Here is a 41,854-nt window from a genome sequence, read left to right as displayed (position 1 = left end):
CCACCCCCCATTCCCCCCTCATGCGAGATGCGAGCCACTGGGACGTCATGAAGATCCAAGACCTTCCGTACCCCGACCCCGGTGAGCCGGACGCGCGCTCGGGCCCCAGATTTCTGTGGTGGCTCTTCCGCAACCAGCTCGGCGGGCAGTTCTCCGCCCTCGCCTGGGGGCTGCTGCACTTCGTGGCCGTCTCCGGGCTGCCGTTCGGCGTCGGGTTCGCCGTCCAGGCCGTCGTCGACCGCTCAGGCGGGCGGCTGGCCCTCGCGGGCGGGCTGATGGTGCTGTGCGGCGTTGCCATCGCGCTCGGCGACAGCATGCTGCACCGGGCCGCGGTCACCAACTGGATCACGGCCGCCGCCCGCGTCCAGCAACTGCTTGCCCGCAGGACCGCCCGGCTGGGCTCGGCCCTGACACGACGGGTCGCGGCCGGTGAGATCGTCGCCGTCTCCACAGGCGACGTGGAGAAGATCGGCTGGTTCGTGGAGGCCCTCTCCCGGTTCACCGCCGCCGCCCTGACCGTCGTCCTGGTCTGCGTCGGCCTGTACGTCTACCAGCCGGCCCTCGGCATCGTCGTCGCGGTGGGTGTCCCGGTCCTCGCCCTCGCCGTACTGCCCCTGCTGCCACGTGCCACCCGGCGCGCCGACTTCCAGCGCGAGAAGGCGGGCCGCGCGACCGAACTGGCCACGGACACCGTCGCGGGACTGCGGGTGCTGCGCGGCATCGGCGGCGAGGAACTCTTTCTCGACCGCTACCGCCGGGCCTCGCAGGAAGTGCGCCACGCGGCCGTGCGCAGCGCCCGTATGTGGGCACTGATCTCGGCGGTCCAGGTGCTGCTGCCGGGGGTACTGATGATCACGGTCGTCTGGCACGGTGTGCACCTGGCCGAGCGGGGCCGGATCACCGTCGGCGAGCTGGTCACCGTGTACAGCGCGGTCATGCTGATGGCGTATCCGCTGCGCCACTTCGAGGAGATCGCCATGGCGTACTCCTTCTCACGTCCCTCCGCCAAACGGGCCGCGCGGGTGCTGTCCCTGGAGCGCGCCACGGACACGACGGGCACACGCGAGGCGGTGGTACCGACCGGCGATCTGTACGATCCCGCGACCGGGCTGCTGGCACCCGCCGGGTGTCTGACCGCTGTGGTGTGCGGCGATCCCGACGCGGCGGGCCTGCTGGCCGAGCGTCTGGGCGGCCATCCCTCCGAGAAGGGCACCTCGGCGCTCCTCGGTGGCGTGCCGCTCGACGAACTGCCGCTCTCCAGCACCCGCACGGCCGTCCTCGTCCAGGACAAGGACCCCGTGCTGCTCTCCGGTTCGCTGCGCGACCTGCTCGACGTGCCCTCCTCCGGCGCGGTGAGCGCCGCCGACGCGCTGGCCGCCGCCCAGTGCGGGGACGTGCTGGCGGCACTTGTGCAGGGGTCGCTCGGCGCCGAGGATCCGTTGGACGCGCGGATCACCGAGCGTGGACGGTCCCTGTCGGGCGGGCAGCGCCAGCGACTGGCGCTGGCGCGGTCGCTGATCACGGATCCCGAGGTGCTGGTGCTCGACGAGCCGACGTCGGCCGTCGACTCGCACACCGAGGCCCGGATCGCGAACGGGGTACGGGAGCTGCGCACCGGCCGCACGACCGTCGTGTTCACCTCCTCACCGCTGCTCCTGGACCATGCGGACCGGGTCGTGCTGGTCCACGAGGGCGAGGTCGCCGCGGTCGGTGTCCACCGGGAACTGGTGCACAAGGAACCGCGGTACCGGGCCGTGGTGACCCGGGAGACCGAGGACGAGGCGGCCACCGGCCGCGAGCTGGACGACCTCGGTGAACTCCAAGAACTGGAAGAACTCGAAGAACTCGAGGAACTCAAGGAAATCGGAGAGACGGCATGATCGGCGTGGCGCCACCGGCGTACGACCCGGCGGCCCCGACCACGGCGAGCACCCTGCCGGTCGGCGCCTCCTCGACCGTACGCGCCTACGTGGCCGAACTGTTTCGCAGGCACCGGCGCGCGTTCCTGCTCCTGGTCACCGTCAACACGGTCGCGGTGGTGGCCTCCATGGTCGGCCCGTACCTGTTGGGCGACGTCGTCCAGCGGGTCTCGGACGACACCCGCGCGCTCCATCTCCAGCTCACCGTCTGCCTGTTCGCCTCCGCGCTGGTCGTCCAGGCGATGTTCGTACGCCAGGTGCGGCTGCGCGGCGCGATGCTCGGCGAGCGGATGCTGGCCGACCTGCGTGAGGACTTCCTCGTCCGGGCGGTCGGGTTGCCACCGGGTGTCCTGGAGCGGGCCGGCACGGGGGATCTGCTCTCCCGCATCACGACCGACATCGACCGGCTCGCCAACGCGATGCGTGAGGCGGTGCCGCAGCTCGCCATCGGCGTGGTGTGGGCCGCGCTGCTGCTCGGAGGGCTCGTCGTCACGGCACCGCCGCTGGCCCCGGCGGTACTCCTCGCGGTGCCGCTGCTGGTGGTCGGCTGCCGCTGGTACTTCCGGCGCGCACCGTCCGGCTACCGCTCGGAGGCCGCCGGATACGCCGCCGTCGCCGCCGTGCTCACGGAGACCGTGGACGCCGGGCGGACCGTCGAGGCCCACCGTCTGGGCGAACGCCGGATCGAACTGTCGGACCAGCGGGTCAGGGAGTGGACGGCCTGGGAGCGCTACACGCTGTGGCTGCGGTGCGTGCTCTTCCCGGTCATCAACGCCACCCATGTGACCGTGCTGTGCTCGGTGCTGATGGTCGGCGGGGTCTTCGTGCTGCAGGGCTGGATCGACGTGGGCCAGCTGACCACGGGCGCGCTGCTCGCCCAGATGCTCGTCGACCCGGTGGGCATCATCCTGCGCTGGTACGACGAGCTCCAGGTCGCCCAGGTGTCGCTGGCCAGACTCGTCGGGGTCCGGGACATCGAGCCGGACGCCGGTGACCCGTCGCTGGCGCCGGAGGGACGGGACGTGCACGCGGACCGGGTGCACTTCGGCTACCGGGAGGGCGTGGACGTCCTGCGCAAGGTGTCCCTGGAGGTCGCGCCGGGCACCCGGCTGGCCCTGGTGGGGCCGTCCGGCGCGGGCAAGTCCACCCTGGGCAGACTGCTCGCCGGGATCTACGCGCCCCGTACCGGCCGGATCACCCTGGGCGGCGCCGAGCTGTCGAAGATGCCGGCCGAGGAGGTCCGTACCCACGTCGCGCTGGTCAACCAGGAGCATCACGTCTTCGTCGGATCCCTGCGCGACAACCTGCTGCTCGCCCGTACGGACGCCGGGGACGCCGAGCTGTGGGCGGCGCTGGGCGCGGTCGACGCGGAGGGCTGGGCCCGCGCGCTGGACGAGGGCCTGGAGACCGAGGTCGGCTCGGGCGGGTTCGCGCTCACCCCGGCACAGGCCCAGCAGATCGCGCTGGCCCGGCTGGTCCTGGCCGACCCGCACACGCTGGTCCTGGACGAGGCGACCTCGCTCCTGGACCCGCGGGCGGCCCGTCATCTGGAACGGTCCCTGGCCCGGGTTCTGGACGGCCGTACGGTCGTCGCCATCGCCCACCGGCTGCACACGGCCCATGACGCGGACGTCATCGCCGTCGTGGAGAACGGCCGGATCAGCGAGCTCGGCAGCCACGACGAGCTGGTCGCGGCGGACGGGGCGTACGCGGCGCTGTGGCGGTCGTGGCACGGGTGACACACCGGTGATCGGACAACGGGACGGGGCCTGGTCGGCTTCGTCCCGTTGCGCGGTCCCGTCGGCGGGTGGAACGCTGGAGGCGGCTGCCCGCTCGTGTGGGCGGCGCCGGGGGCGGTCCGCACCCACCTGGAGGTACCCGTGGACAGTGACGAGGGATGGGGAGACGACGTCTACCAGCCCGACGGATCCGAGGTCCAGGACGACGCGGGCCTCCTGGACGCCGAGGACACCCTGGTCACCGACGGGGTCGATGACCCTCTCGACCGTGGCTGGTCCCCACCGGACCGGCCCTGGGCGGTGGAGCGCCCCGGTGTGACGGCGGCGGAGCGCAGGCAGGGCGAGACCCTGGACCAACGCCTCGCCGAGGAGCTGCCGGACGTCACGGCATCGGACGGCGATGGCATCGGCGACTGCGCGGGCACGGACGGCGAGCCGCTGGACAACGAGGTGGGCGCCGCCCGCTCCGGTCGCCTGGTGGCCCCTGACGAGGGCGCGCACGAGGACGAGGAGAGCGGGCTGATCGCCACCGACGTGGGCATCGACGGCGCCGCTGCCTCGGCCGAGGAGGCCGCGATGCACATCGTCGACGAGGACGCCCTGTCCGGCTGACCGTACGGCCGCGGCAAGGCCCGGGTGGGGCCGACCGCCCGAACGACGCGAGCGAGGAGAACACGCATGCAGCAGGACAAGCAGCCCGCCTACCATCCGGTCGTCTTCCGGGACCGGGCCGCCGGATACGCCTTCCTGACCCGGTCCACCGCCACGAGCGAGCAGACCATCGAGTGGGACGACGGCGAGACGTACCCGGTCGTGGACGTGGAGATCTCCTCGGAGAGCCACCCGTTCTACACCGGCAAGGCCCGGCCGGTGGACACCGAGGGCCGCGTCGCCGCCTTCGAACGGCGTTACGGCGGCACGGAGGGCCAGAGCTGAGACGGCTGTCTCAGCAGTCGGCGTCAGATGAGGTTGAGCGCCGCCGCACAGCCCACGCCGCCGAGCAGCATGAACGCCGGCATGAGCACCTTCAGCTCGACCCAGCTCCCCGCCCGGAACCGCAGCGCCTTCGGCGGACCGATCGGGTACCAGCGCTTGCGGCCGATCGGGATGGGCCACAGGACCGGGCAGCCGGACACCGTCAGCGCGTCCCCGATGTCGTGCACCAGCGCGCCCAGCAGGATCGGCAGCCCGAGCCACAGGTACTGCTGCCCCGGGTCGGTGAACAGCCAGTCCGAGCCGTTGCCCGGCTTGTCCAGCACACCGGCCAGGATCCAGGCACTGGTCGCGGCCAGCAGCCAGACCAGGATGTCGGCGCTGGAGCCACGGGTCGCCCGCCACAGCAGGCCTTCGATGGCGAGCACGATGTGCACGAAGAGGAGCGCCAGTACCCCCCAGCGGCCACCGGTGATCGCGACGGCGGAGGCGCCCGCACCGATCAGGACCGCCCACAGCCAGGTGTGTGTCAGCGTCCGATGCCCACCCGAGCGACGCGGGTCGCCCTGCTTCTTCGTCGCCTTGTAGACCGCGTAGGAAAGCTTGTCGACGATCTCGCACAGACCGCGCGAGACCGGTCCGAAGGCCCGCGAGATGGTCGCCGCTTTGTGGTCGAGGTCCGGGGCGAGTGCGGCACCGGCGCAGATCAGGGCACCGACCAGGACGACCGGCCAGGGCATCGGCTTGCCTGCCGCGGCCGCGGCGGCCCCGACACCGAGCCAGGCAGCGGCCCCCGAAAGTGAGTGTGCTGGTCCCATCATGGCCGTTTCCCGCCCTATTCCTCGTACGCCGCTGTCCAGTTGACCGGGTGCGCTGACGCTCCGTCGGCGACACAGCGTAGCGGCCGTGATCTTCACTCGGGCATCCGATTCCCCCTTCACCTGCGATCACAGGCAAGATGGGGGCGTGACCCTCATCGATCAGCTGCCGCAGACCACAGACCCCGACGCCCTCTACGAAGCCTTCGAGGCGTGGTCCCAGGAGCGCGGTATCACGCTTTACCCCCACCAGGAGGAGGCGCTGATCGAGGTGGTCTCCGGGGCGAACGTGATCGTTTCGACGCCCACCGGGTCCGGAAAGAGCATGATCGCGGCGGGTGCGCACTTCGCCGCGCTGGCCCGCGACGAGGTCACCTTCTACACGGCTCCGATCAAGGCGCTGGTCTCCGAGAAGTTCTTCGAGCTGTGCAAGATCTTCGGCACGGAGAACGTCGGCATGCTGACCGGCGACGCGTCCGTCAATTCCGATGCCCCCGTCATCTGCTGTACGGCCGAGGTGCTGGCATCCATCGCGCTGCGCGACGGCAAGCAGGCGGATGTCAACCAGGTCGTGATGGACGAGTTCCATTTCTACGCCGAGGGTGACCGTGGCTGGGCCTGGCAGATCCCGATCCTGGAACTGCCGCAGGCGCAGTTCATCCTGATGTCGGCGACGCTGGGCGACGTCGCGATGTTCGAGAAGGACCTCACCCGCCGCACCGGCCGCCCCACCTCGGTGGTCCGCTCGGCGACCCGCCCGGTCCCGCTGTCGTACGAGTACAAGCTGACGCCGATGACCGAAACCCTGACGGAGCTGCTGGAAACTCGGCAGGCGCCGGTCTACATCGTTCACTTCACCCAGGCGCAGGCGGTGGAGCGGGCGCAGGCGCTGATGAGCATCAACATGTGCACGCGCGAGGAGAAGGACAGGATCGCCGACCTGATCGGCAACTTCCGTTTCACCACGAAGTTCGGTCAGAACCTGTCCCGTTACGTCCGGCACGGCATCGGTGTCCACCACGCCGGCATGCTCCCCAAGTACCGCCGCCTGGTCGAGAAGCTGGCCCAGGCAGGTCTGCTGAAGGTCATCTGCGGCACCGACACCCTCGGCGTCGGCGTCAACGTGCCCATCCGCACGGTGCTGTTCACGGCCCTGACGAAGTACGACGGCAATCGCGTACGGACCCTGCGCGCGCGTGAGTTCCACCAGATCGCCGGCCGGGCGGGCCGCGCGGGCTTCGACACGGCGGGCTTCGTCGTCGCTCAGGCGCCCGAGCACGTCATCGAGAACGAGAAGTCGCTCGCCAAGGCGGGCGACGACCCGAAGAAGCGCCGCAAGGTGGTCCGCAAGAAGGCACCCGAGGGATTCGTCGGCTGGACGGAGACCACCTTCGAGAAGCTGATCACTTCCGATCCGGAGCCGCTGACCTCCCGCTTCCGGGTGACCCACACGATGCTGCTGTCGGTGATCGCCCGCCCCGGCAACGCCTTCGACGCGATGCGGCACCTGCTGGAGGACAACCACGAGCCGCGCAAGCAGCAACTGCGGCACATCCGGCGCGCGATCGCCATCTACCGCTCGCTGCTGGACGGCGGTGTCGTCGAGAAGCTGGACGAGCCCGACCCGACGGGGCGCATCGTGCGCCTGACCGTGGACCTCCAGCAGGACTTCGCACTGAACCAACCGCTGTCGACCTTCGCCCTGGCCTCGTTCGAGCTTCTGGACCCGGAGTCGCCGTCGTACGCGCTGGACATGGTGTCGGTCGTCGAGTCCACGCTGGACGATCCGCGCCAGATTCTCGCGGCCCAGCAGAACAAGGCGCGCGGTGAGGCCGTCGCGTTGATGAAGGCTGACGGCGTCGAGTACGAGGAGCGCATGGAGCGCCTTCAGGACGTCTCGTACCCGAAGCCGTTGGAAGAACTGCTTTCCCACGCCTACAACACGTACCGCAAGAGCCACCCGTGGGTCGGCGACCATCCTCTCTCCCCCAAGTCCGTCATCCGGGACATGTACGAACGCGCTATGTCCTTCACCGAGTTGGTCTCCCACTACGATCTGGCCCGCACCGAGGGCATCGTGCTGCGCTATCTCGCCGGGGCCTTCAAGGCCCTCGACCACACCGTCCCCGACGACCTCAAGTCCGAGGATCTGCAGGATCTGATCGCCTGGCTGGGCGAGATGGTGCGTCAGGTCGACTCCAGCCTCCTGGACGAGTGGGAACAGCTCGCGAACCCGGAGGTGATGACCGCCGAGGAGGCCCAGGAGAAGGCCGACCAGGTCAAGCCGGTCACGGCCAACGCGCGCGCCTTCCGGGTCCTCGTCCGCAACGCCATGTTCCGCCGCGTCGAGCTGGCCGCGCTCGACCAGGTGCACGAGCTGGGCGAACTGGACGCGGAGGCCGGCTGGGACGCCGACGCGTGGGGCGAGGCGATGGACAAGTACTGGGACGAGTACGAGGACCTCGGCACCGGCCCCGACGCCCGTGGCCCCCGGTTGCTGATGATCGAGGAGGAGCCGCAGAACAGGCTGTGGCGCGTCCGGCAGACCTTCGCCGACCCGAACGGCGACCACGACTGGGGCATCAGCGCGGAGGTCGACCTCGTGGCCTCCGACGCGGAGGGCCGTGCCGTCGTCAAGGTCACCAACGTCGGCCAGCTGTGAGCACAGGAGAATCGCACCCATGACGAACGCAGCCGAGAGACTCGTCGACCTACTGAACCTGGAGCAGATCGAGGTCAACATCTTCCGTGGCCGAAGCCCCGACGAGTCCCTCCAGCGGGTCTTCGGCGGCCAGGTGGCCGGCCAGGCGCTGGTCGCCGCCGGGCGCACCACGGACGGCGAGCGTCCGGTGCACTCGCTGCACGCGTATTTCCTGCGCCCGGGCCGGCCTGGCGTGCCGATCGTGTACCAGGTCGAACGGGTCCGTGACGGCAGGTCGTTCACGACCCGACGGGTCACGGCGGTGCAGCAGGGTCGCACGATCTTCAATCTCACTGCCTCCTTTCACAAGCCCGAGGAAGGCAGCTTCGAACATCAGCTGCCGCCGGCCCGGAAGGTCCCCGATCCGGAGTCCCTGCCGAACGTCACCCAGGAGATCAAGGAGCATCTCGGCGCGCTGCCCGAGCAGTTCGAGCGTATGGCGCGCCGTCAGCCCTTCGACATCCGCTATGTGGATCGAATGCGCTGGACCGCCGAGGAGGTCCAGCAGTTGGAGCCGCGCAGCGCGGTGTGGATGCGCACGGTCGGCCCGCTGGGGGACGATCCGCTCGTCCACACGTGCGCGCTGACGTACGCCAGCGACATGACGCTGCTGGACGCCGTCCGACTTCCGGTGGAGCCCCTGTTCGGCCCGCGGAGCTTCGACATGGCCTCGCTGGACCACGCGATGTGGTTCCACCGGCCGTTCCGCGCGGACGAGTGGTTCCTGTACGACCAGGAGTCCCCCATCGCCACGGGAGGGCGCGGGCTGGCCCGCGGCCGGATCTACGACGTCGAGGGCAGGCTGCTCGTCTCCGTCGTCCAGGAGGGACTGTTCCGGAAGCTGGGCTGAGGAGTCCCGGCAGGTTCACACTCGCGCGGCGCGCCTGCGGTCTCGCGCGGGTCGTGGGTTTCTGCCTCGCAGGCGGCTCAGCAGGCCGCGGGTTCGCTCGGGTGCCTCGGATCGGTCAGGTTGCCCGGACGTCCTGGGCCGGGGTCGGCTGTCCTGCTGCGGGGGCACCGACTGGGCAACCTTCTCCTTGAGTTCTTCGTAGGGGGGCGGTGCCTGTTCCAGCCTCGGGCGTGGTGCGGGCCGGTGGTCGCGGGCCTCGGCCAGGGTCGCGGTCAGGTCTGCGCGGAGCCAGGCGATCTCGTCCGGGTCGTCCGCCGTCGTGATGCGTTCGGCCAGTAGCGCGGCGGGTGAGCCCGGCACGCCGTGGACCGGCTGGTCCGGCCGGAAGCGGTTCAAGTAAGCGCGCTCGTAGGGGTCGTTGACGATTTCCGCGACCTGGGCGGGGTCGAGGAAGGATGCCACGACCGCGGCTCGCGTCCACGGATCGGCGGCCGGTCGGAGCAGGAATCCCAGTTGCCGTGCCCGCCAGTTGCGGGGCCTCAGGTCAAGTCCTGTTTCGAGTTGGTCTCGCAGCCTCTGGGGCGTACGGCCGGACAGCAGCGGGGCGGTTTCCCTGCCTGCCGCGAACCGCCGTAGTTCGTCGGCGAGATACAGCCAGACCACGGCCCGGTAGCGGTTGAGGTAAAAATTCACGGGTGTCACCAGGCCCAGCCGCGCGAGGCGGGTGAACCGGGTGGGAGCCACATCCAGGAGCTTCGCGCCGTCCGCGGTGCCCACCACTCGGACGCGTTCGCGCAGCGTTTCGGGGAACCGTCGGTCGTGGCGCAGCCGTTCGATCTCGTCGCGGCCGACGCGTCGGCCGCCGCCTCCTTCGTCCGGGACTGTCCGGACACACCCGAGATGGACCGCCAGATCGAACTCGCTCCGTTTCAGCCCCAGTTCGCGGGCGGCGCGGCTCGGCGCGAAGGGTGCCGTGGGAGTGCGGAGTGTGCCGGTGGCCGGTGCGGCGGCAGTCTGGGCAGGTTGTGTGATGCCGGTGGCGGACATGGTCGGTCTCCCCCGTGGAGTGGATGGCCCGCGCCGTGTGCGGGGGCCTCGGGAAAAACCGTAGCCGCTTCGGCGCCCGGGCGTTCCGACCTGTGGATAACTCTCACCGGGGCGCCGTATCCGCAGGTCAGGCGTCTGATGCCGGAATGTTTTCGGGTTGCCTGGCATCCACGTCGAGGTGTTCGCCGACGCGGTTGACGAGCAGTGTCATTTCGTAGGCGATCTGGCCGATGTCGGCCTCCGCGGCGCCGAGTACACAGAGACAGCTACCGGTACCGGCCGCCGTGACGAACAGCACCGCGTCGTCGAACTCGATCATTGTCTGACGTACCTGGCCTGCGCCGAAGTGGCGTCCCGAGCCTTTCGCCAGGCTGTGCAGGCCCGAGGACACGGCGGCGAGATGCTCGGCGTCCTCACGTCGAAGGCCTGTGCTCGCGCCTGTCACCAGCCCGTCGTTCGACAGGACCAAGGCATGTCGTATGTGTTCGACACGCTCGGTCAGATCGTCGAGCAGCCAGCCAAGTCCTTGGTTCTGAGCCATGTTTGTGATCTCCCCGTGCGGCAGGTCCTCCAAGCCGAAGGATCCGGTCAGCCACCCTTCCCCACCGCTGCCTCCGGAGCAAGCAGGATGGGTTCATGACACAAAAGATGACTGATGAGGAATGCCAGGCGTGTCTCTCGCGGGGCACCCGCACCGCCGAACCGTCGACCGTCCGAGCCGCCGGGAGCCCGCAGTGGCGCGGCTCAGCCGCATGCTCCTCGCATCAGCTCACCGAGTCGAGCAACCGGGCGGTGTGCATCCGCCCGGCGTACTCGACCAGCCGGATCAACACCTCCTTGCCCGAGGCGCGGTCGCGAGCGTCGCAGAGCACCACCGGCGTGCCGGGGTCGAGATCGAGGGCACGCGACACGTCCTGGGTTCCGTAGGCCCGGGCGCCGGCAAAGCAGTTGACGGCGACCACGAACGGGATGTGCCGGTGCTCGAAGTAGTCCACCGCAGGGAAGCAGTCCTCCAGTCGCCGGGTGTCCGCGAGGACCACGGCGCCGAGGGCGCCCTGCGACAGTTCGTCCCACAGGAACCAGAAACGATCCTGGCCCGGCGTGCCGAAGAGGTACAGGGAGAGGCCCGAGCGGATGGTGATGCGGCCGAAGTCCATGGCGACGGTTGTCGTGACCTTCTGGTCCACGCCATCGGTGTCGTCCACCAACTGACCTGCCTCGCTCAGCAGTTCCTCGGTGCGCAGCGGCCTGATCTCACTGACCGCACCCACCAGGGTGGTCTTGCCCACGCCGAATCCGCCGGCGACCAGTATCTTCAACGCCAGGGCCGACATGTCGTCGTCGTCCGTGGCGTCGGAGTGCTCGGAGACCATCGATCACTTCTCTCGGGAGTGCCGGCAACGGTCGAATTCCGTAGGCAGCATCTTGGCAACTACTGTTCCCCGTCCGGGGGATTGGACCGCTATTAGCCCGATGCGAGCGGCTTGCGCCCGTTCGGTGTCCGCAAGAGGGCACAACTCGGCGTGGTCCGTATGGTTCCGCCAGTCTCATCACAGCGCCCTCAGTCCTTCGATCACCTCGCGCAGAATGCGCTCGTCGGGCAGCTGAGCGGGAGGTACCGGACGGCTGACGGTGACGCGGCCCAGCTCCAGGAGGTCGCCGAGCAACACCCTCACCACCCCTACGGGGAGGTCCGCGTCCGCGGAGAGTTCGGCGACGGACTGCGTCTCCGTACGGCAGAGGTCGATGAGGGCCCGGTGCTCGGGTCCGAGCGCGGTGTCGTCGTCCATGGCGGGCGTGCCCTTGTCGAGCGTGACGAGCGCGATCAGGTCGAAGCGCACCCCTGTGGGGCCCGATCTGGTGCGTCCGCCCGTCATGGCGTAGGGGCGGACGAGTGGCCCGGCCTCGTTGTCGTACCACTGGCTGCCCGGATCCCGCAGGGTGCCTGTCGTGTCCTCGGTCATCTGCGCGCAGCGCCCTCTCGCCTCATCCGGCGGCGGGCGGGCGCGCCGCTGCTCGCGGCGCCGTGTGGAGATGCTCGCCCACGCGTTTCACCAGCCGTGCCATCTCGTATGCCACGAGACCCATGTCTGCGGTCACAGCGGTGAGCACGGCGAGACAGGAGCCGTCGCCCGCGGCGGCGACGAACAGGAAGCCGTCGTCCATCTCCACCATGGTCTGGCGCACGCCACCGGCGCCGAAGTGCCGTCCGGCACCCTTGGCCAGGCTGTGGAAGCCGGAGGCGACCGCGGCGAGGTGTTCCGCGTCCTCGCGCCGGAGATCGGTGGAGGCACCCACCGCGAGTCCGTCGTTGGACAGCACCACGGCGTGCCGCACCGCGCTGACGCGCAGTACCAGGTCGTCCAGCAGCCAGTCGAGTTCGCCGGACCGCCGCTCCGCCCTCGTACTCGGGTCCTTGATCATGAGCGGTCTCCTTCGCTGCTGTCTCTGCCGGTTTCGGCGCCTGGTCCGGCTCCACGACCAGGTGATCTGCCGCCACCACGTACCCAGCCGGCGTGGTAGGCGGCCATGCGGTCCCGTACGGCCTCGGGGGTGCGTTTGTCCTCGCTCCGGGAGCCAGGCGTGCGGGTCGGCTCGGCGGGGCGCTGTTCGCGCAGTTGGGGTGCGAGATGCGCCTGTCGGACCCGTCGTGGGAGGTCGTCGGACTCCTCCTCGTCTCCGGCGCCCTCGGGCGGACGGTGCAGCCGCAGGGCGGTGACCCCTGGCGGCGGGGTTTCGGAGGCGGCCTGCGCGGAGGCCACCAGTGCTGGGCGGTCCGCCGATGCCTGGACCGGTTCCTGGAGCGGAGCGGCGGCAGCGGGCACACGCGCGTGCTCGCGCTCGACGGCTTGCTCCCGGTCCGCCGCGGCGCGGGGAGAACGCTCCGCCGCGCCGCCGTGCAGCAGCGCCGTGGGCAGCAGGACGACCGCGGTGGTGCCGCCGTAGGGCGAGGTCCGCAGATGCACCTTGATGCCGTGCCGGGCGGCCAGCCTGCTGACCACGAAGAGGCCGAGCCGGTCGCTGTCGAACAGGTCGAGCGCCTCGGACTGTTCGATGCGGCGGTTCGCCTCGGCGAGGGTCTCCTTGCCCATCCCGAGTCCGCGGTCCTCGACCTCCACGGCGTAGCCGTTGCCGACCGGTTCACCGGTGACGCGCACCCGGGTGTGTGGGGGTGAGAACTGGGTGGCGTTCTCGACGAGCTCCGCCAGGAGATGCGTGAGGTCGGCGACGGCGGTGCCCGCGACCGACGCCTCGGGGAGCTGGCGTACCTCCACGCGCGCGTAGTCCTCGACTTCGGAGACGGCGGCGCGGACCACGTTCGTCAGCGAGACCGGCAGGCGCCAGGCCCGGCCGGGTGCCGCTCCCGAGAGGATGATCAGGCTCTCCGCGTGGCGCCGCATTCGGGTGGTGAGGTGGTCGAGCCGGAACAGGTCGCTGAGTTCGTTCGGGTCGTCGGACCTGCGCTCCATGCTGTCGAGGAGGGTCAGCTGGCGGTGGACGAGGGCTTGGCTGCGGCGCGCGAGGTTGACGAACACCCCGGAGATGCCGCTGGCCAGTTCCGCGCGCTCCACGGCGGCGCGCAGGGCGGCGCGGTGCACGGTGCCGAGGGCCTCCGCGACCTGTTCGGTCTCGTCCTCGGCGGGCGGTCCGGGGGGCGCCTCGGCCCGGATGTCGATCTCCTCTCCCGCGCGCAGCTTCAGCATGGCCTGCGGGAGTTTGTGGCGGGCGATCTCCAGGGCGCTGTTGCGCAGGCTCACCAGCTCGACGACGAGGCCGCGGCCGATGCGTACGGAGATCACCAGGGACGCGGCGACGGCGGCGAGGCCGAACAGCACCGCCGCGCCGGCCGGGGTGAGCAGACCCCGGGTGAAGGGGTCTGCCCGGTCCGCGACGTCGTGGCCCGCGTCCGCCTCGATGGCCCGCATACCGTCCTGCACGCGCGCGTGCGCCTTGTTCCAGGTGGCGTCGGGCGCCGCAGTGATCGCCCTGACGCCCGGGCGGGTGCCGAGCACCTTGTCCTCGACGGCTTCGAGAGTGGTGTACGCGCTGTCCGCCGCGAGGTCGTGCCAGGAAGCTCGTTCCGGGCCGCGCAGGTCCGAGGCGGTGGCTTCGAGGAGGTTACGGCGGGTGTCGACGGCTCCGGTGAACCGTCGCAGCCGCTGGCCGTCGAGGCGCCCGGCGAGCCGCGCCCCGGCGAGTACGGCGTCCTCCTGGGCCAAAGCCTCTCCGGCGCGGGAGAATTCGAGCAGCACGCGCGCGTCGGAGCCGACTTCGGCGTCCTGGATGCCGGTGAGCGCGCCGCCCACGGCGAAGGCCGCCGAGATGGTCCTGGTGTACCGCTCGTACGTCTCGGACCATCCGGTACGGCGTTCGAGGACCGAGGTCCGCAGTGTGCGCAGTTCCTCGACACCGGAGACGAAGGTCTCCAGGCGGTCCGCCACTCCTGCGGGCAGTTCCTCGCCGTCGGCGACGGTGTTGTGGTCGCCGAGGCGCAGCTTCTCCACGGTCCGGGCGGTTCGCTCGCCCAGCGTCCTGAGGTCCGCGTCCGGGACCGCGGCCGGATCAGTGGCGTGGCGTACGGCGGCCGCCCGTTCGGCCTGGAGCGCGGCGACGGCGGCGGCGACCGGGGCACGCACCTGCGCGTCGACGCGCTGCAGCTGCCGCAGCCGGGCGACATCCTGGGCTGTGGTGACGGTGGCGTACGCCCACAGCGCGAGCAGCGAGACCACCGGCACCATCAGGAGACAGACGATCTTGGCGCGGACGGTTCCCGGCCGCATGTGCCAGCGTCCCGCGCGCGTGGGTATCTCGTCGGACAGGGCTCCGAGGGGCTCTTCGGAGCCCTCGTCGGCCGGCGCGCCGGCATGCGCGCGCCGTCCGCGCACCGGGGGCGGGGGTGCCGTCCCGGGGGCGGCTGTGGGGGTTCTACGGGGTGTACGCATGGCCTCCTCGCTCGTGTTGGGTTCGGGGCGTGTCACTCGGGCCTGGCAGGACCGGCGCGTGCCCCTGACGGGCAGCGACGCTCTCGGCCGGTCGCTGTGCGGACGCGGATGCCTCGCGTTCACCGGCCGTCGGCGACAGCGCGACGAACGCCGAGGTCAGGAAGAGATAGGACCCGAGGCCGACGGCGAGGGGGAAGATGAACTGCATCGCCGTGGCCCCGGGCAGCACGTCGCCGGAGGGCGTGACGTCCACGCGCACCGCGAACATCGCCGTGTAGTGCATGCTGCTGACGGCCGCCCCCATCACGAGTGAGGCGACCGTCACCGCGATCGGCGACTTGATGTTCAGCGCCGCCCACAGGGCCGCGGTGGCCGCGACGACGGCGATCACCACGGAGAGCGCGACGAGCACGGGGTCGTAGGTCACGTCACCGTGCAGCCGTACCGCGGCCATGCCGAGGTAGTGCATGCTCGCCACGCCCAGCCCGGTGGTGAGTCCGCCGACGAAGAGCGCGCGAGCGCGGTCGCGCCCGTAGCCGACGGCGAAGACTCCGGTGGAGATGACGGCCATGGCGATGAGGAGGCTGAGGATGGTCAGCGGTACGTCGTAGCGGATGTCGGTGCCGCCGACGCTGAACCCGAGCATGGCCACGAAGTGCATGGTCCAGATGCCGGTGCCGAGCGCGGAGGCCGCGGTGACAAGCCAGTTGCGGCGCGTGCGCCCGGTCGCGCCGAGCGCACGGACGGTGCAGCGCAGCCCGAGGGCGGCGCCTATGCAGGCCATCACGTATGACAGTACGGGGGTCAGCCAGCCGAAGGCGGCGTGGTCCAGGTGTCCCATGACCACGGGACGCTAGTGGGGGCACGGAGGCACATTGGGGGCGCGTTTCGAAAGGTATTGAAATATGGCAGGGAGTGGCGACTGAACGATCGCGTCCAGTTCGAACGTGTGCGCAGTGGGGTACTTCTCGTGCGTGCGGGATCGTGCGGAACATGAGCGACGGCCACACACACGTCCGGGATTTCTCACCCCGGCCGTGCCAGAGGCCGCGGTACGAGCCGGACGGGGCATCGACGGGCACCTGTTACTTCGCCGGCGCCGCCAAGGACCTGCGGGAACTCGCGCGCGTACTGGCCTTCCGACGGCCGTGACCTGGGGGGGCACCGGCGTGCGGAACGACTCACCGCACGTGCCCTCTTCTGCCCTCGGAACTCGAACTCTACGTTGGACAGCAGCAGATGAACGATCAAGCGTGGCAAGCACACAGGGGGAAGGGTGGTCCGCATGTTCGGCGGTATCCATAAATCGTTCACCGGTTTTCTCCGTTCCTTGCGCTCCGAAGAGAGCGCGGGCGTGGGACGGGACAAGCGCACGCACAACCTCTTCGAGGCCGCCGCCGTGTATGTGTCGGCGGCAGCGGAGGACGACCAGGATCGGATGGACGAGGCCGTGGCCTGGGTGTCGCCGGAGGCGCTGTCGTTCGGGGTGAACGAGCTGGCGTGCCGTGCTGTCATCGCGCTGGCCAGGGAACGCGACGAGTCGCCGCGGACGGTGGCCCGGGAGCTCCTCGGTCTGCCGGCAGCCTGAGCGAAGCGGGTACATCCGGTCGATTCCTCCCTGTCCGGCGTGAAAGCAGCAGCTCCGGGTGGGGTGGGAGTCGTGACAACGGCCTTCCGCTCGGATTAGGGTGCGCGCCGATAGACGAACCGATGGGGAGGCTGGGATGGCAGAGACGGACGAGGGGGCCGTCGCCACTGCGGACGACGCGCTGTATGTGCTCACTGCGATGCTGCTGACGCCCGCGCAGTTTCCGAGCGTGCTGGGCGACGACTATCCCGAGGCGTGTGCGGCGCTCGGCCTCGCGCCTCTCGCCGACGGGTATGGGCTGGTTCTCGGCCAGGACGGCGACGGCGCGCGGTGGACCGTGGCCATCGACGACGTCTCCCTGGTCGCGGTCGCCATCGCGTCGTGGGACTGCGGAATGGAATACGAGCTGTCGCCCGAGGAGCACACGGTCGTCGCGGCGCTGCCCGGCTGGCCGCTCGCTGTAGCCGTCGCGGCTCCCGATGTCCCCGCCCCGCACGACCCGGCCCCCGAACTCGCGGACCGGCCGCCGCTCGTTCCGCCGGACACCACCTCCTGGGGCCCTGCTCAGCGGCGTCTGGGCGCCGACGAGATCGCCCGCCAGTGGGTGGTCTGGCGGGAGCAACTCAGCGACGAGGACTTCAGCCCTCCCGGCGGCACGTCAGCGGCGCACGAGAGCGAGCCGGACGGGGCCAGGGCAGACGCCGGTCGCTCTGCGGACACCGCAGACCCGGCCGAGGACGACACGGTCCCGGCAGTGGACGCTCGGGGTCAGGCCGAGGCCCCGGTGAACCGGCCCCGGGCCGCCATCCGGCGCGTCCTCGCGGAAGCACGCGCGTACGTGGAGACGCCTCCGCCCCTCGGCCGCGTCCGTTCCTCCTTCGCCCCGGGCGACGCACGGACCCTGCGTGCCGACGGTCCCGGCTGGTCGATGGTGGCCAGGACCGACGACATCGCCTTCGTCCTGCTCGACGAGGAGCCCGGAGAGGTACTGCCGGTGGGCCGGGGCCCGGAGCTGCCGGGTCTCCTCGAAGCGCTCGACAAGATGGCGGTACGCCCGAGCTGAGCCCCGCCGCCCGACGCCGCCCGGGATCCTCTGTTTCCGGGCGGCATCGGCCACGCTGATCGTTCTCCGAGCCGCGTGGCGTCAGCCGGAGTGAGGCGCCCACGACGCCTGACGACGGCCCCTCAGCGGCCGAGCTCCTTACGTGTGACGCGGCGCAGCCTGCGCCGCTGAGCGGGGTCCAGGGTAAAATAGGCGGCCGCCGGAACTCCCAGCACTATCAGCAGCGCGGCCCACCAGGGCAACCAGAACAACAGGATGAGCCCGGCTGCCACGCCCCCTGCGGCGATCTTCGCGTTCCTCGACATGACTGTCGCCTCCTCTGCGGCCAATGCCGCTCTCTGCTCTGAAAACGGGCCCACGCCTCGCACGGTTCCGGACCACGCCCCTGAGACATCCCTGAGATGTGACCCCTACTCGCCCCTGAGAGGCTCTCCCATCTCGCACATGTGCCGCAGGGCCTGCCGGTACGAGTCGACAAGTCCCATCTCCGTATAGGCAATACCCATCTCGCGGCAGTAGGCGCGCCCCGTCGGCTGGGCGAGCCACAGATGAGGGCGGGGCATGCCCGAGAAGAGGTGGTGCTCGATCGGGTAGATGAGGCCGCGGAGGAGCCAGTCGGTCAGGGTCAGCAGCAGCGTCGTGCAGCGGCCGCAGTGCTGTACTCTCGGCGACTCGACCCCAGTAGTCAAACTTGAGGAATGCCATCGCTGTGCAGAGGACTCCCGCGGCAACACCGTCTGAGATCTCCGAACTTGCCCACTGCTGTGCCGTGTTCGTGCCCGGTGATTCGGCCCGTACCGGCCGGGTCGCATTCTGGCGGCTGGGCGACGCCCCGCCCACCGTCGCCGCCGGAACCGTCGACGAGCTGACCGTGGTGTCGGCAGGCGCCGGTGGTGTCGAGCGGATCCGGGTGCCCGCTGCTCTGCTCCCGGTGCGTGCGGCCTTGCCGGTCCTCACGGGGGCGCGTGCTGCCGCGCAGGCCTATCGGGCGAGGGCGTTCCGGGGTACGGCCGCCGTTCTCGGCCTGCAACTGGTCGCGCGCGGGCTGCGGTTGCCCGGTCTCTCCGCAGCGAATCACGGCGCCTGGTGGGCCCGTCCGCTGAGCGCGTCGGACGCGGAGAGGGTGCGCGAACTCGCCGCCGCGATGCCTCCGGACGCCCATGCCGTGCCGTTGGAGAGGCTGGAGAGTACGCAGCCACCGAGGCTGCCCGACCCGGAGCGGCTGCTGCGCGCCTTCCTGGACGCGGTCGCCGACGCACCGCCCAGCTCCCCCGCCGCCTCTCTCGCCGTAGGTGGGCCGCCTACGCGGTGCGGGAACCGCACCACATGCCGGGGCGGCGCGCGTGGACCGCGGAGATCGCCGCCGGTCACGACGCGGGCGTACGGATCTCGCTACGTGTCGAGGCGCAGGGGCTGGCGACGGCCGGACCGGATGAGGCAGCCCTGGGGCGCCGGGCCGTACTTCAGGTTCCCAGCGTGAGCGAGCCCGGGCTGGTCGCGGACGCGGCCGACGTGTGGGCCGTGACCGGCGCTCCCAGCAGCGCCTTCGGCCCGCGCGCGGATGGACGCCCTCCTCGCGCTGCGCCGCGCGGCTCGCCTTCAACTGGTCGTTCGCGCTGGGCGACCAGCAGCTCACGCGCGAGGAGGCGAACCGGCCCGTGATGCGGCTGCGGGTCCTCGTCGACCCTCAGGAGGTCCGCCGTGCCCACGCCGCCGCAGGACCGCAAGGTCGCAGCGGGCGACGCCCCCAGCGCCGCCCTGACGGGCTCCACGGAGGTCGACGGGCGTCGGGTCCAGGTGCGACCCACCGGACGGCTGGCGGGCCTGCGGGGCCATATCTCGAACCCGGAGGCTCAGGACCCGGGCGGTCAGCCGGCGGCTCTGGCCGCCACACCGCGTGGCTACCAGCAGCGGGGCCTGAACCGGCTCGCCCGGATGACGTCACTGGGCCTCGACTGCCGCCTGGCCGACGACATGGGCCTCGGCAAGACGATCACGCTGTCCGGATCACGGCGCCCGCCGGTGTGCGCATTTGGAATGCAGACCAGCCCCGTCCCGGCGCGTGGCGCGACTACGAACCTTTTCCGTGGATTCACTGCCTTTCCAGTGGACGGGAAAGCATCACCGGCATTCAAGGGAAACGACGGAATGCATGACACGAAGTGCGGTCAGCCGTAAGGACATAGGCGCAACAAGTAAGTCAAGACTCACCTTTAGGGAATTTTGGCCGTATGGTGCGGCTCGAATCGAAGGAGTCCCTTGTTGTCACACATAAATGATTCTGCCGTGCGTGCGGTTGAATCGGAGCAAGGTTACGTGTCCTCATTGTATGAGCTGCTCACCGAGCGGCTTTCCGAAGCGCGAGCGAACCGGGCGAGTGTGCTGAAGTCCCCTGCGGACGGCGCCGGCGAGGCGTACGAGAGAGAGATCGCCGCCGAACGTCTGACCAAGGAGATCTGCCGGCTGGAAGGCGCCGAGAAGGGGCTGGTCTTCGGGCGCATCGATTGGACGGACGGCACCGCCCTGCGTATCGGGCGGATCGGACTGCACACGGAGGAGGACGAACTGCCGCTGCTCGTGGACTGGCGCGCGAACGCGGCGCGGCCCTTCTACGAGGCGACACCCGTCCACCCGATGGATCTGCGGCGGCGCCGGCACCTGCGCCTCGAGGAGCGCACTGTCGTCTCGGTGAGCGACGAACTGCTCGACGGGACCGCGCCGACCGACGAAGACGTCGTGGGGGACGGCCCGTTGGCCGAGGCTCTGTCGGCACGGCGTACGGGCAGGATGCACACGGCCGTCGCGACGCTGCAGGCCGAGCAGGACGAGATCGTCCGCTCCGCCCACCGCGGGGTGACCGTGGTGCAGGGCGGGCCCGGCACCGGCAAGACGGTGGTCGCCCTGCACCGGGCGGCCTACGTCCTGTACGCGTTCCCGCGCGCCGCGGAGGAAGGCGTCCTCGTGGTGGGCCCCAACGCCCGTTTCCTCGACTACATCTCCCAGGTCCTTCCCTCGCTCGGGGAGAACGACGTCGATCTGGCGACCTGTCAGGAACTGGCCGGAGTGTCCCCGGACGCGGTGGACCCGTTCGACACGGCGCGCCTCAAGGGCGGCCTGGGCCTCGCCGACGCCCTGGCCGGCCTGCTGCGAGACCACCAGGCCCCCGCCGGTGACTTCACCGTCCGGGTCGGGCAGGAACTGGTCCACCTGCCCGAGAAGGAGGTCGCCACTGCACGCGCCGGCGCCCTGGCGGCCGCATCCGGCCACAACCCCGCTCGCCAGGCGTTCAAGGAACTCCTGGTAGACGCCGTCACCGACGCGATGCAACGGGACATGGGCGACCTCCTGGAGCAGATCGACGCCGATGCCGAGCAAATGACGGGCCTGAACTTCGACCGGTTCACGGGGGTCGCCCAGCGCCGTGCCGAGGGCGCCGCCGACCCGGGTCCGGTCCACGAGCTGGACCTTGGCGTCATCGGGGCCGACCTCCTCGACGACACCGGTGTCGACCGGGCGGTCGAGGCGCTGTGGCCGAGGCTGGCACCCGGCGACCTCGTGAAGGCGCTGCTGACGGATGCCGACGTCCTGGCCGAGCGACTGCCGACCCTGACCCCGCAGGAGCGGTCCCTTCTCCTGCGTGCCCCGGACGCCCCGTGGACCGATGCGGACGTGCCGTTGCTGGACGAGGCGGCGAGCCTGGTCGACGGCCCGCCCGAGCGGACGTACGGGCACGTCGTCGTCGACGAGGCGCAGGAACTGACCGCTATGCAGTGGCGGATGATCGTCCGCCGCTGCCCGGCGAGGGCGATGACGCTGGTGGGTGACTTCGCCCAGTCGGGCCCGGCCACGACGGCACGCGACTGGAAGGAAGCCCTGAGCCCGCATGTCGGGACGCGGTTCAGACAGCACGACCTGACGGTCAGTTACCGCACCACGCAGGAGATCCTGGAGAGCGTCCGGGACCTGCTCGCGCGGATCGCTCCGGACCAGCGGCCCGCACGGTCACTGCGCCGCGGTGAGAGCCCGCGCACCGTGACCACACATGGGGACGGGTTGGTCACCGCCGTCGTGGAGGAACTGCGCGCCCAGAGCACCGCGCAGCCGGACGAACTCCTGGGAGTGATCTGCGCGGACACCCGGGTGAGCCAGTTGACGGCTCACGGCATCGCCGACCACGCACGCATCGTGCCCGCGTCCGAGGCACGTGGCCTCGAGTTCGACGGGGTCGTCGTCCTGAACCCCGAGGAGATCATCACGGCCCGCCCCGGCGGGGAGAGGGACCTGTACGTGGCCCTGACCCGGGCCACCAAGCGCCTGTGCACCATCACCACCCAGCCCGCATGATGGCGCGGCGCCCGCGCGGTCGCCGCGGGCGCACAAGTGCCCCAAAGCGCCGCCAATGTGCGCACTGGCTCGCTGGACCGATCTTTCGTATGAGTACCGATTCTCGGTTCGCTTCGGGCGAGCGTGAGTTCTGCCGACGAGGCCAGCGGGGCCGCCAGGCCGGCCTGAACGTCAGTGCGCCAGTCAGTCGATGCCTTCGACGATGCGGAAGTCGCGCTCGACGGCGTCGGAAAGGGTGACCAGCGCCTCCTGGTATGCCTCGCTCTCGCGTGCCGCGACCGCCTGTTCAAAGGTGTCGAACTCGATCAGGACGGTGCGTCCGGCGATTCCGGCGTCGTAGGCGACGACCCGACCACCACGGACGAGCACCCGGCCGCCCCCGGCCTGGACGGCCGCACGGGCCAGCTTGTTGTAGACAGCCAGCTTCTCGGGGTCGGAAATGGTGCGGTAGACGCTGACCCAGTAGCCCTTGGCCATGGAAACCTCCTGTGCTCGGACAAGCGCGCCAGGCTTCGAGTCGACACTCAGATTGATCGGCCCCGGCGACGGATCACCGGGCATTTCAGAGGGCGGTTCGCAAGGGACTGGCTGATTGTGGTGCGCTGTTGAGATAAGACGATGTCGAAAAGAGCTCACCGCGTCGGGAACGGGGCACCCCAGGGCTCTTCCTCCAGGAGGAGCCCGTTGGCCACGTAGCTGATGGTTCGGTACCAGCCGGCCAGCACGAGGAACTCCAGGACTGGGCGTATTCGTAGACGACACCCAGGGAGTCCCCAGCGGGTTGTGAGAGTTGTGCCGATGGGCGCGGGATACGGCGGGGTGAGCGGTTCGATGCGCGGCATGGGCACCTCACGCTTCGGTTTCCGAATCACTATGACGCTTCGAAACTCGAAGCGCAAGGAGTAGGAGGCATGGAAGCCAGAACCCCTCGGCCGGGATTCACCGGCACGAGGGTTCACTTCAGGGGGCGCTTGGTCATGGCGGCACTCGATCTGCTCGAGCAGCGCCGGACGCTGCGCATCCTGTGGATACCGAGCCAAGCCCAGGCAGGTTTCCGGGAGTTGCAGCGCCGTTGTGAACGCATGCCATCCGAACGCGCCGTCAACCCAGGCCGCACGGGCGTCAGCCGGCAGAACCCGCCTCGGGCGTCCCGTCGCCCACGGCGTCGGGGCGCGAGGCACCACCGGCGGGCGGCTCGCTGTCGCGGTGCGCCGGTTGCGGGTCGACCATCACCGCCCAGCGCTCCGACCACTGGACGAGGGGGCCGAGTGCGAGGCAGGCATCTCGCCCCAGCGGAGTGAGCTCGTACCGACTGTCGGGTAGTTGGTGAACCACGTGGGCATCCAGCAGTTCGGTCAGGCGCTGCCGCATCACGCTGGAGGACATGTCGTCACACTGCTTCTGCAGGGGGCGGAACCCAACGGGGCCCCCACGCAGCTCCCAAAGGATGCGCAGGCTCCACCGCCGCCCGAACAGGTCGAGTGCGGCCATGAGGGGGCGACCGGTAGTCGAACCACGAACTGGCTTGCCGGGTTTTGGGGTTGTCATGGCGTGGAGTCCAGCCTCCAAGGGTTGATGCTTCGGATTTCGAAACGCTATCATCGGCGATCGCTTCGGAAAACGAAACGAAGGGGGCCGTCGTGGCAACCACCCACCCGTGTCGCCCCCGCACCGTGCGCTGCGGAATCCCACGATCACCGTCGCCCACTCGGAGATGGAGACCAGATGACCCCGACACAGTTTCCCTCGGCTGCGGCACGAACCGCCGTCGCCGCCGCCCTGGCCGAGGACGCCTCGGGGAACGACATCACCACCGCGTGGAGTGTTCCCGAAGGCCTGGCGGCCACGGCCGAAGTCCGCACCCGGCAGAGCGGCATTGCCGCCGGCCTCCCCGTGGTCGTCGAGGTCTTCGCGCAGGTCGATCCCGAGGTCGAGATCGAGGTGAGCGTCGCCGACGGCGCCCGGATGACCGACGGCGACGTCCTGTTGCGCCTGTCCGGTCCGGCGCGCAGCCTGATCACCGGCGAACGCACGGCGCTGAACTTCCTGCAGCGCCTGTGCGGCATCGCGACACTGACCGATCGCTACGTCCAGGCCGTGGCCACGACCAGGACCCGCGTTCTGGACACCCGCAAGACGGCACCGGGCCTGCGTGCCCTCGACAAGTACGCGGTGACCGTCGGCGGTGGCCGCAACCACCGGCTCAACCTCGCGGCGATGGTCCTGCTCAAGGAGAACCACATCGCCGCGGCGGGCGGGGTGACCGCAGCGATCGAGGCGGTCCGCCGCGGAATGGCGCGTACTGGGAAGACGGTGGAGGTCGATGTCGAAGTGCAGACCGTGGCAGAAGCTACTGAGGCGCTCGATGCCGGGGCCCGCTGGATCATGCTCGACAACATGCCGTTGGCCGCCATCGAGCAGGTGGTGAAGATCCGGGCCGGACGGGCCGACGCTCCCGGGATCCTGCTGGAGGCCTCGGGCACCGTCCGCCTGGACAGTGCCCGCGCCATCGCCGAAACGGGCGTCGACCTCATCTCGGTCGGAGCGTTGACACACAGCGCGCCCGCGCTCGACCTGACGATGCTGCTGACCACCGGCCCGGTGCCATGCCCGATGTAGCGATCGTCGACGCGTGTCAGCGACAGCGCGGGGGTGGCAGCCCGACTGCCGTTCTGGACGACACGTCGCTGACCGACGAGGAACGATGCCGTGTTCCCACGGAGTTGGGAACGTCGCACGCCGTCTTCCTCCGCGCGACCGGAACCGAGCGCGCCCATCCGTCGTACGCCCTCCGGTTCTTCACCGCCGCAGGCGAACTGCCCGCCTGCGGCCACGGCACCGTCGCCGCCCTCGCGCTGCTCGCCGAACGCGAAGGCGGCGACGACTACCGCGTCGTCCTGCGGACGACCCACCGCAGCTTCGACGGCCGGGCGACCCTAAACGGTGACAGCCTGACAGCATCGTTCGATCCAGGCCCGGTCAGCCTGAGTGACGCCCGAGGGCCCGAACTGGAGGCGATCGCGCACGGCCTCGGACTGCCCAAGGACGCAGTCGCCGGGGACGCCTGCGTGGCGTCGAACGGGCGGCAGAGGCTTCTGTTGCCCGTCCGGTCCCGCGCCGTGCTGGCCGAACTCACCCCGGACTTCGCCCTGCTGCGTGCAGCCTGCGACCGCCACGGCCTGCTGGGCTGCTACGCCTACTCGCTCCCGGACCGGCACGGCCGGGCGGCGGCCCGGATGTTCGCACCGTCGATCGGAGTTCCCGAGGACATCGCCAACGCCAACAGCACGGCCTGCCTGGCCGCGCACGCGGCCGGATCCGGCACGGACCGCCTCATGGTCGACATGGGCGACCACCTCGGCTGCCCGTCGACCATCACAGCAACCGTTCACCACGACGGCGTGGAGCACCGAATCCGGGTCGGCGGCCAAGCGACGATCGCGCGAACGGTCGTGCGCTGAGGCCTGTGGCACGCAGGGCCGGTCAGGCCGCGTGCCGAGCAGCGCCGCCCACGGGCTGTCGGCCGGTGCGGCCAGGACGAAGCGTTCGTGAGGTACGTCGGGCGGGACCGGACGCCAGGCCATTCCCCCTCGGCGCCGACGGTGTTCTGGGGCGGCAGCGCGACCAGGTTCGGGCTGCTCCGCAGGTGGCGGTACAGGGCGTGGTTGTGGCCGTCGACGATCCGCAGACGGGGCGTAGCCCAGCCCCGTTCGGCCAGGTGCCCCGGGACACCCTCGGAGATTCGGATCGGCTTGCCGAGAGATCAGGCCGCAGCCGGGAGCAGTTGGTGGCTGCCGTACGGGCCTGGCGGCTCGGTGGCCCGGCCGCGTTGTCGGTCCTCGATGAGGAGGGGAAGGTCGGGGCGAGCAGCTCGCACGCGCGCGTGCCGCGCTCGACGCGGCCTGGGTAGAGGACGAGCGGCCGGCGCTGCGGGCGACACGCAACCGGTGGACGGACGTCGGCGCGAGCCGCCAGTTTGTGGCTGGGGCATGGACGGCCGCTGGTGGCCGTACCGGAAGCAGAGCGACCGCTGAGTGCCCGCCGGAGGGGCGGGGCGGGACCCGGCCACCGCACTGGCCTCGATGGAGCACATGACCATGGAGGAGCTTGCATAGGAACTCCTCGGTCCGCCGGAACCGCACGTCAAGGGCGCGGCGAGTTTCCGGGAGTCGGAGTCGAGGCGGGCGGCCAGAGGACGAAGGCGGCCCTCTTCAGGGCGGCGTCCGGCGCTTAACCGCCCTTGAGTTCGGTCACCTTGACGACCTCGGCGTCGTGCGGACCGTCGCACGCGCGCTTCGCAGCGTGTCCGGGATCGGCGCCAGCGGTGTCGAAGCAGTCGCCCGTTCGCAGCGTGTACTACCGCACTTCGTCGCCGGCCAGCGGAATGAGCGACTCCAGGTCGCTCGGGAACTCGCTCGGCAGATCCGTGGGGAAACCGGACGGAAGGCTGGACGGAAGGCTGGTGGGGAGCCGGGACGGCAACGCGGGCAGGCTGGTGGGGAATTTGGTGGGCAGTGCGGTCGGGACGCTGAACGACGGATCGGGCGTACCGCTCGAACTCCGGCTGCTCCCGGGCGGCTTCGTCCCCGGCGTGTCATCGCCACCGGACACCATGAGCACCACGGCGACGACGGCTCCGACCACGACGATCGCGGTGATCAGGATGAACAGAGGGCTCGGACGCCTGCCCGGCCCCCGGTGTCCGCCCGGGCCGTCGGACGGTTGGGGCGGCTCCGGTGGCAGCCAGCCACCCCCACCCTGCGTGGGCGGCCAGTCGCCTCCTGGAGGAGGGCCGTAGCCCCCGCTTCCGTGGCCTCCCCCAGCGGGCGGACCGAAACCTCCGGGAGGTGGCCCGAAGCCACCGCCCGGAGGCGGATCGCCCCCTGGCGGCCCAGGCGGCTGAGGCGGTACGGGCGGCATGGCCATACCGTCAAGAGTCGCCGCGGACCGGTCAGCATGCGAGCCCCATGCGGAAGTTGATACGGACTCATGCCATGGAGCGCATGATTCCGGAGCAATCCGTACGGAGAGCGGTCACAAGGGATCAATCACAGCTCAGTTGTTCACAGCAGCGGATCCGGGACGCCCGTCGGAGACGGGCGTCCCGGTACGCGACTCAGCCGCGAGCCCCCAGCAGATGGTCCATGGCCAGCTGGTCGAGCTGCTCGAAGGCCATCCCGCGCGTGGCCGCCGCGTCCACGTCGAACTCCTCGAAGGCCGAGCGGTCCGCGAGCAGGCTCTGCAGGCCGTCCGCCGCCGTCTGCTGCGCCAGCTCGTCCAGACGCGAGGCACGCAGGGCCGCCTGGACCTCCGGGTCGGCGCGGAAGGCGGCGGAACGCTCCTTCAGGATGAGGTAGTTGCGCATGCAGCCGGCCGCCGAGGCCCACACACCGTCGAGGTCCTCGGTCCGCGGCGGCTTGAAGTCGAAGTGCTTCGGGCCCGCGTAACCGGCGCTCTCCAGGAGGTCGACCAGCCAGAAGGCGGACCGCAGGTCGCCGGCGCCGAAGCGCAGGTCCTGGTCGTACTTGATGCCGGACTGGCCATTGAGGTCGATGTGGAAGAGCTTGCCCGCCCACAGGGCCTGGGCGATGCCGTGCGGGAAGTTCAGCCCGGCCATCTGCTCGTGCCCGACCTCGGGGTTGACGCCGTACATCTCCGGGCGCTCCAGGCGCTCGATGAACGCCAGGGCGTGGCCGACCGTCGGCAGCAGGATGTCGCCGCGCGGCTCGTTCGGCTTGGGCTCGATCGCGAACTTCAGGTCGTAGCCCTGCGAGACCACGTACTCGCCGAGGAGGTCGAAGGCCTCCTTCATGCGGTCCAGCGCGACGCGTACGTCCTTGGCGGCGCCGGACTCGGCGCCTTCCCGGCCGCCCCAGGCGACGTAGATCTCGGCGCCCAGCTCGGCCGCCAGGTCGATGTTGCGGATCGTCTTGCGCAGCGCGTAGCGGCGCACGTCACGGTCGTTGGCGGTGAACGCGCCGTCCTTGAAGACGGGGTGCGTGAAGAGGTTGGTGGTGGCCATCGGGACGCGCATACCGGTCGCGTCGAGGGCCTGGCGGAAGCGCTTGATGTGCGACTCGCGCTCGGTGTCCGAGGACCCGAAGGGGATCAGGTCGTCGTCGTGGAAGGTCACTCCGTGGGCACCGAGCTCGGACAGGCGCTGCACCGTCTCGACCGGGTCGAGCGCCCGGCGGGTGGCGTCGCCGAACGGGTCCCGTCCCTGCCAGCCGACGGTCCACAGGCCGAAGGTGAACCTGTCATCGGGGGTGGGCTGGTAGTTCATGCCGCGGCTCCTTGCGTTTGCTCCGACTATTTCGTCATGGCGGTTTACAAATTAGTATGCGGAAGCATCTCTGGGAAGAGACAACTTGTCCATGAGCAGAGACTGAGGGTGGGAACGGGTCCCCGCGACCCGTGCAGGCACCGGAAAACACCAGGCAGATCCCGCGGAGCCGCGGAAGAGGGAGAGCTCGATGTCAGCAGCCGAGGGTCCGCTCGTTGTCGGCGTGGACACGTCGACCCAGTCCACCAAGGCGTTGGTCGTCGACGTGGCCACCGGTCAGGTCGTGGCGAGCGGCCAGGCGTCGCACACCGTCACCACCGGGGCGGGGCGCGAGAGCGACCCGCGGCAGTGGTGGAACGCCCTGTGCGAGGCGCTGAGCCAATGCGGTGACGCGGCCCGCGAAGCCGCCGCCGTGTCGATCGGCGGTCAGCAGCACGGCCTCGTCACGCTGGACGCCCACGGTGAGCCGGTCCGCCCCGCGCTGCTGTGGAACGACGTGCGCTCGGCGCCGCAGGCCGATCGACTGATCGAGGAACTCGGCGGCGCGAAGGCGTGGGCGGAGCGCACCGGAAGCGTGCCCGGCGCCTCCTTCACGGTCACGAAGTGGGCCTGGCTGGCCGAGCACGAGCCGGAGGCGGTCCGTGCCGTCAAGGCTGTACGGCTCCCCCACGACTACCTCACCGAGCGCCTCACGGGCCAGGGCACCACCGACCGCGGCGACGCCTCCGGCACCGGCTGGTGGGCGTCGGGGACGGAGGCGTACGACACGGAGGTGCTCGCGCACGTGGGGCTCGACCCCGCGCTGCTGCCTCGGGTGGTCCGGCCGGGTGAAGTGGCCGGGACCGTCCGCGACGGCCACGACCTGCCCTTCTCGAAGGGCACCCTGGTCGCCGCGGGCACCGGCGACAACGCCGCCGCGGCACTTGGCCTCGGGCTGCGCCCCGGCACTCCGGTACTGAGTCTCGGCACGTCAGGCACGGTGTACGCCGTCTCGACGCACCGGCCGGCCGACCCGACGGGGACTGTCGCGGGCTTCGCCGACGCACGCGGCGACTGGCTGCCGCTGGCCTGCACCCTCAACTGCACCCTCGCCGTCGACCGCGTCGCGGCCCTCCTCGGTCTGGACCGCGAGGCCGTCGAACCCGGTACGGGCGTCACGCTGCTGCCCTACCTGGACGGGGAACGAACCCCGAACCTGCCGGGTGCCTCGGGGCTGCTGCATGGGCTGCGCCACGACACGACCGGCGGACAGTTGCTCCAGGCCGCGTACGACGGGGCGGTGCACTCGCTGCTCGGCGCCCTCGATCTGGTACTCGACGCGGACGCGGACCGCTCGGCACCGCTGCTGCTGATCGGCGGCGGCGCGCGCGGCAGGGCCTGGCAGCAGACCGTACGCCGGCTTTCCGGGCGGCCGGTCCAGGTGCCCGAGGCCAAGGAACTGGTCGCTCTTGGCGCCGCTGCACAGGCGGCGGGGCTACTGACCGGCGAGGACCCGGCCGCGGTGGCCCGCCGATGGGACACGGCCCGGGGGCCGGTCCTGGACGCGGTGGAGCGGGACCAGGCGACGCTGGACCGGATCTCCGAGGTACTCTCCGACGCATCGCCGTTGCTGGGTCGGGGGACGGACGCCGGCTGACGGCCGAGGGCCATACACGCACCGACGAAGCCGAACCGACATCCACCCGTACGTCCGCTACAGGAAGCCGCCGTACGTACGTACGTGCACGGATGTCGGCTCACGGACACCCATTGAGGACTGACGGAGGCATGAGCGCACCGCTGCACGAGGCCCGTCCGCCCGGCGCCGGCTCCCTGCTGCCCGACAACCAGCAGGGCATGCGCCGCCGCAACCTCGCGCGCGTGATGCACACCGTCAGCGCCGAGGGGCCGCTCTCCCGTGCCGGGGTCGCCTCACGCATTGGACTGACCAGGGCAGCGGTGTCGACGCTCGTGGACGAGCTGATCCGCTCGGGGCTGATCGAAGAGCTGGGCCCCGAGCGGCCCGGCCGGGTGGGGCGCCCCGGGTCCGCACTCGCGGTGAGCGGGCGTGGCCCGGCCGGGATCGGCGCGGAGGTCGGTGTCGACCATCTCGCGGTCTGCGCGGTCGATCTGCGGGGCGAGGTGCGGGCACGCGCCGTGCGCCACGGCACGAACCGCGGGCGCTCCCCCGAACCCGTGATCGAGGAACTGACCGAGCTGGTACGGAAGGTGATCACCCAGACGGAAGGTGAGGGCCTGTGGCCGGCCGGCCTCGCGGTCGCCGTGCCAGGGCTCGTGGCCCGCGACGGGCGGACGGTCGTCCGCGCCCCCAACCTCGACTGGCACGACACGGATCTCGGCGCGCTGCTGCCCGCCGAGCTCCCACTGACCGTGGACAACGAGGCCAACCTCGGCGCGCTGGCGGAACTCTGGCTCGGAGACGGCACGCCACCCGACTTCCTGCATGTGTCGGCCGAGATCGGTATCGGCGCGGCGGTGGTCGTGGACGGACGGCTGCTGCGGGGAACTCGGGGATTCGCGGGCGAGTTGGGCCATGTGCCGGTCCGTCCGGAGGGTCCGGAGTGCGCGTGCGGCGGTCGCGGGTGCCTGGAGCAGTACGCGGGTGAGGAGGCGGTGCTGCGGGCGGCGGGCGTCGAGCCGGGCGAGGACCGTGTCGGACTGCTCGCGGAGCGCGCCGCCCGGGGCGACATGGACGTACGGCGGGCCCTGGACGGGGCGGGCACGGCGCTCGGCATCGCGCTGACCGGGGCGGTCAATCTGCTGGACCCCGAGACGGTCGTACTGGGCGGTGCGCTGTCCGGGCTCGCGCCGTGGCTGCTGCCGTCGCTGGAAGCGGAACTGGACCGGCGTACGGCGGGCCCCGCCTGCGCGGTGTCGGTGTCGCGGCTGGGACCCGAGGGCCCGCTGCTGGGCGCCGCGCACTCGGTGGTGCGGGCGGTGCTGGACGATCCGGGGGCGGTGGCGGGACGGGGCTGAGCGGGCCCCGACCGGCTTCGATCCGCCGCACAGCGAGCCACCTCACTCATTGGGGTGAGCGAGTTATCCACAATCGCTCGGTCATCCACCGAAATTCATGGGCGTTCCCCGCCTGTTCGCGAAGCGTCGTAGCGTGATCCACGTGAGGCCCGGCCGTCGTGGCGACGGTCGGTGCGAACCACGTCCATCGACCTTTCGCAGAACGGAGTTGGGAGAGATGAGCGACCTCAGGACCGGCGGTGCCGTCATCCGGTCGACCCCGTCGAAACGGTTGTCCGGGCCCCTCCCTCGGGCGACGATGTCACCAGCCGCATCGCCCTCCAGGAGGCCCAGTTGACCGATCCATGGGTGGCCCTGGAACCGGGGGCCGATCCCGTCGAGCGGGTTCGGGTGCTGCGCCGCGCGCACGAGACGTTCACCGAGGCGGGGACGGTGACACGACCGGTGCGTACCGTGGTGGCGGACTCCTGGAGACGCTCCGCCCGGGCCGGTGTGGGGCCGGACGGCACAGCGAGCGTGGAACTGGTGGACGGTGACCTCGGCGCCTACCGTGCCGAGCATCCGCTGGCCCGCGTGATGCCTCTGTTCCGTGAGCTCATGGGCACCTTCGCCGCGGATGGCGAGCATCTGCTCGCGGTGTGCGACGCGCAGGGCAGGCTGCTCTGGGTCGAGGGGCATGCCGCGACCATGCGGCAGGCGGGCCGGATCAACTTCGTACCGGGGGCCCGCTGGGCGGAGTCGGCGGTGGGGACGAACGCGCCGGGTACGGCGGTCGCCGTGGACCGGCCGGTGCAGGTGTTCGCGGCCGAGCACTTCATCCGGCAGGTGCAGCCGTGGACGTGCGCGGCGGCTCCGGTGCACGATCCGCGCACGGGGCGAGTACTCGGCGCCGTGGACATCACCGGCCGGAACAAGCTCGCGCATCCGCACAGCCTCGGGTTCGTGCAGGCGGTGGCCCGGGCCGCCGAGTCACAGCTGGCACTGCTCACCCCGGTCGGCCCCGTCCCGGACACCCTCGAACTGACCGCGCTGGGCCGGGACGAGGCTCAACTGCTGGCCGCCGGGCGGGCGTTGCGGCTCAGCCGTCGGCACAGCGAGCTTCTCGTCCTGCTCGCCCGCCACCCGGAAGGGCTGACCGGGGACGAGCTGTTGTGCGCGCTGTACGAGGACGAGTCGGTGACACCGGTGACGCTGCGCGCCGAACTGGCCCGGCTGCGCCGCGTCCTGGCTCCCGGATTGCTGGCCTCGCGCCCGTACCGGCTGACGGTGCCGGTCGAGTCGGACATCGCCGTGGTGGAGCGTTCAGTTGAGACCGGTGCGGTGACGACGGCGGTGCGGGCGTATACGGGACCGCTGCTGCCCGGTTCGCGGGCACCGGCGGTGGCCCGGCTGCGGCGCAGGCTCGCCGACGGCCTGCGCACCGCGCTCGTCGCCCGCCGAGACCCGGATCTGCTGTCCGACTGGGCCCACGCGCCGTGGGGCGAGGACGACCTCGACGTATGGCGCGCGCTCGCGGCAGTGCGACCTACAGCGGCTGTACGGGCACGCCTGAACGAGTTGGAGTCGGAGCAGGCGGCGCCCCAGGGTTGGGCGCATCAGGCCGCCCGGCGCTGAAGGGACGCCGGCGCCGACACCCGGGGGCAGGTCCCGTGGCTCACTCGAGCGTCCGGCACTCCGGGGCCCCGGCGCCTGCGCCCTCGTACGCATCACGCGCCCCTGCCTGATCCCGCACGCACTCCGCCGCCGGGAGTCCGTGCGCAACCTGCCTGCAACCTCGCCGCTTCTAGCCTCGCGGCGAGAGCGGCCCAACGGCGGGCGGCTCTGCTGAAGGAGGCAAGCCAGCATGACCCGTTACGCGGCGCCCGGCACCGACGGCGCGATCGTCTCCTACCAGGCGCGCTACGACCACTTCATCGGCGGCGAGTACGTGCCGCCGGCCCGGGGGCAGTACTTCGAGAACCCGAGTCCGGTGAACGGGCAGCCGTTCACGGAGATCGCGCGGGGCACCGCCGAGGACGTGGAACTCGCGCTCGACGCCGCGCACGCGGCGGCACCGGCGTGGGGCCGTACATCGGCGACCGAGCGGTCCACCATCCTCCTGAAGATCGCCGACCGGATGGAGGCGAACCTCGAGGCACTGGCGGTCGCCGAGAGCTGGGAGAACGGCAAGCCGGTACGGGAGACGCTCGCCGCCGATATCCCGCTCGCCATCGACCACTTCCGCTACTTCGCGGGCGCGATCCGGGCGCAGGAGGGGTCGCTCGGTGAACTCGACGACGACACGGTGGCGTACCACTTCCATGAGCCGCTCGGTGTGGTCGCGCAGATCATCCCGTGGAACTTCCCCATCCTGATGGCGGTCTGGAAGCTGGCTCCCGCGCTCGCTGCGGGTAACGCGATCGTGATCAAGCCCGCCGAGCAGACGCCAGCCTCCCTCCACTACTGGATGAGCCTGATCTCCGACCTGCTGCCGGCCGGTGTCGTGAACATCGTCAACGGCTTCGGGGTGGAGGCCGGCAAGCCGCTCGCGTCCAGTGCGCGGGTGGCGAAGGTGGCGTTCACGGGTGAGACCACGACCGGGCGGCTGATCATGCAGTACGCCTCGGAGAACATCAAGCCGGTGACACTGGAGCTGGGCGGCAAGTCGCCGAACATCTTCTTCGACGACGTGTGGGCGGCGGACGACGACTTCCGTGACAAGGCGCTCGAAGGCTTCACCATGTTCGCGCTCAACCAGGGCGAGGTGTGCACCTGCCCGTCCCGGGCACTGATCCAGCGCGGCAACTACGCCGATTTCCTCCAGGCCGCGGTCGCCCGCACCGAACTCATCAAGCCGGGTCACCCACTCGACACGGACACGATGATCGGCGCGCAGGCCTCGAACGACCAGTTGGAGAAGATCCTCTCGTATATGGACATCGGCCGGCAGGAGGGGGCGAGGATCCTCACGGGTGGCGAACGCATCGATTACGACGGTGAGTTGAAGGGCGGGTACTACGTCCAGCCGACCATCTTCGAGGGGAACAACCGGATGCGGATCTTCCAGGAGGAGATCTTCGGTCCGGTGGTGTCCGTGACGTCGTTCGACGACTTCGACGACGCGATCAAAACAGCCAACGACACGCTGTACGGCCTCGGGGCGGGCGTGTGGACCCGCGACATGAACACCGCGTACCGGGCTGGCCGGGCGATCCAGGCGGGCCGAGTGTGGACGAACTGCTATCACGCGTATCCGGCACACGCGGCGTTCGGTGGCTACAAGCAGTCCGGGATCGGCCGTGAGACGCACAAGATGATGCTGGAGCACTATCAGCAGACGAAGAATCTGCTGGTGTCGTATTCGCCGAAGAAGCTCGGCTTCTTCTAGGAGCACGAAAAGAGGCGCCTGACCTGGGCTTTCACCCGTCAGGCGCCTCTCCCCCAGCCCGCTCTCGACCGAGCCCGGCTTGCGTACTAACTCCCAATTCCTCCCACAGCTGCACCCCTCCTGACCAGTTCTTCCGGACCAGTCACGGACCAAACCCCGGTTCAGCCCTCGGGTGCTTCACCTTGGCTGACGCGCTGCCACTCGTTCATGGACTGCTCGATGAGGCGGTTCGCCTGCTCTCGAAGGCCGTCGAGGAACTTGGCGTAGTACCGGAAGAGAACCTCGACGCTCTGGCCGGCGCGGCGGGCGCATTCGGCCGGGTCCACTCCGGAGTAGAGCCAGAACGAGATCCCGGCGTGCCGCGAGCGCGAAGCTGAGCGCGTCGATGGCCAGCCCCCAGCCGGGGCCGACCGCGGCGACCAGTACGCCGCCCAGCGAGGCGCCCGTGATCATCGCGCTGCTGCCCGCGATCCGTGCAGATCGCGGCGGACGCGGGCCTGGGCGATGACGGCGGCGTCCTTGGCGTCGGTCTTTCCCTCGCCGCGGTAGCCCTCGGAGGCACGGTGGATGGCCCGGCCGGAGATGTAGCGCACCGGCTGACCGTGATTGGTCAGGATCGCGATGGCCAGGGCGGCTCCGCCGTCTGCCAGGTCGATGCCCCAGGTCACCTCGTCGCCCAAGGCCACGACATCGCCGAGGAGTTCGAGCAGCTCGGGTTCGTCATGGGTGACGCGTCGCGACAGCAGCCGACGGCCGCCCTCGTCGATTGCGACGCAGTGATGGTGAGTCTTGCCGGCATCGATGCCGGCCCAAATCGCGGTCACGTGGCGCCTCCGTGCGGTGTGCTGCTGGTGCCTCCCGACGGACGACCTCGCTGTCGATTCCCTACGGAGCGACCATTCGCAATTCCTAATTGGCAACCGAGTCGTCGTGGGGTGTCGGGCGGCCAATCCGGGCAAGCCACAAGTGGCAGAAGCGTGAAACCCACACCCCGCACCTCTGGGCGGGTCAACCATACGAAGGGCTCACCGCGTCCCGCAGAACAACGTAGGGAAGCGTGACGCTTCCGCGAACGCCGCCCCCCGAACACCATCAGGCAGCAAACTCACCCTCACGGCCTTCGTCTCGGTCACGTGCACCTTGGTCGGAGCACAGGATCAGACGAAGGCCGCCCCCACGTCCGGCGAATCCGCAGGTGAACGATCTAGTTCGACGGACGATTCGAGCCGCGCAACATGAACTGCGGGATGGCTACGCTTCGGGCTCCGGATCGGCCCTCAGGTAGCGACCCCAGATCTGGGCCTTGCGATAGGGACCATCCCCGCCGCTGTCGTGGTGCGGCGTGTCGAAGGTGACCCAGTAGAGCAACTCGCCATTGAGCGCATGGGCATGCTCGTTGGGTTCGGGTGCGCCCATGGCATCGATCGTCCCAGCAAACTCGCCCTGCCAAGGACCGTCCCAGTCCTGGGCGCGAACGACCGTGACCCGGCTGCCCGGTGCCAGTGCACCCGTCGGCCATGTCTGCCTCAAGGGACGACCGAGGATGTGCTGAGAGGAGGCGTTCGCCTCGCTCGTCGACCACCACGCAGTGGTGGTGTTCCTTGCCGATGTCCACTCCGGCCCAGATCTGGGGCACGGGTCACCTCCGCCAGCTCGTCGTCACACACGGACCCGCAGACGACCTCGCCGACGTTGTCCTACACAGCGATCGAGTCGCGTATCCCAATGAGCGGTCGAGTCGTCGCGGGGCTCCGGGCGGCCAAGTTCTTTGAGCCATCGAACGGCGACAAGCTCACAGCCATACCCAAAACCCCCGGGCCCGCTGATCTTACGAAGGGCCAGCTCAGACCCACGCTTGGAAGGTAGGACAAGCTTACGAAATCAGGCGAAAAACGCACGCTTCGAATCACGCTCCCCGCCAGTTCCACCGAGTGCCGATACCTAGCCGTGATCTCGCAGACGGCAGTGTGACTGTCCGGTGACACCGAACCTGGAGACGTCGTTGGGACCGTGACGCGACCGCAGGGATGGTGTGATCAGAAGTCCGAGATCCCTGGGTCACCCGCACTCGGAGCCGACCACTGTGGACCGGGCGGGGCGGGTGGGGCCGGTCTCGGGCGCTGTTTGCGGACGCGACGCGCATGCTCCAGCGTCAACGCCGCCGGGACACCGGCCAGGAGGAGGGAGAACCCCACCGGGAGCACCCCCGCCCACAGCGTCGGTGAGACGTACGCGGTGCCGGACGTGCCGTCCACCAACCACGCACGGACCGGCTGCGAGCGGATGTCGCCCTTGACGGTGACATCGAACGACGAGTTGCCGTCGTCTGAGGTGAAAGTCCCCGAACAGGACGTCGACGTTCCCGCGTTGGCGACGGTGTTGTCATGCGTCCGGCAGCGGACTTCGGTCACGGTCCCGGGCTCGCCCCACAGCGCCGCCCGCAGTTCTCCGGTGAAGTTCGCCAGCACGACGTAGGCCAGAAGCAACCCGACCAGGCAGGCCAGCGCCAGCCACCACTCGGGTCCGTCCTGCTCCGGTTGCCCGTCCAGAACGTCCGCACCCTCGCCCATCCCCCACCCCCGGGTCGCCGACGGACCTCCATGGTGACTGCTCTGGAGCACCCGGGGAAGCCCGTGTGCGCACCACCTCCATCCTGGCAAGTTGACGGAACGTGGTGACCTGGGCGATCCGCTGAAGCAGAGACGTCACGCCGAATCGGTCCAACTGCAATGGCAAACGGTCCAGGTTCAGCGTCAGAGGACACTGGCCCGCCTGGGTGGGCCAAAAGCGGAACCGGACCATGGCACCGCGTCGCTGTCGCGCTGTACGCGTTCTCCACGGCATGGAGCTTGTACTCGAAGAGACCACGGTGACCATCAAGGTCCTGTCCGTGGGCAGCAAGCGGATGTCGAAGGCCATCTACAGCCAGTTGCCCCGGCGCAGCCCCTTGAGCAGTCACGACTGCACGGTGCAGGGCAAGCTCTGGGGAATCGTGGTCGACCCCAAGTGCTGCCACCGCATGCACGCGGACGGCCGGGAGCACTGGCACGTCGTCTACGAGCAGGATGGCGAGCTGGCGGTGTGGTGGCGATGGCAGGGGGCGGAGAACGCTCCTTACAACCTGATCGGAGGTTGCACACCGCCAGGAAGGAGCACCACGCCGCCGCACAGCGGGCTGCTTCCACGCCGCGCATGCCCGCACACATCAAGGTCCCCAACTTCGCTGCCGAGGCAGCCGCGACGGCTGAGAAGGAGTTGGGAGCCGCCGAAGAGGCCCTGGAGCAACTGTGTGACCAGAGTGCCCAGGATCTGTATGCCAATGTGGTCGCGGACGTTCTCCGAATCAGGCAGGCCCGGGAGAACTACGCCGTGGTGCTGGAGAAGGTCGAGCAGCTGCCTCAACTCTTCCTGGGCGCGTGAGCCGGGCCGAATGGCAACGCGGGTGGATAAGCGTTGCCACCAGGTGACTATCCGAGCCAGACGACTGGGGAAGAGGCAGTGTTCCAGCCCTGCACTATTCGGTGTCCTGGCAGACAGGTAGTCTGCCAGGGCCTGCGGTGACAGCCTCGCCTGGCCAGGCCGCGTCGCTCACGGGCGGGCTCCGAGCACGTCCTCCAGGGCGACGTCGTTGGAGTCGTCTCCTGCTCGATCAGCCTGCAGACCCGGACCGGCTGCGCCACCATGCCCCGCACCAGACGGAACAGATCGATCGGACAGGTAGGCACTGTTGCTCGCCATGTTATCCGTGCACCGGGCGGATGAATTGTTACATCGAGGCGTGACCGACATCATCAGAGTCCGGTCGGCGACCGCCGCAGATGCTGCAACCATCGCTCGGTTTCAGCAAGACATACAACCTGACCCAGGCCGACACCCGGGCCGGCCACACCCCAGCACGCTGTCAGGCACTCACGCAGCCAACAACGTGACAGCGCCGCACCGGCACCACGCCGGGCAAGCCGCTTCTGCAACCGCTCGAACGCGAGGCGGCCCGCACATCGATGCCGACTGCATGCCCGACACCGACCGGAGCGTCGGCATCGACCTCGGCCTGACACACTTCGCCGTCCTCGCCGACGGCACGAAGATCGACTCCCCCAGGTTCCTGCGCCGCGCCGAGAAAAGGAATGCGTCTGCGGTCGCCCGCTGTGGCAGCGATTGAACGACAACTGTCGCTCGTTGGACGTGCAGTTCGATGCCGGTGGAAGTGAACTGGTCAGTTCCATTGACGCGCTCCTGGCTGAAACCTATCTTTCGATCGCAGTTTGAAGTTCACAGTTCCGCACATTGTTCGAAATATCGGACTACGGCCGTCGAAGGGGACAGTACGTGTTCCGCACCCGCGCCACTGGTCCACCGTTCCACGCTCTGGCGAAGAAGCCTCCGGCAGGAGACCCACATACCCGTGGTTCCCCTGCGGCTGGCGGCGATATCTCCCGCCGTCGGCCTGCTCTTCCATCCCAGACCGTCGCTACCCGAGCGGGCTGCTGCGAAGCCGCGGATCCAGACAGCCGCCGCACGGAGGCCGAATCCGACAGGTGGCTCCGGCCGCGCGGTTCGCCTGACTGCCGCGTGTCAACCGTCGACGCCGCGGCCACGGAAAGGCCCAGGCTCCTCGTCCACGCCATCGAGAAGCCGAACGCAGACTTGCTTCCGCCCTGAGCGCTCCGCGCTTGACGGGCTACAACGCTCCCCTTCCTACCGATAGCAGGAGTACGAGGATGAAAAACTCACCGTCCCACCGGGACGAATCAAGATCAACCGGCAGATTGCCCGTGATCACTCACGCGGACGGGACGCCAACCGGGCGGATTTCGCTGCGGCGCCGGATCAGCCGCGCGGGCAGTGCCCTGACCGCCATGGTCATGATGATCACCGGCCTGCTCCTCACCGGCTCCCCGGCGCGGGCGGACAACCCCATAGACATGGACCGGTTCGTGGCGGACCCGTCGGCACATGTCTTCGACGGGCGCATGTACATCTACGCCACCGACGACTCCGACAACAGCGGTACGTACTGGGACTCCAAGGACTGGCGCTCGTACTCCTCCGCCGACGGGGTGACCTGGACCGACCACGGACAGGTCTTCGACCTCAGCGGCTTCAGCTGGGCCAAGAGTCTGGCCTGGGCGCCTGCCGCCGCGCAGCGAAACGGCTTCTACTACCTGTACCTGCCGACGGACCGCAACAAGATCGGTGTCGCCCGCAGCACCTCGCCCACCTCCGGGTTCACTGACGTACGCGGCACCCCCCTCATCGACACCTCGCGCGACGCGAACACCGGAGTAGAGCCCATCGACCCGATGACGTTCATCGACGACGACGGACAGGCATACCTGTACTTCGGCAGCAGCCGCCAGCCCAAGGTCGTCCGGCTCAACTCGGACATGATGTCGACCAGCGGCCCCATCATGAACGTCACGGTCAACGGTGCTCCCGGCCAGGGCTTCGCCGAAGCCCCCTGGATGCACAAGCGCAACGGGCTCTACTACTTCTCGTTCTCGACCGGCTGGCCGGGACAGATCCAGTACGCGACCGCTACCAGCCCGCTCGGTCCTTTCACCTACCGGGGTGTCGCGCTCGACTACGTCAACGTGAACACCAACCACTCGTCCATCCTGCAGTTCAACAACAAGTGGTACATGGTCTACGCGAAGAAGGCTCTTGAGGGCGGAGGCAACGTCCGCCGGTCGATCGCCGTGGATTACCTGCACTACAACGACGACGGCACCATCAAAACGGTGGTCCAGACGGCCGTCGGGACCGCGGGGCCGGAGGGCCCGTACGAGAAGATCACCGGCCGTGACAGCGGCAAGGTCCTGGATGTCAGGAGCAACAGCACCGCCGACGGCGCCGCCATCATCCAGTGGTCGAGCTCGGCCCTGGCCGCGAACCAGCACTGGTTCTTCCGTGACGCGGGCAACGGCTACTACAACATGGTCAACCGCAACAGCGGAAAGTGCCTCGACGTCCAGAGCGCGAGCAAGACGGACGGCGCCGCCGTCATCCAGTGGACCTGCACCGGCGGCACCAACCAGCAGTGGTCCCTGACCAACGTCGGCGACCACGTGCAACTGGTGGCGCGGCACAGCGGGAAGTGCCTCGACGTCAGGAGCGGGAGCACCGCCGACGGCGCGGCGATCATCCAGTGGACCTGCACCGGCGCCACGAACCAGCAGTGGACCAGAACCACCGTGTGACCTTCCCCAGGCCACGACCATCGGCCGGAGGGCTGACCTGCTGTGCCGACGCACGCAGGTGAGCCCTCCGGTCACTCCACAGGTCCGCACATCAGCCACCATCGTCGGCTCAATGAAGTTCATGGTGTGGCTGCGCTACTCGCCCAGCCAGCTGGGCGCTGGAAGACCCCGACGGTATGGGCCGGGGATGAAGCCGGTGCGGGGCGAGCGGGGATGCGCGGTGTCGGTGGGCGCGGCGCCGCGGTCGGCGCTGGGACAGCTGTACGAGCTGGCGGACAGGCCGGATCTGCCGGAGGAGGCGAAGGGCGAGGAGACGGGCCTGTACTACCGGCTGCGGACCGGCATCGTTTGCAGGAGCCGCAGGTGAAGGCCGACCGGGCCTCGGACGACGAGCTGGCGGCGATATTCCTGGCGGGCCGCAGCGCCCGGGACCGGCTGGTCGTGCTCCTGCACTCCGGGTGGGCTGCGGCGGGGCCAGGTGGCGGGTCCGCGCCGCAGCGACTGTCATCTGTTGTTCGCCCAGGACGCCACCTTCCACAAGACCGTCGGGCTCGCCGACCCGCCCTGGTCGTCGTTCCGCTCGAACAGGCACTCACGCACCCAACAACGTGACAGCGCCTCCCCGAGGCCGCCCGTGACGGACGATCACGTGCTAACGATCTCCCGCCCGACCAGCACAGGTACCCCGCCGAGACATCACACCAGCCCTGCTGACCAGCAGGAGTCAGGATGGTGGATCTTCATTCCGGGCTCGGGTCCGGGTTTCGTTTCACTCGAAACCGGTCCGCGACAGAGGTGCCGGTGTGGTCGTGGGCATGTAGAAACGGGTTTCTTGCGGTGCCTGGTTGTTGAGGCCGGTCACGAGCAGGGAGACCCGTTCTCCGTAGGTGCCCCGTTCGTTCCGGCGGCCTTCTCGGCGGAAGGGTCGGTCACGGCCCAGCGGGTGTGGCGACCGTGCCGCGCGTGGAGTGGGCGAGCAGCTTGGTCACCAGCTCGCGCAGGATCAGCCGCTCGATGACGGTGAGCGGTTCCATCAGGTCAGCGGTCATCTGCGGGACGTGCGCGGCGAGGGCACGCTCCAGC

34 protein-coding genes and 5 pseudogenes are annotated in these 41,854 nt (G+C 69.9%); 21 read left to right on the top strand and 18 right to left on the bottom strand.

Going from position 1 to position 41,854, the window contains the following annotated elements:
• The first annotated feature begins 47 nt into the window (after positions 1-47).
• The 4 genes from ADL01_RS34180 to ADL01_RS34165 all read left to right on the top strand — a co-directional run bounded on the left by ADL01_RS34180 (position 48) and on the right by ADL01_RS34165 (position 4,594).
• Positions 48-1,880, top strand: a complete 1,833-nt coding sequence (locus ADL01_RS34180) for an ABC transporter transmembrane domain-containing protein (protein WP_053745935.1) — start codon at positions 48-50, stop codon at positions 1,878-1,880.
• Positions 1,877-3,658 carry an ABC transporter ATP-binding protein gene (locus ADL01_RS34175; protein ID WP_053745931.1) on the top strand — a complete coding sequence of 594 codons (1,782 nt, stop codon included), beginning with the start codon at positions 1,877-1,879 and terminating at the stop codon, positions 3,656-3,658. The genes ADL01_RS34180 and ADL01_RS34175 overlap by 4 nt, the downstream gene beginning before the upstream one ends.
• A 141-nt stretch (positions 3,659-3,799) precedes the next feature.
• Positions 3,800-4,270 (top strand): DUF5709 domain-containing protein, encoded by a 471-nt coding sequence (locus ADL01_RS34170; protein WP_053745934.1) that lies wholly within the window; start codon positions 3,800-3,802, stop codon positions 4,268-4,270.
• Positions 4,271-4,336: 66 nt separating this feature from the next.
• Positions 4,337-4,594: a type B 50S ribosomal protein L31 gene (locus tag ADL01_RS34165; RefSeq protein WP_053745930.1), complete on the top strand. Its 258-nt coding sequence runs from the start codon at positions 4,337-4,339 to the stop codon at positions 4,592-4,594.
• A gap of 23 nt (positions 4,595-4,617) precedes the next feature.
• On the opposite strand, the gene ADL01_RS34160 is transcribed toward ADL01_RS34165, so the two are convergent.
• The gene (locus tag ADL01_RS34160) at positions 4,618-5,412 is read right to left on the bottom strand and encodes a metal-dependent hydrolase (protein WP_053745929.1); all 795 of its coding nucleotides are present in this window, start codon (positions 5,410-5,412) and stop codon (positions 4,618-4,620) included.
• 145 nt (positions 5,413-5,557) lie between these two features.
• Between ADL01_RS34160 and ADL01_RS34155 the strand changes: the two genes are divergently transcribed.
• A complete protein-coding gene (locus ADL01_RS34155) occupies positions 5,558-8,071 on the top strand; it encodes a DEAD/DEAH box helicase (RefSeq protein WP_053745928.1) in 2,514 nt (837 codons plus the stop codon).
• A 19-nt stretch (positions 8,072-8,090) separates the two neighbouring features.
• Positions 8,091-8,960, top strand: a complete 870-nt coding sequence (locus ADL01_RS34150) for an acyl-CoA thioesterase (protein WP_053745927.1) — start codon at positions 8,091-8,093, stop codon at positions 8,958-8,960.
• 15 nt (positions 8,961-8,975) lie between these two features.
• On the opposite strand, the gene ADL01_RS34145 is transcribed toward ADL01_RS34150, so the two are convergent.
• From ADL01_RS34145 to ADL01_RS34115, 7 genes are all read right to left on the bottom strand, one after another.
• Positions 8,976-10,007 (bottom strand): DUF6397 family protein, encoded by a 1,032-nt coding sequence (locus ADL01_RS34145; protein WP_053745926.1) that lies wholly within the window; start codon positions 10,005-10,007, stop codon positions 8,976-8,978.
• A gap of 127 nt (positions 10,008-10,134) precedes the next feature.
• Positions 10,135-10,548, bottom strand: coding sequence for a roadblock/LC7 domain-containing protein (locus tag ADL01_RS34140; protein ID WP_053745933.1), 414 nt, complete (start codon positions 10,546-10,548; stop codon positions 10,135-10,137).
• A 223-nt stretch (positions 10,549-10,771) separates the two neighbouring features.
• Positions 10,772-11,380 (bottom strand): GTP-binding protein, encoded by a 609-nt coding sequence (locus tag ADL01_RS34135; RefSeq protein WP_053745925.1) that lies wholly within the window; start codon positions 11,378-11,380, stop codon positions 10,772-10,774.
• Between the two features lie 177 nt (positions 11,381-11,557).
• Positions 11,558-11,971, bottom strand: a complete 414-nt coding sequence (locus ADL01_RS34130; protein ID WP_053745924.1) for a DUF742 domain-containing protein — start codon at positions 11,969-11,971, stop codon at positions 11,558-11,560.
• A gap of 22 nt (positions 11,972-11,993) precedes the next feature.
• Complete coding sequence (locus tag ADL01_RS34125; RefSeq protein ID WP_053745923.1) at positions 11,994-12,431, bottom strand: roadblock/LC7 domain-containing protein; 438 nt, start codon at positions 12,429-12,431, stop codon at positions 11,994-11,996.
• Complete coding sequence (locus ADL01_RS34120; RefSeq protein ID WP_053745922.1) at positions 12,428-14,950, bottom strand: nitrate- and nitrite sensing domain-containing protein; 2,523 nt, start codon at positions 14,948-14,950, stop codon at positions 12,428-12,430. Before ADL01_RS34120 ends, ADL01_RS34125 begins: the two co-directional genes overlap by 4 nt.
• Positions 14,934-15,791, bottom strand: coding sequence for an MHYT domain-containing protein (locus ADL01_RS34115; RefSeq protein WP_078960918.1), 858 nt, complete (start codon positions 15,789-15,791; stop codon positions 14,934-14,936). Before ADL01_RS34115 ends, ADL01_RS34120 begins: the two co-directional genes overlap by 17 nt.
• A gap of 444 nt (positions 15,792-16,235) precedes the next feature.
• On the opposite strand from ADL01_RS34115, the gene ADL01_RS34110 reads away from it, so the two are divergent.
• Together ADL01_RS34110 and ADL01_RS34105 are read left to right on the top strand one after the other, a co-directional pair.
• Positions 16,236-16,538, top strand: a complete 303-nt coding sequence (locus ADL01_RS34110) for a hypothetical protein (RefSeq protein ID WP_053745921.1) — start codon at positions 16,236-16,238, stop codon at positions 16,536-16,538.
• A gap of 136 nt (positions 16,539-16,674) precedes the next feature.
• Positions 16,675-17,601: a hypothetical protein gene (locus tag ADL01_RS34105; RefSeq protein ID WP_053745920.1), complete on the top strand. Its 927-nt coding sequence runs from the start codon at positions 16,675-16,677 to the stop codon at positions 17,599-17,601.
• 122 nt (positions 17,602-17,723) lie between these two features.
• Here the strand turns inward: ADL01_RS34105 and ADL01_RS34100 are convergent, their stop codons facing one another.
• Both ADL01_RS34100 and ADL01_RS34095 read right to left on the bottom strand, forming a co-directional pair.
• Positions 17,724-17,906 (bottom strand): hypothetical protein, encoded by a 183-nt coding sequence (locus ADL01_RS34100; protein ID WP_053745919.1) that lies wholly within the window; start codon positions 17,904-17,906, stop codon positions 17,724-17,726.
• A 105-nt stretch (positions 17,907-18,011) separates the two neighbouring features.
• Positions 18,012-18,224, bottom strand: a pseudogene (locus ADL01_RS34095) (acyl-CoA desaturase); the annotation flags it as partial.
• An 86-nt stretch (positions 18,225-18,310) separates the two neighbouring features.
• On the opposite strand from ADL01_RS34095, the pseudogene ADL01_RS43005 reads away from it, so the two are divergent.
• Together ADL01_RS43005 and ADL01_RS34080 are read left to right on the top strand one after the other, a co-directional pair.
• Positions 18,311-19,602 (top strand): annotated as a pseudogene (locus ADL01_RS43005) (ATP-dependent helicase); the annotation flags it as partial.
• 315 nt (positions 19,603-19,917) lie between these two features.
• Complete coding sequence (locus ADL01_RS34080) at positions 19,918-21,945, top strand: HelD family protein (RefSeq protein ID WP_053745915.1); 2,028 nt, start codon at positions 19,918-19,920, stop codon at positions 21,943-21,945.
• A gap of 183 nt (positions 21,946-22,128) precedes the next feature.
• On the opposite strand, the gene ADL01_RS34075 is transcribed toward ADL01_RS34080, so the two are convergent.
• Positions 22,129-22,422 carry a DUF1330 domain-containing protein gene (locus tag ADL01_RS34075; RefSeq protein WP_053745914.1) on the bottom strand — a complete coding sequence of 98 codons (294 nt, stop codon included), beginning with the start codon at positions 22,420-22,422 and terminating at the stop codon, positions 22,129-22,131.
• A gap of 645 nt (positions 22,423-23,067) precedes the next feature.
• On the bottom strand, positions 23,068-23,436 hold the full coding sequence (locus ADL01_RS34070) for a winged helix-turn-helix transcriptional regulator (RefSeq protein WP_053745913.1): 369 nt from the start codon (positions 23,434-23,436) through the stop codon (positions 23,068-23,070).
• Positions 23,437-23,670: 234 nt separating this feature from the next.
• Here ADL01_RS34070 and nadC point away from each other — a divergent pair, with 234 nt between their 5' ends.
• The 3 genes and pseudogenes from nadC to ADL01_RS46875 form a co-directional block, all read left to right on the top strand.
• Positions 23,671-24,564, top strand: a complete 894-nt coding sequence (gene nadC, locus ADL01_RS34065) for a carboxylating nicotinate-nucleotide diphosphorylase (protein ID WP_053745912.1) — start codon at positions 23,671-23,673, stop codon at positions 24,562-24,564.
• A complete protein-coding gene (locus ADL01_RS34060) occupies positions 24,552-25,406 on the top strand; it encodes a PhzF family phenazine biosynthesis protein (protein WP_053745911.1) in 855 nt (284 codons plus the stop codon). The genes nadC and ADL01_RS34060 overlap by 13 nt, the downstream gene beginning before the upstream one ends.
• A gap of 281 nt (positions 25,407-25,687) precedes the next feature.
• Positions 25,688-25,976 (top strand): annotated as a pseudogene (locus ADL01_RS46875) (SWF or SNF family helicase); the annotation flags it as partial.
• A 325-nt stretch (positions 25,977-26,301) separates the two neighbouring features.
• On the opposite strand, the gene ADL01_RS34055 reads toward ADL01_RS46875, so the two are convergent.
• Together ADL01_RS34055 and xylA are read right to left on the bottom strand one after the other, a co-directional pair.
• Positions 26,302-26,589, bottom strand: coding sequence for a hypothetical protein (locus ADL01_RS34055; protein WP_234354887.1), 288 nt, complete (start codon positions 26,587-26,589; stop codon positions 26,302-26,304).
• Positions 26,590-27,061: 472 nt separating this feature from the next.
• Positions 27,062-28,228 (bottom strand): xylose isomerase, encoded by a 1,167-nt coding sequence (xylA, locus tag ADL01_RS34050; protein ID WP_053745910.1) that lies wholly within the window; start codon positions 28,226-28,228, stop codon positions 27,062-27,064.
• Positions 28,229-28,418: 190 nt separating this feature from the next.
• On the opposite strand from xylA, the gene xylB reads away from it, so the two are divergent.
• The 4 genes from xylB to ADL01_RS34030 all read left to right on the top strand — a co-directional run bounded on the left by xylB (position 28,419) and on the right by ADL01_RS34030 (position 34,571).
• Positions 28,419-29,864: a xylulokinase gene (gene xylB, locus ADL01_RS34045; protein WP_053745909.1), complete on the top strand. Its 1,446-nt coding sequence runs from the start codon at positions 28,419-28,421 to the stop codon at positions 29,862-29,864.
• Positions 29,865-29,995: 131 nt separating this feature from the next.
• Positions 29,996-31,204, top strand: a complete 1,209-nt coding sequence (locus ADL01_RS34040) for an ROK family transcriptional regulator (RefSeq protein WP_053745908.1) — start codon at positions 29,996-29,998, stop codon at positions 31,202-31,204.
• A gap of 333 nt (positions 31,205-31,537) precedes the next feature.
• Entirely contained in the window at positions 31,538-32,818 is a 1,281-nt protein-coding gene (locus ADL01_RS34035; protein WP_053745907.1) for a GAF domain-containing protein, read from the top strand.
• A 229-nt stretch (positions 32,819-33,047) separates the two neighbouring features.
• Entirely contained in the window at positions 33,048-34,571 is a 1,524-nt protein-coding gene (locus ADL01_RS34030; protein WP_053745906.1) for an aldehyde dehydrogenase family protein, read from the top strand.
• Between the two features lie 161 nt (positions 34,572-34,732).
• Here ADL01_RS34030 and ADL01_RS34025 read toward each other — a convergent pair whose 3' ends face one another.
• The 4 genes and pseudogenes from ADL01_RS34025 to ADL01_RS34010 form a co-directional block, all read right to left on the bottom strand.
• Positions 34,733-34,897, bottom strand: coding sequence for an integrase (locus ADL01_RS34025; RefSeq protein WP_107091073.1), 165 nt, complete (start codon positions 34,895-34,897; stop codon positions 34,733-34,735).
• Between the two features lie 138 nt (positions 34,898-35,035).
• A pseudogene (locus tag ADL01_RS34020) lies at positions 35,036-35,395 on the bottom strand (IS110 family transposase); the annotation flags it as partial.
• A gap of 427 nt (positions 35,396-35,822) precedes the next feature.
• Positions 35,823-35,987, bottom strand: a complete 165-nt coding sequence (locus ADL01_RS46870) for a hypothetical protein (protein ID WP_234354889.1) — start codon at positions 35,985-35,987, stop codon at positions 35,823-35,825.
• Between the two features lie 620 nt (positions 35,988-36,607).
• Positions 36,608-37,141 (bottom strand): hypothetical protein, encoded by a 534-nt coding sequence (locus ADL01_RS34010; protein ID WP_053745902.1) that lies wholly within the window; start codon positions 37,139-37,141, stop codon positions 36,608-36,610.
• A 622-nt stretch (positions 37,142-37,763) separates the two neighbouring features.
• On the opposite strand from ADL01_RS34010, the gene ADL01_RS34005 reads away from it, so the two are divergent.
• From ADL01_RS34005 to ADL01_RS33995, 4 genes and pseudogenes are all read left to right on the top strand, one after another.
• Positions 37,764-37,991: a hypothetical protein gene (locus tag ADL01_RS34005; protein WP_159049714.1), complete on the top strand. Its 228-nt coding sequence runs from the start codon at positions 37,764-37,766 to the stop codon at positions 37,989-37,991.
• Between the two features lie 595 nt (positions 37,992-38,586).
• A pseudogene (locus ADL01_RS44185) lies at positions 38,587-38,697 on the top strand (RNA-guided endonuclease TnpB family protein); the annotation flags it as partial.
• A 649-nt stretch (positions 38,698-39,346) separates the two neighbouring features.
• Complete coding sequence (locus ADL01_RS34000) at positions 39,347-40,771, top strand: RICIN domain-containing protein (protein ID WP_159049713.1); 1,425 nt, start codon at positions 39,347-39,349, stop codon at positions 40,769-40,771.
• 112 nt (positions 40,772-40,883) lie between these two features.
• Positions 40,884-41,138, top strand: coding sequence for a hypothetical protein (locus tag ADL01_RS33995; protein WP_159049712.1), 255 nt, complete (start codon positions 40,884-40,886; stop codon positions 41,136-41,138).
• Positions 41,139-41,854: the final 716 nt, after the last annotated feature.

It is taken from the genome of Streptomyces sp. NRRL WC-3618 (genome assembly GCF_001280005.1).
Classification (GTDB): Bacteria; Actinomycetota; Actinomycetes; order Streptomycetales; family Streptomycetaceae; genus Streptomyces.
The sequence above is the reverse complement of the archived record's forward strand: the minus strand, read 5'-3'. Positions and strand labels throughout refer to the sequence as shown.

Bases quoted from the DNA above. Each gene is read 5' to 3' on its own strand.
- ADL01_RS34180 (WP_053745935.1), top strand. From the start codon at position 48: ATGAAGATCCAAGACCTTCCGTACCCCGACCCCGGTGAGCCGGACGCG.
- ADL01_RS34175 (WP_053745931.1), top strand. From the start codon at position 1,877: ATGATCGGCGTGGCGCCACCGGCGTACGACCCGGCGGCCCCGACCACG.
- ADL01_RS34165 (WP_053745930.1), top strand. From the start codon at position 4,337: ATGCAGCAGGACAAGCAGCCCGCCTACCATCCGGTCGTCTTCCGGGAC.
- ADL01_RS34160 (WP_053745929.1), bottom strand. From the start codon at position 5,412: ATGATGGGACCAGCACACTCACTTTCGGGGGCCGCTGCCTGGCTCGGT.
- ADL01_RS34150 (WP_053745927.1), top strand. From the start codon at position 8,091: ATGACGAACGCAGCCGAGAGACTCGTCGACCTACTGAACCTGGAGCAG.
- ADL01_RS34145 (WP_053745926.1), bottom strand. From the start codon at position 10,007: ATGTCCGCCACCGGCATCACACAACCTGCCCAGACTGCCGCCGCACCG.
- ADL01_RS34140 (WP_053745933.1), bottom strand. From the start codon at position 10,548: ATGGCTCAGAACCAAGGACTTGGCTGGCTGCTCGACGATCTGACCGAG.
- ADL01_RS34135 (WP_053745925.1), bottom strand. From the start codon at position 11,380: ATGGTCTCCGAGCACTCCGACGCCACGGACGACGACGACATGTCGGCC.
- ADL01_RS34130 (WP_053745924.1), bottom strand. From the start codon at position 11,971: ATGACCGAGGACACGACAGGCACCCTGCGGGATCCGGGCAGCCAGTGG.
- ADL01_RS34125 (WP_053745923.1), bottom strand. From the start codon at position 12,431: ATGATCAAGGACCCGAGTACGAGGGCGGAGCGGCGGTCCGGCGAACTC.
- ADL01_RS34120 (WP_053745922.1), bottom strand. From the start codon at position 14,950: ATGCGTACACCCCGTAGAACCCCCACAGCCGCCCCCGGGACGGCACCC.
- ADL01_RS34115 (WP_078960918.1), bottom strand. From the start codon at position 15,791: ATGGGACACCTGGACCACGCCGCCTTCGGCTGGCTGACCCCCGTACTG.
- ADL01_RS34110 (WP_053745921.1), top strand. From the start codon at position 16,236: ATGTTCGGCGGTATCCATAAATCGTTCACCGGTTTTCTCCGTTCCTTG.
- ADL01_RS34105 (WP_053745920.1), top strand. From the start codon at position 16,675: ATGGCAGAGACGGACGAGGGGGCCGTCGCCACTGCGGACGACGCGCTG.
- ADL01_RS34100 (WP_053745919.1), bottom strand. From the start codon at position 17,906: ATGTCGAGGAACGCGAAGATCGCCGCAGGGGGCGTGGCAGCCGGGCTC.
- ADL01_RS34075 (WP_053745914.1), bottom strand. From the start codon at position 22,422: ATGGCCAAGGGCTACTGGGTCAGCGTCTACCGCACCATTTCCGACCCC.
- ADL01_RS34070 (WP_053745913.1), bottom strand. From the start codon at position 23,436: ATGGCCGCACTCGACCTGTTCGGGCGGCGGTGGAGCCTGCGCATCCTT.
- nadC (WP_053745912.1), top strand. From the start codon at position 23,671: ATGACCCCGACACAGTTTCCCTCGGCTGCGGCACGAACCGCCGTCGCC.
- ADL01_RS34060 (WP_053745911.1), top strand. From the start codon at position 24,552: ATGCCCGATGTAGCGATCGTCGACGCGTGTCAGCGACAGCGCGGGGGT.
- xylA (WP_053745910.1), bottom strand. From the start codon at position 28,228: ATGAACTACCAGCCCACCCCCGATGACAGGTTCACCTTCGGCCTGTGG.
- xylB (WP_053745909.1), top strand. From the start codon at position 28,419: ATGTCAGCAGCCGAGGGTCCGCTCGTTGTCGGCGTGGACACGTCGACC.
- ADL01_RS34040 (WP_053745908.1), top strand. From the start codon at position 29,996: ATGAGCGCACCGCTGCACGAGGCCCGTCCGCCCGGCGCCGGCTCCCTG.
- ADL01_RS34030 (WP_053745906.1), top strand. From the start codon at position 33,048: ATGACCCGTTACGCGGCGCCCGGCACCGACGGCGCGATCGTCTCCTAC.
- ADL01_RS46870 (WP_234354889.1), bottom strand. From the start codon at position 35,987: ATGGGCGCACCCGAACCCAACGAGCATGCCCATGCGCTCAATGGCGAG.
- ADL01_RS34010 (WP_053745902.1), bottom strand. From the start codon at position 37,141: ATGGGCGAGGGTGCGGACGTTCTGGACGGGCAACCGGAGCAGGACGGA.
- ADL01_RS34005 (WP_159049714.1), top strand. From the start codon at position 37,764: ATGCCCGCACACATCAAGGTCCCCAACTTCGCTGCCGAGGCAGCCGCG.
- ADL01_RS33995 (WP_159049712.1), top strand. From the start codon at position 40,884: ATGAAGTTCATGGTGTGGCTGCGCTACTCGCCCAGCCAGCTGGGCGCT.